We start from the raw sequence: 56,744 nt of genomic DNA on the forward strand, positions 1-56,744 counted from the left end.
CGCGTGAGCGGGTGCCGGCCTACGTACGGGGCCTGCTGGCAGGGCGGGAGCGCAAGAACGGCTGGACCCTGGCGGAGTCCGCCGGGCAGATCAGCCCGGACGGGATGCAGCGCCTGGTGCGGACCGCGACCTGGGACGCCGACGCGGTCCGCGACGACCTGCGCCAGTACGTCACCGACCACCTCGGTGACGCCGAGGCCGTCCTGATCGCCGATGACACCGGGTCAGGGCCTCGGCCAGTTCCGGGTGCTCGCGCTCCAGGTGGGGGAGAGCGCGTTGTCCGCGCCCTCGTGGTGGGCGTGGAGGGCCTCGCAGAACGCCAGGCAGTGTGTGCGCAGGTCCGCCGCGCCCGTCCGGGACGACCGCAGGGCCGCCAGGTCCCTGCGGAAGCCGTCGTGCAGTTTGATGAGCTCGTCACCCCAGGCGACGAGGCGCCGTTCGTCGGTCATGCCGGTGTCTTCCGGGAGAGGTTTCCGTACGCGGCGGTGAAGAGAGCCGCCAGCAGGGCCGCCCCGGCCGCGGTGCCGAAGGCCCATCCGGCGCCCCCGCCGGACAGCACCGCCATCCCCATCGCTCCGGCCACGATCCTGACCAGCGCGTTCACCCCGCCGGCGCCGACACCGTCGTGATGGCGGCGAACAGGGCGAACCTCAGCAGGAACGAGGCCACGGTCGCTCCCACCGTCCCGCGGTGCAGCAGCATGGGGATCTCGATCAGCGGTGACGCGGTGCGGCGGGCGGTCGCCACCCACACCGCTGCCACCGCCGCCGCGATGAACAGGCCCAGCGTCGTCGGTGGGGTCCAGCCCCAGACGGTGCCCTTGCTGACGGCCGGCAGCAGGCAGACGAGCCATCCCGCGACCAGCACCGCCCCCGTCAGGTCGGGCCGGGATCGGCCGGCGCGGAGGATGGGAGTACCGACCGGCCTGACGGACGACCGGCTGCAACCGTCGGGGCGGTGCCGAGACCCGGCGGCACGACCCGGGGCGTATCAGCACCGGTGTCGGCCCTGGCCTGCAAACGGTGTCGTGAACCGCGTACGGAACCACGGGCGGAACCGATCCTCAGCCGACTTCTGAAACAGGCCGCGGTCTGTCACCCAACTCACCTGTCCAGGGCGTAGTCCCGATGAAAGCGGTTCATGCGAAAGGACGGGATGGTGGATGGGTTCACCGAATACGCCAGGTACGGCCATGAGCGATTGTGTCGCACGGCGTACCTGCTCACCCGGGACTGGGCGGCGGCCGAGGACCTGGTGCAGACCGCGCTGGTCAAGGCGTGGATCGTGTGGCGCAGGATCGAAGGCGACCCCGATCGGTACGTGTACCGGATCATCGTCAACACGCACGCCTCCTGGTGGCGACGGCGCTGGCGGGGAGAGGTGCCCACGGCGGCGGTGCCGGAAAGCCTCGCGGAGCGGGACATCGCCAGGGCGGTGACCGACCGTGAGGCCCTGTGGGCGGCGACCGGGGCCCTGCCCGGGCAGCAGCGTGCGGTGCTCGTCCTGCACTATTTCGCTGACCTGACGCACCAGCAGGTGGCCGACGTCCTCGGATGCTTGCTCGGAACGGTGAAGAAGCAGCTCAGCCGGGCGCTGGCACGGCTGCGGGTGGACTCGGCGCTGCACGACCTGGGGATGGAGGAAGCGGTCAGATGACCCGGTACACCGAGAACGATCTGCGGACGGTGTTCGCCGACTACAGTGAGGACGGTCCTGCGCGGCCTCCGCACCTGGAGACGATCGTGCGGAGGGGGCGCAGAGCGCGGCTGCGCCGCAGGACGGCGATCGGCGTGGCGGCGGGAGCCGTCGTGGCGGCCGTCGGCGTAGGCGGGGCCCTCCTGCCCGGCCTGAGCGGGAACGCGGCCGATCCGGCCTCGGGGCCCTCGACGTGGGCGACGATCAGCGCCGAACCGCCCGGGACGGTGAGGGGCATGCGCGGGGAGGCGCTGTCGGTGATCCACTCCGAGACTCATCGGACCATGGGCGCACCGGTGACGGTGGTCTACCGGCCGACCAGCGTCAACACCGGCCACTCCATCCGGTGCGCCGACCCGAAGGCGTGGGTGGTGGTGCAGCACGTGGGTACGAGCGGTGCCGACTTCGGCCGCTGCGGCGGATCGAAAGACGGTCCCGACTCCCAGCATGACCAGTTATCAGTCCCACCGGGGTGGCTCGACAAGCCGCAGTCCCTGAAGATCTGGGTGTTCCCGGCCGACGCGCCGATCGCCGATGGGCCGTGGAAGGACGACGGCACTCCCAATCCCGATGTCCCGACGGACGATCCGTACGCCGCCTGCAAGAAGGCCGACCGCAAGCAGGGCACCTGCGACGGCAGGTTCATCCAGGACGTGGTCCACGCCAGGCCGGAACGGCTCGCGGCCGTAGTCGGGCGCCAGCGGGGTGAGCCGTGGACGATCAAGATCTACGACAAGCTCGCCGGTTCCTGAATCCGGGCCGGCTGAATCCGGGCCGGTCGGCGAGGAAGTCGCCGGTGGCCTCCCTGACGCGGTCGGTCGGACCGTCCGACCGCGTCACGTTCCCGGCGGAGGCCGGCTTTCGGCTGCCTTCTGGACAGAACACCTAACCCAGGGAGGCCGAGACCAGGGCCCTGGCCGCCTGCTGGACCTCGGCCAGGTGGTCCGGCCCCTTGAAGGACTCGGCGTAGATCTTGTAGACGTCCTCCGTGCCGGAGGGCCGGGCGGCGAACCAGGCGTTGGCGGTGCAGACCTTGAGGCCGCCGAGGGCGGCGCCGTTGCCGGGGGCGGAGGTGAGCACCTGGGTGATCGGTTCGCCCGCCAGGGTGTCGGCGGTGACCTGCTCGGCGGAGAGCCGGGACAGCACCGCCTTCTCCTCGCGGGTCGCCGGGGCGTCGACGCGGGCGTAGGCCGGGTCGCCGAACCGCGCCACCAGGCCGGCGTAGTGCTCGCTGGGGGTGCGGCCGGTGGTCGCGATGATCTCCGCGGCCAGCAGCGCCAGGATCAGGCCGTCCTTGTCGGTGGTCCAGACCGAGCCGTCGCGGCGCAGGAAGGACGCCCCCGCGCTCTCCTCCCCGCCGAAGCCGAGCGAGCCGTCGAGCAGGCCCGGCACGAACCACTTGAACCCGACGGGCACCTCCACCAGCGGCCTGCCCAGGTCGGCGGCGACGCGGTCGATCATGCCGCTGCTCACCAGGGTCTTGCCGACCCCGGCGCCCGCGGGCCAGTCCGGCCGGTGGGAGTACAGGTAGGAGATGGCCGCGGCCAGGTAGTGGTTGGGGTTCATCAGGCCGCCGTCGGGGGTGACGATCCCGTGCCGGTCGGCGTCGGCGTCGTTGCCGGTGGAGACGTCGAAGGCGTCGCGGCCGGCGATCAGCGAGGCCATGGCGTACGGGGAGGAGCAGTCCATCCGGATCCTCCCGTCCCAGTCGAGCGTCATGAAGCGCCACGTGGGGTCGGTCAGCGGGTTGACCACGGTCAGGTCCAGCCGGTGCCGCTCGGCGATCTCGCCCCAGTAGGCCACGCTCGCCCCGCCCAGCGGGTCGGCGCCGACGCGCACCCCCGCCGCGCGGACCGCCTCCAGGTCCACCACCGCGGGCAGGTCGTCCACGTAGGAGCCGAGGAAGTCGTACCGGACGGTGGTGTCGGCGGCCAGCGCCCGGGCGAGCGGGATCCGCCGGACCTCCTTCAGCCCGTCGGTGATCAGCGCGTTCGCCCGGTCCTGGATCCAGGAGGTGGCGTCGGTGTCGGCCGGTCCGCCGTGCGGCGGGTTGTACTTGAACCCGCCGTCGCCCGGGGGGTTGTGCGAGGGGGTCACGACCACGCCGTCGGCCGTCCCGGCCGTCCGCCCGCGGTTGTGGGAGAGGATCGCGTGCGAGACCGCGGGCGTCGGGGTGTAGCCGTCGCGGTCGTCGACCATGACGGTCACCCCGTTGGCCGCGAACACCTCCAGGGCCGAGACCCGGGCGGGCTCGGACAGGGCGTGCGTGTCGGCTCCGAGGAAGAGCGGGCCGTCCACGCCCCGCGCCGCCCGGTACTCCACGATGGCCTGGCTGGTGGCCAGGATGTGGTCCTCGTTGAACGCGGCGTTCAGCGCCGAGCCGCGGTGCCCCGACGTGCCGAACGCCACCCGCTGGCCCGGCTCCGCCGGATCGGGGTGCAGCGCGTAGTAGGAGGTCACCAGCCGGGCCACGTCCACCAGGTCGGACGGCCGGGCGGGCCGCCCGGCGTGGTCATGCGTCATCGAAGTCTCCTCAATATCGTCACCGACAACGCTACATACCCGTCATGTGGGGGTTTCGTCGGACGCGCCGTCACCGCCGCGCGGATCTTCCCTGCCGCGGGGCGGGATCCGGCGGTACGGCTCCCGCCCGCCGGGGCGGGTTCCGGTGGGCGGGAACCGTACCCGGAGGACCGGGAGGAGACTGCGAGGACCGGGAGGAGACAGCGAGGACCGGGAGGAGACCGCGGGGTCCGGGGCCGTGGGTCCGAAAGGTCCGGGGCCGGGAGGACGGCGAGGACCGGGAGGACGATGAGGACCGGGGGAGGGCGTGACCGCGGCTCTGCGGGGCAGGGTCCGGCCCGGGCGCCGGTCGGCCGGAGGAGCCGCCGCCGGGCCGAGGCGGAGGGACGGGAATGGCCGAGCTGCTGGCGATCTGCAACAGGAGGGCGGGCGGTGCGGGCGAGGACGCGCTGGAGGCGGCCCTCGGCACGCTGCGCGAGGGGGCCGACGTGGTGGAGACGGAGGCCGGCGACGGGCTGGACGAGGCACTCGACGCCCACCCCGGCCGGGACACGGTCGTGCTCGGCGGGGACGGCTCGCTGCACGCGGCGGTCGCCGCCCTGCACCGCCGGGGCGAGCTCGGCGTCCGCACCGTGGGCCTGGTCCCACTGGGCACCGGCAACGACTTCGCCCGCGCGCTCGGGCTCCCGTCCGCCCCCGGGGCCGCGGCCCGCGTGGTGCTCGCCGGGCGCCGCCGCCCGATGGACCTGCTGGTGGACGACGACGGGGGGATCGTCGTCAACGCCGTCCACCTCGGCGCGGGCGCGGAGGCCTCGGAACGGGCGGCGCCGCTCAAGCCGGTGCTCGGGAGGCTGGCCTATCCGCTCGGCGGGCTGCTGGCGGGGGTGCGGGGCCGGGGATGGCGGCTGCGGGTGACGGTGGACGGGCGGCCGCTCGCGCACGGGCGCCGGGTCCTGATGGTCGCCGTCGGCAACGGCGTCACGATCGGCGGCGGCACGCCCCTCACCCCTCGCGCCCGGCCCGACGACGGGAAGGTGGACGTGGTGGTCGCCGCGACGACCGGCCCGCTGGCCCGGCTGGCCTACGCCCTGCGGCTGCGCCGGGGGACGCACCTGGGCCTGCGCGACGTGGTCGCCGACCGGGGCGGGGAGGTGACCGTGTCGGGCGACGCCGTCCCGGTGAACGCCGACGGCGAGCTGACCGGCCCCGTCACCGGCCGCCGCTGGACGGTCCTGCCCGCGGCCTGGCGGATCTACGCGGGCGACGCGCCGCCCGTCGTGCCCGGGTCATCCGGGCCGCCCGTCGTGCCCGGGCCGTCCGGGTCGTCCGGGCCGCCCGTGCCCGGGCCGTCCGGGCCGCCCGTCGCGCCCGGGTGACCGGCGCCGGATCCGCCGGAGGCCGCCCGGCCGGAGCGGACCCGGCCGGAGAGGCGTTCCCCCTCCGCGTCGGCCTCCCGCCCGGCGGGCCGTTCCGCCGAGGCCTCCTCCAGGCGGGCGCGGAGCCGCGTGCGGATCTCATCGGGGGTGTAGGCGCGGCGGCGCCGTTCCGCGCGGGCGACCACCGCTCCGGTCGCCGCGACGCCCGCGATCCCCGCAAGGCCGAGTATCTTCCACCAGCGCATGTACTTAGAGTAGGGGAATGTCCGCTACGAGCATCAGCCTCGACGAGGCACTGGATCTGACGCGAACCGGCGACGTGTGGCTGTTCCGCGGGCGCTCGGTGCCGGACCGGGCCATCCAGACCGTGACCAACAGCCCGGTCAACCACGTCGGGATGTCCGTCGTCATCGACGACATGCCGCCGCTGATGTGGCACGCCGAGCTCGGCAGGTCGCTGCCCGACCTGTGGTCGGGCACCCACCAGCGCGGGGTCCAGCTGCACGACCTGCGCGAGGCCGTGCAGGTCTGGGCCACCCGGTACGGCCAGCGCGGCTGGCTGCGCCAGCTCCATCCGGAGACGACCGCCGCGATGGAGGAGGCCGTCCTGCGCACGATCGCCCGCCTGGACGGCACGCCGTTCCCCTCCACGGCCCGGCTGGCCGGGCGGTGGGCCCGCGGACGCCTGCCGAGGATCCTCAAGCGCGGCGGTGAGCAGAGCGCCCTGGAGAGCGCCTACTGCGCCGAGGTCGTGGCCGTCACCTACGAGGCGATGGGCCTGCTGCCCGGCGGGCGCCGCCCGAACTGGTACGACCCGGGCCGGTTCTGGAGCGGGGACGACCTGGAGCTGAGCGGCGGTTTCCACCTCGGCGGGGAGATCACCGTCAAGGTCGGCTGACCACCGGCGCGCCGGTCAGCGGCAGGGCTCCAGGTGCCGGGGGTGCGCCGCGACGGGCAGGAACGCCGCCCACACGGCCTTGCCCCCGGTCTCCAGCGGGGACCACCCCCAGGTGTGGCTGACCCCCCGGACGATCTGCAGCCCCCGGCCGCACTCCGCCTCGTCGTCGAAGTCCCGCAACCGGGGCCCCTGGTCGCAGGGGTCGGTGACCGCGCACAGCACCGAGCGCTCCGTGCTGCACAGCACGACCCTGGTGGGTTTGCGGGGGACCGCGTAGGACGCGTTCACGGCCCCGTGGCGCAGGGCGTTGGTCACCAGCTCCGAGACCGCGAGCGTGACGTCGTCGACCAGGTGGTCGAGTCCCCAGCCCCGCAGGGAGCAGGAGGTGAAATCCCGTGCCGTCCGGGTGGCGCACGATTCGTCGCGCAGGCTCCGGACCGCCATCTGCACCTGGTCGAGCCGGCCGTCCCCGTCCGACCAGGGCGGCAGGCCGCTGGGCGGGAGCAGGTGGTCGAGCATCGACAGCCAGCGCTCCCAGCCGTAGATCTCTGCCCGGGCGGAAGCGACGTCATGTCGTGGATAACCAGTCATCGGCGACCTTGGGGGAGAGGCGGCGATCGCGTAACGAGGGGTCTAGCCCAGTCATCTTGCCTGGGTGGGATGTGCGAACGCAAGTACAGATGCACGTGCATATGCACACAGGTCTATGCTGCTTCCAGTTTCCCCTGCCTGATTCGGTGAGAGGCGAGGATGGATCAGCTGTGTAACGGCATGGCCGCGACCCTGTTGGGCGAGGCGGAGTGGCGCAAGAGCCGCTTCAGCAATCCCAGCGGAAACTGCGTGGAGGTGGCCGGGCTGCCCGGCGGCGCGGTGGCCGTACGGAACTCGCGCGACCCCGGGGGGCCCGCGCTGATCTACACCCGCGCGGAGGTCGACGCCTTCGTCCGGGGGGTGAAGGACGGCGAGTTCGACGACCTCATCGGCGGAGACGGTTGAAGAATAAAGTTCCATATGGTCCTGGGCGGCCCGCCGGAGTACCGTGAAGGCCGCGACGGCCACGAGGGGTGGGCGCAGACTCGCATTCCGTGCACGAAGGACCGCCGATGACCAGATCCCCCGCTCATGCGGAGCCCGCCGATCCCGTCCTCATGACCGGGCCCCGGGGCAGTTCGACGGTGCTGCGGATCGTGCTCGGCGCCCAGCTGCGCCGGCTCCGCGAGGCGCGGCACATCACCCTGGAGCAGGCCGGCCGGACGATCCGCGCCTCCCACTCGAAGATCAGCCGGATGGAGCTCGGCCGGGTCGGCTTCCGGATCCGGGACGTGGCCGACCTGCTCACGCTGTACGGCGTGCTGGACGACGGCGAGCGCGGGGCGCTGCTGGGCCTCGTCGGGCAGGCCAACCAGCCCGGCTGGTGGCACAACTACGGCGACGTCCTGCCGAACTGGTTCGAGACCTACGTCGGGCTGGAGGAGTCCGCCTCCGTCATCCGCAACTACGAGGTCCAGTTCGTCCCGGGCCTGCTGCAGAGCGAGGAGTACGCGCGGGCGGTGATCCGGCTGGGCCACGCGGACGCCTCCGAGGAGGAGATCCGCAGGCGGGTGGGGCTGCGCACGGCGCGCCAGCGGCTCCTGCGCGCCCCCGAGCCGCCCCACCTGTGGGCGGTGCTGGACGAGGCGGTGCTGCGCCGTCCGCTCGGCGGGCCCGAGGTCATGCGCGGCCAGATCGACCACCTCCTCGACGCGGTCGAGCTGCCCAACGTGACGGTCCAGATCGCGCCGTTCAGCATCGGCGGCCACGCCGCGGCGGGCGGCCCCTTCAGCATCCTGCGCTTCGCCCAGCCCGACCTCCCCGACATCGTCTACACGGAGCAGCTGACCAGCGCGGTCTACCTGGAGAAGCGCGACGAGGTGGAGCGCTACCTGGAGGTGATGGAGCGCCTGTGCATCGCGGCCGAGCCCGCGTCGGAGACCGCGGCGATCCTCACCCGGATCCGCGCGGAGCTGTAGTTCCCGGCGTACGCCGACCGGCCGGACCGCCGTACGCCGTCAGGCCATCACCCGCACCGGTGAGAAGTCTGTCCCGTTCGTAAAAAACCGGTATGACAGCAGACGAATCCGGGCACAGCTCTGCGGTGTGGCAGATGATCAGCGAGGTCATGACCATTGCGATCGTGCTCGGCATCGCCGGGCTGGCGATGCTCGTCCTGTCCGTCGTCGTCCTGGTGGCGCTCGTGGTGCTGGCCCTCGCCACGGGGAGGGAGCAGGATGGGAACGGAACCTTCCGGAGGTAGGCGATGCGGCAACTCAGCGCGGTCGACACGCAGTTCCTGAACTTCGAGACCGCGACGAACGTCGCGAACATCGCCGGGCTGGCCATCCTGGACGGCGTGCTGACCCGGGGGGACCTGCTCTCCCTGCTGGCCGGCCGGCTCCACCTGGCGGCGCCGCTGCGCCAGAGGCTGGCCTTCGTCCCGTTCGGCCTGGACCATCCGTACTGGGTGGAGGAGCCCCGGATCGACCTGGACTACCACGTGCGGGAGCTGGGCCTGCCCCCGCCGGGCGACGACGAGCAGCTGGGCGAGCAGGTGGCCCGGCTGCACGCCCGCCCCCTGGACCGGCGCCGCCCGCTCTGGGAGATGTACCTCATCCACGGCCTGGTCGGCGACCGGATGGCCCTCTACACCAAGGTCCACCACGCCGCGGTCGACGGCATCACCGGCGCCGACGTGCTCGCCTCGCTGCTGGACACCTCACCCGAGCCCGCCACCGCCTCCCCGGTCCCCGCGGCCGGGACCCAGGAGCGGATCAGCGCGGGGGAGATGCTCGCCAAGGGGGTGGCCAAGGCCGTCGCCAACCCGGCGAACACCGTCCGGTTCCTCGTCGACGCGGTCCCGCACCTGGACGAGATCCCCGTCGTCTCGCAGCTGCCCGGCGCGGGACTGGTCTCACGGGTCACGCGCGACCTGGCGGGCCGGCTGACCGGTCGGGACCCCGCGCCCGCGCTGCCCCGGATGACTCCGCCCCGCACCCCGTTCAGCGGGCGGATCAGCGGCCACCGCAGGTTCGCCTTCACCGCCCTGTCGCTGGCGGACGTCAAACGGGTCAAGAACGCCTTCGGCGTCACGGTGAACGACGTGGTGATGACCGTCTGCGCCGGGGCGCTGCGGCAGTGGCTGATCAAGCACGACGCGCTGCCCGGCGGGCCGCTCATCGCCGGCGTGCCGTTCTCCCTGCGCACGATGGGCAACCAGAGCGCGGGCAACCAGGTCACCATCATGATCACGCAGTTGGCCACGCAGGTCGCCGACCCGGTGGAGCGGCTGCTGGCCGTGCGGGACGCCATGAGGGTGATCAAGAACCGCTCGTCGCTGGCCCCCGCCCACTGGCTCCAGCAGGTCAGCGACATGATGCCCTCGGCCTTGACCGGGTTGGCCGCGCGGGCGGCCTTCGACCTGTTCGCCGGGACCGCGGGACCGATCAACGTGGTGATCTCCAACGTCCCGGGCCCGCAGATCCCCCTGTACGTCAGCGGCGCCCGGCTGCTGGCCTACCACCCCGTGTCGGTGATCACCGATATCAGCGGCGGCGTCAACATCACCGTCTTCTCCTACGACGGCTCACTCGACGTCGGCGTGATCGCCTGCCGGGAGATGGTCCCCGACGTGTGGACGATCACCGACCACCTCCGGGCGGCCCTATCGGAGCTGGTGCTCATCGTCGAGGAGCAGTGACGCCCCGGGGGCGTCGTCGTCGAAGCGCAGCACCTTCTCCAGGCAGACGATCGAGCCCTTCTCCCGCCGCTTGACGAAGCGGATGTCGTCGGCGAGGGCCCGCATGATCTGCAGCCCCCGCCCGGACTCCGCGGTCGGAGCGGCCTGCGGGCGCGTCCCGGAGAACTCGAAGCCGCCCCCGGCGTCCACGACCTTGATCACGCACCGGTCGCGGGACAGTTCGGTGCGGACCATGTAGTCGTCGCTCTCGGTGGCGTGCTTGATCACGTTGGAGCACGCCTCGGAGAGCATGAGCTGGATGTCGTCGCGGATGTGCGTCTGCACGCCCAGTGCGCCCAGCGACGAGTCCAGCATCTGCCTGATGACCGGAACGCTCGCGGCGTCGCGCGGCAGGCGCAACGCGATGGTGGCTTCCACGGTCTCCCCCTTCCCGGTGGCCTTGCCGACCCCTGCCCCGCGAGGACGGGCCTAACCGCGCGGCGGGGACGGGTTCGATCACATCCCGGGCCCCCGCCCGCCGGAAAACCCGGAAACGGAGTACGCCGCGGGCTCCCGCCCGCCGGAGACGGGGGGAGTCCGCGGCGCGGACGGCGGGGCTCAGCGCGCGAAGGCGTCCAGGGCGGCCTCACAGAAGGCCTTGAGGTCGTCCGGCTTCCGGCTGGTGACCAGGGTGTTCGGCCCGGCGTCGCAGACCACGACCTCCCGGTCCGCCCACGTCGCACCGGCGTTGCGCAGGTCGGTCTGGAGACTCGGCCAGGAGGTGACCGTCCGGCCGCCCACCGCGTCGGCCTCGACGAGCGTCCAGGGCGCGTGGCAGATCGCGGCGACGGGCTTGCCGGCGTCGAAGAACGCCTTGGTGAACCGTACGGCCCCGGGCACGGTCCGCAGGAGGTCGGGGTTGGCGACGCCGCCGGGCAGGACCAGCCCGTCGAAGTCGTCCGCCGCGACCTCGTCCACCACGGCGTCCACCGGGAAGCGGTCGGCCCGGTCCAGGTGGTTGAAGGCCTGGACCTCCCCCGCCTGGGTGGAGATCAGCTTCGGGGTGCCGCCCGCCTGCCGTACGGCCTGCCACGGCTCGGTGAGCTCCACCTGCTCGATGCCCTCGGGGGCCACCAGGAACGCGATCGTCTTGCCGTTGAGCATGATCTCCCCTTTTTCTGAGGTGTCGTCCGGATGTGTGCCTTGCAGCGGGACGTCATGCCCGGCGGGCGGGGAACCATGCGGGCTGCACGGTCTCGGCGGTCTCCACGGCTGCGGCGGGCTCGGCGGTCTCCACGGACTCCGCGGCCGGGCGGCGGGTCTTGCGCCTGCGCAGCCCCGCGGCGGTGAGCCGGGCGACCAGCTCGCGGGAGGAGACCGCCTCGGCGCCCAGCGCGCGGGCCCGATCGTAGACGGTCTCCGGGACGTCGTAGTGGTCCCGGTCGAAGGCCCGGGGCGGCACGCCCAGCCGGGCGGCGAAGGCGTGCAGCTCCTCGGTCGAGGAGTCGCTGACCAGATGGGACCAGAGCAGCCCGCGGGGGCCCGGCCAGTTCGGCGGGTCGATCAGCACGCTCACCGGCGCACCGCCCCGCGGCCGGCGGGTCGCGGACGCCCCGGGAGTGTCGTCGCGGTCCTGGCCGCCGCCGCGGTCGCGCCTGCCGTCACCGTCACCGTCACCGTCATCGCCGTCACCGCTGTCGTCACCGTCGCCGTCGTCACCGCCGGATGAGGTCGAGCGCGACCTCCAGGGCGGCGGCCCTGCGCTCGTCGTCGGACAGCTCGTCGCCGGAGAGCAGGAACCCGGAGGCGTGCAGGGCGAACAGCGCCAGGGAGCTCCGCAGCCGGACGACCGCAGAGTCGCCGGGCTCGACCAGGAAGCCGATCAGGTGGAGCATGCGCTCGCGGGTCTTGCCCATCACCGGGTGGTTCTTCAGCGCGGTCTGGTTGCGCTCGAAGAACCGCATGATCTGGTGGTGCCGCTCGTGGTAGAGGTCGTCGGCGTAGCGGCGGAGCAGCTCGCGGCGGGTCTCCTCGGTGCGTGGCCGCGACTCGACCCAGGCGATCAGCTCCTCGACGATGCGCAGCCGCTCCCCGGCCAGGCTGGCGACGATGTCGTCCTTGGTCTTGAAGTGGTAGTAGAGGGCGGCCTTGGTCACGCCGAGGATCTCGGCGATCTCCCGGAGCGAGGTCGCCTCGTAGCCCTGCTCGACGAAGAGCCGCAGGGCGGTCTCCTGGATGCGTGTGCGCGTGTCGGCCTGTTCCCGCATGGTGTCCTTCGCCGCTGAGTTCGAATGCCGGAGAATCAACTTGACGGTCGGCAAGTAAGTCACTTACATTCCTAGCATATCGGACACTTGCCGGTCGGCAGGTAAGGCGGATTCTCTCACGGGGGGCGAACAAGTGACACAGACCGAAGCGGCACCCGCACGGCGGCGCGAGGTCATGGTGGTGCTGCCGGGCCTGATGCTGGCCATGGTCCTGGCGATGCTGGACAACATGATCGTCGGCACCGCGATGCCCCGCATCGTCGGCGAGCTCGGCGGGCTGAACCACCTCTCCTGGGTGGTGACGGCCTACGTGCTCGGCACCACCGTCTCGACCCCCATCTGGGGCAAGATCGGCGACCTGTACGGCCGGAAGGCCATCTTCCTCGCCTCGATCGCCATCTTCATGATCGGCTCCGTGCTCTGCGGCATGGCCGGCTCCGACCTCCTGGGCGGCCCCGAGGGCGGCATGACCCAGCTCATCGCCTTCCGCGCGCTCCAGGGCCTGGGCGCGGGCGGCCTGATGGTCAACGCGATGGCCATCATCGGCGACCTGGTCCCGCCCCGCGAGCGCGGCCAGTACCAGGGGATGATGGCCGGCGTGATGTCCCTGGCGATGATCGCCGGACCGCTGGTCGGCGGGTTCATCACCGACCACCTCGACTGGCGCTGGGCCTTCTATGTGAACCTGCCCGTCGGGTTCGTCGCCCTGGCGCTGCTCGCCGCCAAGCTGAAGCTGCCCCGCCGCCGCACCGAGCACCGCATCGACTGGCTCGGCGCCGCCCTGCTCTCCACCGGCATCACCGCCCTGGTCCTCATCACCACCTGGGGCGGGAACGACTACGCCTGGGGCTCGCCGCAGATCCTCGGCCTGGCCGGACTCGCCGCGGCGACCCTCGCGCTCTTCGTCGCCGTCGAGCGCCGCGCCGCCGAGCCCATCCTGCCGCTCGGCCTGTTCCGCAACCGCAACTTCACGCTGATCTCGCTGATCGGCTTCCTGCTCGGCTTCGCCATGTTCGGCGCGATCAACTTCCTGCCGCTGTTCCAGCAGACCGTCCAGGGCGCCTCGGCCACCAACTCCGGCCTGCTGCTGCTGCCCATGATGGGCGCGGCCATGGTCGTCTCCCTCTTCGTCGGCCGGGCCATCACCAAGACCGGCAGGTACAAGGCCTACCCGATCATCGGCGGCGTCGGCATGGTCGCCGGCATGGGGCTGCTGTCCCTGATGGACGTGCACACCCCCTCCTGGCAGACCGGCGTGTTCATCGCCGTCCTCGGCCTCGGCATGGGCTTTCTGATGCAGACCACCATGCTGATCGCGCAGAACAGCGTGGACGCCAAGGACCTGGGCGTCTCCAGCAGCACCGCGACCTTCTTCCGCTCCATCGGCGGCTCGTTCGGCGTCTCCCTGTTCGGCGCGGTGTTCAACAACCGGCTCGGCGACGAGCTGGCGGCCCGGTTCGGCCCGGCCGGGGAGAAGCTCGCCACCGCGGGCGGCCAGGTCACCCCGGAGGCGCTGGGGCGGCTGCCCCAGCCCGTGCGCACCGGCCTGCTGGAGTCGCTGGCCGCCTCCATCTCCGGCGTGTTCTGGTGGGCGATCCTGTTCGCCGTCGCGGTCCCGCTGCTGGCCGCCTTCATCAAGGAGATCCCGCTGCGCGGCGGCCCGGGGGAGGGCGGGAAGGCCGACGAGCCGGCCGCGCCGGTCCCGGCGCTGGACTGACCGGCGCCACCGGTCGGTCCAGCGCCGGCGCGGGGTCACCGGGCCCGGCCGGCGCCCTCCAGCAGGACGGCGTCGGCCTCGGCCTGGACCGCGTCCAGATCCTCGGCGATCTCGGCGCCCGCGACCGCGTCGGGCAGCGCGTCCTCCATGCGCCGCAGCGGCCGGTACCACAGCCCCAGCGCCCCCCAGAGCATCAGCAGCGCGCCGCAGGCGGCCAGCAGCAGCCCGGCGCCGCGCCCCGGCCCCACCCCGACGACGTCGCCGACGACCGTGTCCGCCAGCGCCCCGCCCGGGACCAGCAGCGGGCCGAAGACGTCGTCGGCCAGCACCGGGGCGGTGAGGAACGCCAGCGGCGTCATCGACACCGCCAACATCTGGTTGGTGGCCAGCACCCGGCCCTGCAGCTCCAGGCCGACCTTGAGCTGGATGAGCGCGAGCCAGTGGGCGTTCAGCACGGTCAGGAACGCCCACGACATCAGCCCGCCGAAGGCCGCCAGGACCAGCGAGGGCCGCAGCCCGACCAGCAGCACCCCGGCCCCGAACCCGATCACGAAGCCGACCATGCCGACCGCGCGCCGCTCGGTGCCGCCCCAGAAGACCATGACCAGGGAGCCGGCCACCGCGCCCAGGCCCTGCATCGCGGTCACCAGGCCCACCCCCGTGACGTCGCTGAACGACAGCACCGCCGGCACGGTCACCGACAGGGCGAGCATGCCGAGGTAGTTCTCCACCACGAAGAACCCGATCATGATCATCAGGGGGCGGCGCCGGACGAGGAAGCGCCAGCCGCCGGCGATGGCCTGGCCGAAGGACTCCTCCAGGCGGTGGAAGAGCCGGTCGGGGAAGCGGACCAGCAGCAGCGTGCCGAGCCCGGCCAGGAACGTGGCGATGTTGACCGCCACCACGCCGTGCAGCCCGACCAGCGTGATGAGCGCGGCGCCGCCCAGCGGGCCGACGAGCATGCCCAGGCCGGTGCCGAGGTTGGCCAGCGCGTTGGCCTGCATGAGGTACGGCTTGGGCACCAGCTGCGCCACCGCCGCCAGGTAGGCGGGCCGGTGGAAGGCCGACACCAGCGACAGCAGCCCGGCGATGACCCCGACCTGCCAGACCTCCAGCCGCCCCAGCCACAGCAGGAGCACCAGCGCCGCGGTGGCCGCGGCCGAGACGCCGTCGCAGACCAGCATGACCAGCCGCCGGTCCACCCGGTCGGCGACCGCGCCGCCCAGCGGCGCCGCCAGCAGCGACGGCAGCAGGGCGAGCATGGTGACCAGGGCGTAGTCCAGCACCCGGCCGCTCTCCTGGTAGGCCCACACGCCCAGCGCGAAGGAGGTCAGCGCGGCGCCGAGCAGCGACACGGTCTGCCCGGCCGCGACGGTGTAGAAGCGGCGCAGGTCCCGGCGGGCGCCGCGGCCCGCGACCTCCACCTCCCCGACCGGCTCGGGCAGGTCCCCGCCGGCCCAGCGGTCCAGGTGCCCGTCGACCAGCAGGGCCAGTTCCCGGGCCTGGTGCTTGAGGAAGTAGTGGCCGGCCCGGGAGATCACGGCCAGCTCCACCCGGTCGGCGAACGCCCCCCACTCGCGGTGGCGCTCCTGGTAGAGCTCGGTCGCGCGGTCCCGGTCGCCGATCACGCACAGCAGCGGCGCGGTGAGCCTGCGCTCCTCGCCGGAGGCGGTGTCGAGCCGGCGGCTGAACCAGGACTGCGCCTCCTGCACGTCGTGCCGGAGCCCGCGCAGCATGACCTCGGTGTCGCCGAAGTCCTCGTCCAGGGCGCCCAGCATGCGCAGGAAGTCGCGCTGGGTGCGGTCGGAGGCCCACCGGTGGGCCGGGAACCTCCGGTTCCACCAGGCCGAGAGCCGTCCGGGCAGCCGGGCGTCGGGGAAGCCGCCGCCGACGAAGACGCCGGCGACCTGCCGGCCGGCCGCCTCCAGCCGGAGCGCCACCTCGGTCGCGGCGGCCGAGCCGACGCAGTGGCCGTACAGCGCGATCGGACCGGAGACCCCGTCCAGCTCGGCGGCGATCCGGCCGGCCAGTTCCGGCAGCGAGAGCAGGGCCTCGCCGGGCCGGGCCGGGTCGTGCCCGGGCAGTTCGACGGCGAGCACCGCCGTGCCGGGGGAGGTGCGGGCCAGCTCGGCGGCGAGCGGCCGGTAGGCGGCGGCCGAGCCGCCGCCGTAGGGCAGGCAGACGACGGTACGGCTCGCCGCGCGCGGACCGGCCAGGCGGTGCAGCAGCCCGGCCTCGGCTCCGGCGGACGCCGCGCCGCCGTCCAGGTGGGCGGCCAGCTCGCGGACCGTGGGCCGGGTGAACAGGTCGATCACCCGCAGCGCCGGGTCGATCTCGCGGACCGCCCGCACCGCGCGGAAGGAGTCGCCGCCCAGGGCGAAGAAGTCGTCGTCGACGCCGATCTCCGCCACGCCCAGCACCTCCGCCCAGACCGCCGCGATCCGCAGCTCGGCCGGCCTGCTCGGCGCGACCCGCCCGGCGGCGGGCGCGGCCTCGGGGAGCGGCAGGCGGGCCCGGTCGACCTTGCCCAGCGGGGTGAGCGGCAGCTCGTCGAGAACGGTGATCACCGGCGGGACCATGTAGTCCGGCAGCCGCCCGCGCAGTCCCGCCCGGACCGCGGCCAGGTCCACCGAGGCGGGCGCCACCCAGGCGGCCAGCCGCCGGGAGCGGCCCTCGCCGACCGGCAGCACCGCCGCCTCCCCGACCCCGGGCTGCTCCTGCAGGGCGGCCTTCACCTCGCCCAGCTCCACCCGGAAGCCCCTGATCTTGACCTGGTCGTCGACCCGGCCGAGGAACTCCACCAGCCCGGCGGAGTTCAGCCGGACCCGGTCGCCGGTCCGGTAGCAGCGGCCGGTCCCGGTCACCGGGTCGGGGACGAACCGCTCGTCGGTCAGGTCGGGCCGGTTCAGGTAGCCGCGGGCCAGGTTCGGGCCCGCCACCCACAGGTCGCCCGGGACGCCGGCGGGCAGCGGGCGGCCCGCGGCGTCCACGACGTGGCACTCGACGCCGGGCAGCGGGCGGCCCAGCGGGACCGAGCCCGGACCCGGCGGCCCGTCGGGCACCCGGCCGCCCAGCACCGAGACGGTCGCCTCCGTCGGCCCGCAGTGGATCTGCACCTCCAGGTCGGGCCGGGCCGCGCGGACGCGCCCGGCCAGCTCCCACGACGTCGCCTCGCCGGCCAGGATCAGCAGCCGGCGCGGGAGCACCCGGGCCAGGTCGCCGTGGGCGGCCAGCAGCTCCAGGTGGCTGGGCACCATCTTGACCACGTCGACGGCGTGCGCCGCCAGGTGGGCGGCGTAGGCCTCCGGGTCGGTGGCGGCCTCCTGGTCGACGAAGTGCACCGCGGCGCCCCGGGTGAGCGCGCCGTACAGGCAGGTCATGACCAGGTCGGAGGCGATCGTGGAGACCACGCCGTAGGAGGCGTGGACGTCGGGCACCAGCTCGGCCACGCCGTGCAGGTAGTGCAGCGCGGCGCGGTGCTCGATCCCGACGCCCTTGGGCCGCCCGGTGGAGCCCGACGTGAAGATCACGTGGACCAGGTGGCCGGGGGTGACCTCGACCTCCACCGGCTCGTCGGGCCCGGCGGCCAGCAGGTCCGGTAGGACCAGCGTGCCGGGGACCCGGCCGGCGTGCTCGCGGTCGGCCAGCACGATCCGCGCGCCGGCCGTCTCCACCATGTACGCGAGGCGGTCGTCGGGGTAGGCGGGCTCCATCGGCAGGTAGGCGCCGCCCGCCCGCAGCACGCCCAGCAGCGCCGGCACCAGGCCGGTGTGCCGGCCGGCCAGCACGCCGACCGGCTCGTCCGGCCGCACCCCGGCCGCGACGAGGTGGCGGGCCAGCCGGTTCGCCAGCCGGTCCGCCTCGCCGTAGGTGAGCGACCCGGCGGCGTCCACCGCGGCCACCGCCTCCGGCGCACTCCGGATCCGGTCGCCGATCACCGCGTGCAGCGGGTGCGACAGGTCCATCGCGATGCGCGGGCCCGCGGCGACGGGCCCGGTCACCGGCTCCAGCGGCACGGCCGCCGCCGGGGCGTCCAGGTCGGCGAGCACGCCCTCCAGCAGGGTCAGGTACCAGCCGGTGACGCGCCGCGCGGTCGCCTCGTCGAACAGGTCGGTGCGGTAGGTCAGCTCGCCGTCGTAGGCCTCGCCGTCGTTGACGAAGGCCAGGTTCAGGTCGTATTTGGCGGTGCGCGGCGCGACCTGCACGGGTTCGGCGGTCAGGCCGGGGAAGGCCGGCGGCTGCGGACGGTCGTCCAGGACGTTGAGCAGCACCTGGAAGACCGGTGTGACGGCGAGGCTCCGCTCGGGGTGCAGCCGCTCCACGATCCTCTCGAAGGGCACGTCCCGGTGGGTGAGCGCGTCCAGCACGGCGTCCCTGGTCCGGGTCAGCAGCTCCCGGCCGGTCGGCTCGCCGGACCGGTCGCCGCGCAGCACGAGCGTGTTGACGAAGCAGCCGAGCATGCCCGCGGCGCCGGGGTGCAGCCGCCCCGCCTCGGGCACGCCGACCGGCACGTCGTCGGTGCCGGAGATCCGGCCCAGCAGCTCCTGCCAGGCGGCCAGCAGCACCATGAACGGCGTGCATCCGGTCGCGGCGGCGGCCTCGCGGACCCGGGCGGTCAGCGCGGGCGCCAGCCGTACCGGGACGGTGGCGCCCGACCAGTCGGCGACCGAGGGCCGGGGCCGGTCCACCGGCAGGTCCAGGACCGGTTCCAGCCCCGCCAGGCGCCCGGTCCACCAGTCCAGGTCGCCCTCCGGCCGCCCGGCCAGCCACGCCGCGTAGTCGGCGTACTGCGCCCGCGGCGGCGCGGGCGGCTGCGCCAGGCCGAGCCGGGCCGTGTACAGGGCGGCCAGCTCGGCCAGCGCGAGGTTGCGCGACCAGGCGTCGAAGGCGATGTGGTGCACGGTCAGCGCCAGCACGTGCTCGTCGCCGCCGGGCAGGCGCAGCAGCAGGGCGCGGGCGGGCGGCTCGGCGTCCAGCGCGAACGGGCGGGCGAGCTCCTCCTGCAGCCGCGCCTCCAGCGCTGCGGGGTCGTCGAGGTCCTCGACCGCGACCGGGACCCGTCCGGGATCCACCGGGACGGCGCCCTCGCCGGTGACCAGGCTGCGCAGCACCTCGTGCCGTTCGGCCAGGTCGCGCACGGCGCCCAGCAGCGCGGCGGTGTCCAGCGGGCCGCGCAGCCGCAGCGCGGCGGGCACGTTGTAGGCGGCCAGGTCGTCGAGCTGGGAGAGGAACCACAGCCGCGCCTGGGCGGGGGACAGGGGAGCGGGGCCGCCGGCCGCCCGCCGGAGGGGGAGCTCCGGGGCCGCCTGGGCGGCGGCGCGGCGCGCCGCCGACAGCCGGGCCGCCAGGGCGTCGCGGCGTTCGTCGCTGACGGTCATGCGGTCTCCTTCGCCGGCCCCGCGACCGGGGCGTCGCCTCCGCTGACGGGCTCGGTCACGGGGTCTCCTCCACGTGGGCGAGGGCCGAGGGGTCCGGTCACGGGGTCTCCTCCACGTGGGTGAGGGCCGAGGGGTCCGGTCACGGGGTCTCCTCCAGGTCGGCCAGAAGCAGGGCCTCCAGGCGCGCGGCGTAGTCGGACAGCGTCCGCCGTTCGAACAGCAGGCGCACGGGCACCCGCAGGCCCAGCGCGTCGCCCAGCCGGGCCGCCACGAGGGCGGCGGTCGCGGAGTGCCCGCCCAGCGCGAAGAAGTCGTCGTGCCTGCCCAGGCCGGAGCGGCCCAGCGCGGCGGACCACACCTCGGCCACCAGCAGCTCCGCCTCCGTCTCCGGCGGCGCCGGCGGCGCCTGCCCGGAGGGGGCGGGCAGCGCGGCGCGGTCCACCTTGCCGGAGGCCGTGACGGGCAGGGCGTCCAGGACCACCCAGCGGCGGGGGATCATGAACTCGGGGAGCCGGGCCGCCAGGGAACGCTCCAGCTCGCCGGTGTCGATCCCCCGCGGCGCGGCGAGGTGACCGACCAGGTGGTCGCCGCCGTGCACGGTCACGGCCGCGTCGGCCACGTGCTCGCGGAGCGCGGCCTCGATCTCGCCCGGCTCGATCCGGTGGCCGCGGACCTTCACCTGCAGGTCCCGGCGGCCGAGGAAGTCGAGCGTGCCGTCGGGCCGCCAGCGGGCCAGGTCGCCGGTGCGGTAGCGGCGCCCGCCCCGGGGGTCCAGGGGGTCGTCGGTGAAGGCCGTGGCGGTCTGCTCCGGCCGGCCGCGGTAGCCGCGGGCCACGCCGGCGCCGCCGATCCACAGCTCGCCGGTCACCCCGGCGGGCAGCAGGCGGCCCGCCCGGTCCAGGACGTAGGCCCGCTCGCCGGCCAGCGGCGTGCCGATCGGCACCCGGTCGCCGACCGGGGCGGTGACCCGGGCCATGGTGGAGTAGACGGTGGTCTCGGTGGGACCGTAGGCGTTCCACAGCTCGGCGGTCCGCTCCAGCAGATCACCGGCCAGGGCGGGGTCGAGCACCTCGCCGATGCCGACCACGCGCACGTCCCCGCCGCGCCAGCCGGAGGCGACCAGCATGCGCAGCGCCGTCGGGGTCGCGGTCATCAGCGTGACCCCGGCCTCCTCGATCCGCCGCGCCACGGCCCGCCCGTCGAGCACGTCGTCGCGGCCCAGCAGCTCCAGCCGGAGGCCGTGGCAGAGGCTCACCCACACGTCGAAGCCGAACACGTCGAAGGAGAACGGTGTCAGGCCGAGCATCACGTCGTCCGGCCGGATCCCCGGGGCGACCCTCATCGAGGCGGTGAACGCGGCCAGGTTGGCGTGGGTGACCTCCACGCCCTTGGGGCTGCCGGTGGAGCCGGAGGTGTACAGGACGTAGGCGAGATCGCCGGGGTCCACCCGAGGCAGGCCGTCGGGCCCGGTCCCCGGCGGGTCGCCGGGTTCGGCCCGCTCCGGCGGGGACTGCGCCGAGGAGAGCCGGGACAGGTCGACGACGGTGCCGCCCAGCTCCCGGGCCGTCGCCAGGGCGCCGCCCGCCGCGGCGATCAGCTTGATCCCGGCGTCGCCGACCTGGTGGCGCAGGCGCAGGGGCGGGTGGCCGGGGTCGAGCGGGACGTAGGCGGCCCCGGCGAGCAGCACGCCCAGCAGCGCCGCGGGCAGGTACCGGTCGCGGGGCAGGCACACGCCCACGCAGGCGCCCGCCGCCGCCGGGCCGAGCGCCGCGGCGACCCGCCGGGCCAGGCCCGCCAGCTCGCCGTAGGTCAGGACGCCGCCGGCGTCGGCGACCGCCGGGGCGTCCGCGCGCCGTACGGCCTGCTCCAGCACGGCCTCCACCACGGTCCGCGGCGCGTCCGCGGGCAGCGGCGCGCCGGTCCCCGCGGCCAGCAGCGCCGCCCGCTCCTCCGGGCCGGTCACCTCGAACTCCGACAGCGGCCGGTCGGGACGGGCCGGCGCGTCCGTCAGCAGGCGGACCAGGCGGTCGGTGAGGACCTCGGCCCCGGCCCGGTCCAGGTGCTCCAGGTCGTACTCCACCTGGAGCTCGGGCCCGTCCGCGGTGGCGTTGACGTAGACGACCAGCGGCGCCTGGACCCCGCCCGTGCCCAGCTCGCCGACCAGGTCCACGCCGACGCCTCCGCGCTCCAGCGACAGGGGGACCTCCGGCGGCTGGACCGAGAGCGTGACGGGCGTCAGGATCGCACCGGGCGGGCGCTGCACGCCCCCGGCGTCGGCCCGGTCCCGCGAGGGCAGCGCCCGGTGGTCCATCGCCCGGACGGTCACCGCTCCCGCGTGCCGTACCGCCTCGCGCAGCGACAGTCCGTCCGCCAGGCGCAGTCGCACCGGCAGCACGTCGACCAGCAGGCCGACCATGGCCTCCAGCCCGGGGTCGGCGCGGTCGGCCACGGCGGCGCCGAGGAGGACGTCGCGCCGGTCGGTCAGCCCGGCGACCAGCAGGCCGAGCACGGCCAGGTGGACGGCGAACGGGGTGGTGCCGCACTCGGCCGCGAGCTCGGCGATCCGCGCGGTCGTCGCCGGGTCGAGCCGGCGCACCAGGCGTTCGCCGCGCAGCCGGCTGGGGCGGTCGTCGGCGCGGGGCAGCAGCTCGTACGGCGGGACCGCACCGGCGAGCTCCTCGGCCCAGAAGTCCCGCAGCGCCCCGACGCCCGGTGCGGCGTTCGCCCCGGTGTCCGGTGCGGTGTCCGGCCCGGTGCCCGGTGCGGTGTCCGGCCCGGTGTCCGGCCCGGTGTCCGGCCCGGCCGCCTGCTCGCGCAGCGCGGCGTCGCCCAGCTGGAACGGCGGATCGGCGATGTCGCCGGAGCCGGTGAGCCCGTCGAGGAGCTCCCGCATGACGATCCCCAGCGACCAGCCGTCGAACGCGGTGTGGTCGGTGAGGAGCACCAGCTCCGCGCTGTCCGGCCCCGACCACAGCAGGGTGGCCCGCAGCAGTGGCGACTCCCGGGAGACGTCGAAGTCGTGGGCGACGGCGGCCCGGCGCAGCCGGTCGGCCTCCTCCGCCGAGGCCGGGCGGTGCTCGGTCAGCGGGACGGGGGAGGGCGGCCGGACCTCGCAGGTCCGGCCGTCCACGATGACGGAGCGCAGCGCCTCGTGGCGGCGCACGACCGCGTCCAGCGCGGCCCGCAGCGGCCGGGCGGAGGCGAGGCCGCGCAACCCGAGCCGGAAGGCGATGGCGGTGGCGCCGGGGTTGTGGCTGACCTCGCGCAGCAGGTGCAGGCCGCGCTGGATGTCGGTCAGCGGGTAGCCGGTGCGCCCGGCGTGGCGCACCAGCGGTCGCACGGGGGCCGGGGCGGCCCCGGCGACGTACGGCGCCAGCTCGGCGACCGTGGGCCGCGCCAGGAACGCCGTCAGCGGGACCCGGACCCCGAACGCGTGCTCGATCCCGGCGCAGATCCTGGCGGCGGCCAGCGAGTGCCCGCCCAGGTCGAGGAAGTGGTCGTGGACGCCGACCCGCTCGACGCCGAGCGCCTCGGCGGTGAGGTCGGCCAGGCGCCGCTCGGTCGCGTCGCGCGGGGCGGCGTATCCGGTTCCGGCCGCGAGGGCGGGGGATTCGGTGGGATCCGCGGCGGGGGATTCGGCGGGATCCGCGGCGGGATCCGCGGCGGGGGATTCGACGGGATCCGCGGCGGGATCCGCGGCGGGGGATTCGGCGGGGGATTCGGCGGCCGGTTCCGGGGAGGCGGCGGGGCCCGCCGCGGAGGAGAAAGCCACCGCGGGCAGCCGGGAGCGGTCGGCCTTGCCCGTGGGTCCCACGGGGATGGCGTCGAGGAACACGATCCTGGCGGGGATCATGTAGTCGGGCAGCCAGTCGCGCAGCCAGGACCGCAGCTCCCCGTCACCCAGGCCGGGACCGGACGGTTCGACGTAGGCGACCAGCCGCCGGGTGCCCTCCTCGTCGGTGGGGGCGAGCACGACGGCGTGGCGCACCAGCGGGTGGCGCACCAGCCTGCCCTGCACCTCGCCCAGCTCGACCCGGAACCCCGCGACCTTCACCTGGTCGTCGATCCGCCCCTCGTAGAAGTGGACCCCGCCCTCCCGGCGGACCAGGTCGCCGGTGCGGTAGTGGCGCACGCCCCCGGCGTCGGTGACGAACCGCTCGGCGGTCAGCTCGGGCCGGTTCAGGTAGCCCCGGCCGACCAGCGGACCGGCGACCCACAGCTCGCCGAGCTCGCCGTCGCCGAGCGCCCGGCCGTCGGCGTCGCGCACCGACAGCTCCGACCAGGCGTACGGCGTGCCGATCGGCGGTTCGCCCGTCCCGTCCCTGGCGATCTCGTGGGCGCAGCAGTGCACGGTGCACTCGGTCGGTCCGTACAGGTTCACCATGCGCCGCACGCCGGGGTTGGCGAAGACCCGGTCGGCCAGCGCCCGGCTCACCGGCTCGCCGCTGGACAGCACCGTGCGCACGTTCGGGGGCAGCGGCTCCCGCAGCAGCGCGGTCAGCGCCGAGGCCGCCGCGCTGATCATCGTGACCTCGTCCCGGGCGGGCAGGGCGTGCAGCGCCAGGGGGTTCTCCGCCATGATCACCGTGCCGCCCAGCAGCAGGGGCAGGTAGAGCTGGGGGACGGACGGGTCGAAGCAGACCGAGGTCGAGGCGAGGAAGCCGGCCGTCTCCTCGGCGGTGAAGTGCCCGGAGTCCCAGCCCAGCAGCGCCATCACGCTGCGGTGCTCGATCACGACCCCCTTGGGGCGGCCGGTCGAGCCGGAGGTGTACATGACGTAGGCCCGATCGTCCGGGTCGCTCGGCAGGTCCAGGCCGTCGCACGGGCGGTCGCCGACCGACTCCACGAGGACGAGGTCGTGCTCCGGCAGCCGCCCGGCCAGCGCCGCGGAGGTCACCGTGTGCGAGATGCCGGCGTCCTCGACGACGAAGCCCAGGCGGTCGGCCGGGAAGGCGGTGTCCAGCGGGACGTAGGCGGCGCCGGTCTTCCAGACGCCCAGGAGCGCCGCGATCAGCGTCTCGTCGCGGTTCAGGAACACCCCGACGGCCGAGTCGCGTCCGACTCCCCGGGAGACGAGCTCGCGGGCGATCCGGTTGGCCAGGGCGTCGAGGTCGGCGTAGGTCGTGCGGGTCGTCCCGGTGACGACCGCGGTGTGCTGCGGAGTTCGTCGTACCTGCCGCTCGAAGGCCTTGTGGACCGGTTCGAGCAGCGCGCGGCTGCCAGCCACCCTTGGTCTCCTCTTGGTATGTGGAAGAGGACGTACGTGGTCGTACGCGGGCAAGGGTGGCAAAATGCGCTTGGTCGAGATAGGGCAAAGATCGCTCTGTTACTCGAAAGATATTCAGCCCGGCTGATCATTCCGAGCGGCGTCCTCCGGCGGCCGGGGCCGGGCCAAGCCGCGATTCAGCCGATCCCAAGTCGGGCCGGGCAGGCTCGGGGACATGGACACCACCGCACCGGACACCGTCCCCACCGCCGCCGGCTACGCGACCCGGCGGCCCGAGGCGGCCGACGCCGCCGCCGTCCACGAGCTGGTCTCCCTGTGCGACACGCAGGTGATCGGCAAGGCCGACATGACCCTGGACGACGTCACCGACCAGCTGAACGATCCGGCCTTCGACCGGGAGCGGGACGGCTGGCTCGTCCACGACGCGGCCGGCCGCCTCGTCGCCTGGGCCTGGGCCTGCCGCAAGGGCGCCGGCGACAACGTCGACATCGACGTGGTGGTCCACCCCGACGCCCAGGCCCTCACCGGCGGGCTCTGGGACGCCGTGACCGAGCGGGCGCGGCAGATCACCGCCGGGCTCGGCCACGACCGCGCCGTGGTCGACATCGGCCTGTACCGGGAGGACAGCGGCAAGCGCGCCGTCGCCGCCGCCCGCGGGTTCGTCCCCGCCACCAGCTTCATCCGGCTCCTCGCCGACCACTCCGGTCACGCCGGCCGGGTCGCCGACCCCGTGCCGCCCGCCGGGCTCACCCTGCACGACGGCCGGACCGAGGAGGTCCGCCGCCAGGGCCACGCCGTCCAGCAGGCGGGCTTCGCCGACCACTTCGGGTTCGCCCCGCAGGGGTTCGACGCGTGGTCCGCCGAGCTCGACGCCTCGGCCAGCACCGACTGGTCCCAGCTGCTGGTGGCCCGGCTCGACGGCGAACCGGTCGCGATGCTGCTGGGCACCGACATGTTCGCCGGAGACGAGAACTGCGGCTACGTCCGCCGGCTCGCCGTCCTGCCCGCCCACCGCGGCCGGGGCCTGGGCCGGTTCATGCTCCGCACGGCGTTCGCCGCCGACGCGCGGCGCGGCCGGATCGGCACCTACCTGCACGTCGACGCCGGCAACAGCACCCCCGCGCTGGACCTGTACCTGTCGGCGGGCATGCGCCAGGTCCTGGCCATCGACGTCTGGCGCCGCACGCTCTGAGCCCCCGCGCCCCGCGGCGGCTTCCCGAGCCCGCACGCCCGCGGACGCGGTCGGAGCCCGTACGCCCGCGGACGTGCTCCGGGCCCGCACGCCCGCGGACGTGCTCCGGGCCCGCACGCCCGCGGGCGTGGTCCGGGCCCGCGGGCTCCGGGTGCGGCTCAGCGGGCGGGCCGCACCCGGAGCAGCGGCAGCGCGCACGCCCCGGCCGCCAGGGCCGCGGCGGCCAGCGCCGTCCCCGTGCCCGCCACCGACCCCTGACCCAGGTACAGCGTGCCGAACGTCGCCACCCCCACGACCTGGCCCAGCTGCGTCACCATCACGAACAGCCCGCCGGCGTCGGAGGCGTCGGAGGGCGCGACGTGGGCGAGGGCCACCGTGAGCACCGGGCTGAACGCCCCGCCCAGCCCCAGACCGATCACCGCCATCGCCGCCGCCAGCAGCGGCTGCCCGTGCCCGTCGCCGCCCAGCGCCACGGCCAGCCCCAGGTAGCCGAGCGCGGCCACGGCGAACGACACCACGATCATCCGCCGGTGCAGCCGCTCGGGCACCCGCCGCCAGTTCAGGCTGGCCACCGCGAAGGCGACCATCCCCGGCAGGAACGTCAGCCCCGCCTCGATCGGGCTGTCGCCCAGCCGGCCCTGCAGGTGCAGGGCGACGGCGAACAGGAAACCGCCGTAGGTCGCCATCGCCCCGAACACCGCCAGCGCGGACGCGAGCACCCCCGGTGCCCCGAGCACCCGGCCCGGGACCAACGGGGCCGCGGCCCGCCGCTCCACCAGGGCGAAGACCCCCGCCACGACCGCGCTCGCCGCCAACGCCGCCCAGGCCCACAGCGGCCAGTGCTGCTCGTGGCCCAGCACCAGCGGGACGACCAGGAGGCTGACCGCCAGCGAGAGCGTCACCAGGCCCGCCAGGTCGAGGGGGCGGCGGGCGGCGGGGGCGCCGCCCGCGGCGGGCAGCAGCCGGACGCCGGCGGCGAGCAGGACCAGGCCGATCGGCACGTTCACCAGGAACACCGGCCGCCATCCGCCGCCCAGCAGGTCGGCGGAGACCAGCACCCCGCCCAGCACCTGGCCGGCGATCGCGGCACCGGAGATCACCGCGGCGTAGAGGCTGAGCGCGCGGGCGCGGGCGGCCCCGGTGAAACCGGTCTGGATCATGCTCAGCACCTGCGGCACCATCAGGGCCGCCCCCGCCCCCTGCAGCAGCCGGAAGGCGATCAGCTGCCCGGCCGAGGAGGCCAGGCCGCAGGCGAGCGAGGCGGCGGTGAACAGCGCCAGCCCCGACAGGAACAGCGGCCGCCCGCCGTGCCGGCCGCCGAGGCGGGCGCCGGTGACCAGGAGCATGGCGTAGGCGACGGTGTAGCCGGAAATGATCATCTGGAGCCCCGAGCCGGACACGTCGAGATCGGAGCGGATCACCGGGGCGGCGACGTTGACGATGGAGACGTCCAGGACGGCCATGAACTGCCCGGTCAGGAGGATCGTCAGCAGCCACGGCGTGCGCAGGGCCGGGGCCCCGGTCGGAAGGGAGATCGCGGTCATGGCACGAGCCTGGCGGCGCGGGGATCAGGGTGGTGAGAGCCTGCCGATCCTGGTATCACCGGTACCTGGCAGGCCGGCCGCCCGTCGGCCAGCATGGAGGGGTGACCGTGACCCAGCCCGACGCCCGCGCCGCGAGCGGTTCCGACGCCCGGCGCGCGGCCGGTTCCGATGCCCGTTCCGCGGCCGGTTCCGCCGCTCGGCGAGCCGAGCTCGCCGCCTTCCTGCGCACCCGCCGCGGCCGCATCACCCCCCAGGACGTCGGCCTGCCCCCCGGTTCGCGCCGCCGCACCCCCGGACTGCGCCGCGAGGAGGTCGCCCAGCTCGCCGGGGTCGGCGTCACCTGGTACACCTGGCTGGAGCAGGGCCGGCCGATCAACGCCAGCACGCAGGTCCTCGACGCGGTCTCCCGGACCCTCCGCCTGGACCAGGCCGAGCACGAGCACCTCTACCGGCTCGCCGACGTGCCCGCGGTGGCCGAGACGGAAGACCACCGGGGCCTGGAACCCGAGACGCGGCTCATCCTCGACCAGCTGGGGCCGCTCCCCGCCGCCGTCTACAACGGCCGCTACGACCTGATGGCCTGGAACGCCGCCTACGAGCGGCTCTTCCCCGCCCTGACGGCGCAGCCGCCCGCCGTCCGCAACGCGCTCTGGCAGCTGTTCACCACCCGCGACTGCTGCAACCCGGTGGTCAACACGGAGGAGGAGCTGCCGCAGATGGTGGCCACCCTGCGCGCCGGGTTCGGCCGCCACCTCGGCGAACCGGCCTGGACCGGCTTCGTCCGGCGGCTCTCGGCCGTCAGCCCCGACTTCGTCCGCATGTGGGCCGCCCACGACGTGGCCAGGCCCGGCAGCCGGATGAAGATCTTCCATCACTGCGCCGTCGGGCTGATCCGCACGGTCTCGACCAGCATGGCCCTGCCGTCGCCGCCCGAGGCACGGATGGTCGTCTACACCCCGCTCGACGACGAGAGCCGCGAGCGCATCGCCTGGCTCCGCGCGCACCCCGGCGTCCCCGCGACCGACCACACCCACTGACCGACCACACCCACTGACCGGCCGCCGTCGGCGGGACGGCCGGGCGTACCCGCTGACCGGCCGGCGGGCCGACCGGCGGCATCCGGGCACCGGCCGGCCGCACCCGCGAACCGGCCGGGCCGCCGCTCAGTCGGAGGCCACCCGGTGCTCGGCGAGGTGGGCCAGCACCGCCTGGTTGGCCTCCCACCCGTCGGGGAACTTCACCGGCACGCCCAGCTGCACCGGCTCCGCCGACGGATGGGCGTCCAGCAGCTCCGGGATGCCCGCCCGCGCCACCACGATGCACGCGTGCCGGTGCCGGGAGGTCAGCACGCACAGCCGCCCCGACTCCAGGTGGAACGCCGTGGCGTCGCGCCGCCCCGACAGCGGGTGCAGCACGATCGTCACGTCGTACTCGCGCCCCTGCAGCCGGTTGGCGGTGTCCACCGTGATCTCCTCCGGCACCCCCGCCGCCCGGATCGCCGCCACCTGGTCGCGGTGCGCCGCCCCGATGGCGATCCGGTCGGCCGTCACCGGGTGGCTGCTGCGCTCGGAGTGCGCGACCGGCGCCCGCTGCAGCAGCCGTACGGCCAGCAGCGCCACCGCCCGCACCGCCTCGGCGTCGGTGCGGACCGTGTGCCGGCTCGGCAGCTCGTACAGCGCCCAGCCCGAACCCGCCGCCTCCTCCAGCGCCCGGTCGTAGGAGGTCCGCATGCCGTCCACCGTCAGCTCCAGCGACCGGTCGGCGCGACCGGTGCCCGCCCGGAAGCCGGTGAACGGGTAGAACGCCTCCGACACCACCGGCGCCGCCGACGCCGGCAGCCGCCACGACACCGGCAGCCGGTGCACCGGCAGGTCCGGGTTGTGCCGCAGCAGCACCGAGACGGCGCTCTGCACCGGATCCCACGACAGTCCCGCCCACCGGTCGCCGTCCACGATCGAGAACGGGTCGAGCTGCCCCGGATCGCCCACGAACAGCGAGCGCTCGAACAGCGAGGCGATCCGCAGCAGCTTGTCCGAGCGCATCTGGTACGCCTCGTCCACGATCGCCCACGGCCAGGTCCGGTCGCCGACCCAGGCCCACTTGTCGGCCGTGGCGATCACCACCGCCGGGTCGCCCAGGTCCGGCAGCTTGCCCGCCACCGAGACGTTGGGGTGCGCCAGGATCCGCTGCGGCGTGACGTACCCGCTCGCCGACAGGCGGCCGACGGTCAGATCCGGATGGCCGGTCGCGAGCCGCTCCACCAGGTCGTCGACCTGCTCGTTGGTCTGCGCGACGATCATCAGCGGCTCGCCGGTCTCCGCGATGTGCCCGGCGGCCCGCACCACCAGCGTCGACTTGCCCGCCCCCGGCGGGGAGTCCACGACGACGCCGCGGTGGCGCGGCAGGTCCGCCAGCACGCCCGCGACCACCCCCGCCGCCTCCTGCTGCGGGGTCAGCACCGACACCGGCACCCGCGGCCCGGCCGGGACCGGCTCCGGGGCCGGGTCCCGCACGACCTTGAGCGTCACTCCCACTCCTCCTGCGCGTCGTCGTCACCGGGCACGTACTCCTCGGGCGGGCCGCCGTGGGTCCACGGCGTCTCCTCCGGGTCCGGGAGCGCCGCCGAGGTCTGGAAGTCGTCGGTCAGCGAGGTGTAGCAGACCCGCTCGCCCGGCTCGGGCACCGCCCCCGGGGCGGGCGTCTTCCCGCGCCCCATCCCCTTGGTCACCTTGAGCACGACCTCGACCGGGCCGCCGCCCGCCCCGCCCGCCCCGGCGCCGGACACCCCATCCGCCCCGGTGCCGGCCACCTCGACCACCTCGACCACCTCGGCGCCGTGGCCGCGCCGCTCCGGGCTGCCCACCGCCGCGCCCGGCGCCAGCCGTACCGGGTCGTCGGTGCGGACGGTGACCAGCGGCCGGAGCTTGCGCGAGCGGCCCTCGCCCTCGAAGTGCTCCGGCTCCACCGCCGTCACCACCCCGGCGAACGCCTCCCCGGTCAGCCGGTACTCCGCCATGACCAGCGGATCGTCGTAGGCCCGCTGCACGTCGTAGGAGGCCCGCGCCCGCTCCAGCCCCGCCAGCCGCGCCGCCGCGCCCACCGCGCCGTCCCGGCGCGCCTGCGGCGGGCCGCCCTCGGCGATCCGCTCGACGAACCGGGTGAACGAGCCGCGGTCGGCCTCCCAGCGCCCGGCGACCCGCGAGCCCTCCGGCAGCGCGCGCAGCAGTTCCACCGAACGCCACATCAACCGCCACGTCGGCTCCAGCTGGGTGCGCAGCGCCTCGGCCACGCGCGCCACCGCCCGGTCCGTCGGCGCCTCCTCGTAGGCCTGCACGGCCGGGGCGAGCACCTCGTTGTCGAACCCCGGATCGGTGGCCGGCCCCGCCGGGGGCCACAGCAGCGGGTCCTCGGCCTCCTCGGCGGCCCGCTGCCCGGTCGTCCCGGCGGGCGGGTCGATCCAGCCCAGCAGCGCCGCCAGGTTCGCGTCCTCCAGCGCGCTCTGCCCGGTCGCCCAGTGCGCGCCCAGCGCCTCGGTCGCCGCCAGCAGCAGCGACGAGCCCGGCTGCCGCGACCGGTCGGCGAAGTAGGTCAGCCACCGGCCCAGCAGCGGCACCGACGGGTGCACCGGGTACGGGCCGTCGGCCCGCCGGAACCGGGTGGACCGGCCCAGCAGCCCGGTGAACTCCGCCGCCGGCCGGTTCGGCACCAACAGCTGCGGCGCCTCCAGGCACCGCTCGTACGGCTCGCCGCCCTTGCGCTCGACCGTCTCCGTCGCCTTCTGGAAACCCTCGACGTACGGCAGCAGCACCTCGGCCAGCTCGGCGGCGAACGCGAACCGCAGGTCCCGGTTGCGCGGCTGCGGCACCACCAGCAGCCGGGGGTGGTCCGGATCGGTGCCGACCATCGCGCCGAGCGGGGCGGCGGCCTCACCGGCCATCTTCACCGGGACGAACACCATGGGGCGGTCGGAGACGTGGCAGTGCCGGACCGTGGTGATCCGCTGCGCCGTACCCTCCCGCATCGCCCGCAGCCGCGCCAGCGCGGTCAGCGCGCTCATGCCGCGCCTCCCCGCGTCGCCCGCAGCCGCACCGGCGCGGTGAGCGCGCTCATGCCACGCACTCCCGGTGCAGGCGGTCCGCCAGGCGGAGCAGGCGGGAGATCTCCTCCTGGCCCTCGCCCGGCTCGCGCACGCCCTCGGCCAGTCCCAGCGCCTCGTCCATCCCGGACACGCCGCCGAGCTGGTCGCGGACCTGGCGGCCGAGCAGGTCCGTGGAGCCGCAGCCGCGCGCCTCGTCCCGGCAGAACATGCACAGGTCGCACGCCGCCAGGCAGTCCGGCGCGTACCGGGCCGGCACCCGGCGCAGCGCCTCGGCCAGCTCGCCCGCCGACCGCGTCGGCACGCCGTCGGCGTCCGGCTCCAGGGAGAAGGTCAGCCCCTCCGGCAGGCCCTCCAGCAGCCGGTCCACCCGGGTCATCCGGGCCAGCTGCCGCCGGAGCACCGCCAGCTGCCGGCGCACGTCCACCAGCGAGGCCACCGGGCGGTTGGCGAAGTTCTCCGGGCAGACGAGCACCACGTCGTGGGAGACCAGCTCCGGGTCGTGCCCCAGCTCCTCCAGGAGCGCGCGCAGCGCCAGCACGTAGACCGCCGCCTGCCGCGCCGCCGCCGCCACCTTCTCCGGCTCGGCCTGCCCGTCGATCACGGAGAACGACTTGATCTCCACGATGTGGAAGCGCCCGCCGAGCCGGAACGCCACCACGTCCGGCTCCAGGTAGGAGGTGTGCCCGGCGATCCGCAGGCTCAGCAGCGGATGGTCGTAGAAGACCGCGGAGTCCTCGCTCTCCCTCGCCGCCCGGTCGATCAGGGCCCGGGTGTGCGAGGCCCGCAGGTGGGAGCCGACGCTCTCCACGTCCCGGTAGCCGACCTGCTCGATCGGCAGCCCCATCAGCTCGCGCAGCAGCCGCAGCAGCTCGGCGCAGCCGTTCTCCTTGACCAGCGACTCGAAGACGTTCCCGCGGGTGATCGCGAACTGCGACTGGCCGAAGGGCGCGGGGAAGCCGACGTGCCGGGCCGCGGCGTCCTTGTCGACCCCGGCGGCGTCCAGCAGCGACCGCCGGGCGCACCCGGGGTTGGCCGCCAGCGCCGCGATGGCCCGCGCGTCGTGCGCGCGGGCCGGCACGGGCCCGCGCAGGTCGTCCAGCCGGCTCACCGCACGCCTCCGCAACAGCCGTGGAGGACGTTCCCGGAACGGTCCCAGAGGACCTCGTGATACCCGCTCATCAGCAGGCCCCCCTCAATGTGCTCAGTGCGGCCGCGCCGAACAGGCGCTCCACGTCGGTCAGCTGATCGCCCGCCCGGGCCGCCACCTCGGCCCGCTGGGCGGTGTCGGCGGGCAGGTGCACCTCCAGTTCCGCCCGGGCCGCCCCGACCACGGTCGCCGGGTCGACCGGGCCGAACCCGCCCTCCACGGCCCCCGGGATGTTCTGCGCCATCCGCGAGAGCAGCCGCACCGCGCCCGGCGGCGGTTCGGCGAGCCGGGCCAGGTGCTCGGCGATGCGGGTCGCCGCGGTGAGGAAGTCGACCCGCGGGCTCAGCGGCCCCACCACCCGCGCCTCCAGCGGCCAGGTGCTGGCGGCCAGCAGCCCGCGGGCGGGGGAGAGGCGGTCGGTCAGCGCCGCGCACAGGTAGTACGGCCGGGCGTAGGGGTCGCTGCGGAAGGACCGCTCCTCGTCCCGGCGGAGGCTGGACAGCTGGGGGCTGCGCAGCCCTCCGGCGAAGAACGCCTCGTTGACCGCGACGACCAGCTTGGCGGCGGTCGGCACCCCCAGCAGGAGCAGCGCCTGGTGCACCTGCTCCCGGATCGGCATCAGCGCCGCCCCGGCCTCGCGCGGGAGGGGGCCCGCCCCCTCGGGTCCCTCGGCGCTCCCGGGTCCCTCGGCTCTCCCGCGTCCCCCGGACTCCCCGGATTCCGCGGACTCCTCGGTGACGACCGCCTCGTCCCAGGCCCGCTCGGCCCGGCGCAGGTCGGCCCGCAGGAGGCGGGCCAGGGAGGTGTCGCGGGCCTTGACCGCCCGCCGCACCTCGGCGCGGAGCTCGGCGATCCGCCGCTCCAGCGCGTCCAGTGGTTCACTCACGGCCCGGATCGTAACAGGAGTTCCACCCGTCTCCCTTGAATTCCAGCGATTTCCAGCATTAAAGTGCAAGACATGTGGTGATATATGGGCGAAAGGGGCATTTCATGCGCAACTTGTCGCAGGGGCGAACCGTCCACCTGCTGGACGTGGAGAACCTGGTAGGAGCCCCGCGCCCCGCCCTCGGCGAGGTCCTCACCATGATGCGCCTCTACCGCCGCCGCGTCCCCGCGGGCGGCATGGACCAGTACGTCGCCGCCGTCAACCACGGCGCCCTGCTCCCCGTCGGCCTCGCCCTGACCGGGATCCAGCTCCTGGTCCGCTCCGGCCGCGACGGCGCCGACGAGGCGCTGCGCGAGGTGATCCGCCTCGACCACCTGCACATCCGGTTCGAGCGCGTGGTCATCGGCTCCGGCGACGGGGCCTTCACCGACCTGGTCGACTGGCTCCGCGGCCGGGGCGTCCAGGTCGTCGTGGTCTCCCGCCCCGGCGCCCTCAGCCACCGGCTCCGCCGTACGGCAGGCCAGGTCATCTCCCTCGAACCGCCCCTGGACCTGGCGGCCTGACGCCTGCACCCGAGATCCGCCCGGTCTGCCCGAGATCCGCCTAGTCTGGCGGTCATGAGCGCGGGCAACGCCCACTACGTCGTCGTCGACCGCCACGGGCACCGGGTCTGGTCGCGGTACGGCGGCGCCGCCACCTTCCACCGGGATCTGCTCCGGGGGCCGGAACGCACCCTCGACTTCGTCCGCCGGCAGCAGGGCGGCCACGCGGCCTTCTGGACGAACTCCGTGTGGTGGCGGGCCGTGGCGCTGCTCGACCTGAGCGAGCGGCGGCTCTGCGTCCACACCGAGCGCGAGATCGTCGGGTACCCCCGCACCGGCCTGCGGGAGGTCCGCGCCTGGCTCGCGATCCTGGCCGCCCTGTGGCCGGGGTGGGCGGTGACGTGGATGCCGCGCGGGCTGTACCAGGTCATGGAGTATCTCGGCCTGCCGTACGACACCGTGCGCTACCTGGACGAGCCGCCGTCTCCGCTGGCGGGCCAGTGGGCGCTGGCGCCCGCCGAGGAGGACGACCTGACCCGGGTCGCCCCCACCCTCGTCGCCGTCCGCGACGAGGGCGGCGCCCTGTCCTTCGGCGGCTGCTGGGCGAGCGGGCTGGCCGAGCCGCTGATGGCCGGGCCCGCCGTGCTCGCCTCCGCCCAGGAGGAGGCCACCGGGTTCGCGGTGCTGGAGTCGGTCCCCTGGAACGGGGCCTTCCTGGACGTCCCCGGCCGCCGCCTGGACTGGTGGGCGCTGGACCGCCTCCTCGATCCGGCGTGGGCGGCGGACCGCTGGCGCGGCTGGACGCTGACCGACCACGGAGACGCCTTCGAGGAGGTCGCCGCCCTCATCGGTCCCGAACTGCTACTGGACGCGGGCACGGACGACGACGCCCTGCGGGACCTCGCGGAGTGGTTCGCCCGCGGCACCGCCGACCCCGGCGTCCGCGAGCGCCTGCTCCGGATCCACCGGAGCGGCTGAGCGGAGCGGCGTGCGCGATCGACGCGCCCCGGTCCCCGCTCACCGGATCTCCGCGGCGCGGAGACGCGATCCTCGCGGATCCCCCCGGCGTAATTCCAGGGTCAGCGAGCGCAGCCAGGCCTGGGTGAAGGACGGTTCCGCCGAAATCCGGCGGGCGAGGTCGTCGCGTACCCGGCGGCTGCGGCCCAGCTCTACCAGGGCGACCGCCTGGGCGAGGGCGCCCAGGGTCTCGTCGTCGCGGCACGGTACGGCGACCGCCTCGTCGGCCCAGAGCGTCCGCCGGAACGACGGGGTGAGCTTGTGCTGCTCATTGCCGAGGTAGTTCCAGAGCCACGGTTCGACGGACACGCTCGTCACGGCCCTGCGGGGCAGGGACCCGGTCCAAGGGGCGTTCTGCCACCATCGCCAGGTGTTGGGGCTGGTCTTCTTGCGCGAGGTGATGCCGAGGAAGCGTAGTTTGAGGCGGATGACGTCCCAGGTCTCCCGCTCGTCGCGGATCCAGTCGTGCAGCAGGCCGTACAGGTGGGTGAAGGTGGCTCCGCCATACACCAGGTCGGTGAGGACGATCGGGCGCTTGCGGCGGGCCAGGCCGTGCGGGGTGATGCCCACTGCGGCGAGGTTGGCTCTCAGCTGCCGGACCTCGACGGTCTGCAGCGGATCTTCCAGGCGGTAGGAGAAGGGCAGCAGGTGCAGCCGGTCGCGGTGCGGGGTCCGTGCCAGGGCGCCGGAGATCAGGTCGTGGACGCTGTCGGCGGAGCGGCCGACGAAGTACAGGTCGCCGTCTGCGCTGCGGGCCACCACCTTGGCGGCGCAGTCCACCAGTTCGTCCGGATAGGGGAACTCCGGTTCGGGACGGTCACGCAGGAGGTCTCCGAGCCGGTCGCGGCGGACCAGGTCCCAGCGGAACGGCCGGTTCGGGACCGTCATGGACCGTGCTCGTCGTGGGGTTCGGCCATCCCCTGCGGGTCGTGCTCGGGTGTATGCGCGCGGATCTGCCGGTAGGGCGGGTGCATGCCCATCAGCGTGACGAAGCCGGCCCCGCCGGGCAACACGATTACCGCCGACCCGGCGGCCTCCTCTCCCGGGGGGTGCCGACGAGGCGCTGCACGAGGTGATCCGCCTCGACCAGCTGCATATCCGGTTCGAGCGCGTGGTCATCGGCTCCGGCGACGGGGCCTTCACCGACCTGGTCGACCGGCTCCGCGGCCGGGGCGTCCAGGTCGTCGTGGTCTCCCGCCCCGGCGCCCTCAGCCACCGGCTCCGCCGTACGGCAGGCCAGGTCATCTCCCTCGAACCGCCCCTGGACCTGGCGGCTGATCACTTCGCCTTCTACGTGAATTGGTGAGTCTCCTGTCGCAGAGTCATGATCGGCTTTACGCGGCGGTGGCCTAGGCAGGTCCGGGGTGTGAGCAGTGAGAGGGCTTTACGTGAGCTGATGTCCCCTTCGTCGCTTGCACCGGACAGTTCGGGCTGGTCAGGGTGCAACCCGCTGGGCTACGGGCGTGGCTGAACGAACAAACCCGGCTCGGTCTCCATGAGGACGCCGTGGCCGACCAGGCGCTTGAGCTTGGCGCGGAGGTTCTGGATGCCGGTGTGAGCCAGGGACAGGTCGAGTGCCTCGCACAGCTCACGCGCCCGAAGGGGACGGCCGAGATCAGCGAATACGGTCAGAATCTGTCGATAGGCCGGATTGTCGGGCAGCTCGGAAGGCACCGTGACCGGCTCGCGGTCGGGCGCGTTGGCGAGTGAGAACAGGGTTTTGCGGGTGATCCGCAGGTGCTCGATCTCTTCGTTGAGGTCGCCGAGGCGAGCGGTCAGCGTGTCGATCTCCGTCTGGGCCTGCTCGATCTGGCAGGTCAGCGCCTGCTCGCGGTTGTCGATCCTGTTGAGGAGCCACGTGCCGGGGTCGGGCTCCGAGGCGCTGGGCCTCGTCATGTCCACCGCCCTGACGAGGCCGGAGCGCGCGTCAGCCGCCGGGACATCACGGCGGTCATCGCCCAGCGCACCCGCGATTCGGAACTGGCGGGCAGATGTTCGTAATCACGGACCAGACGCCGGTGGAGCATCAAGGTGCCGTTGGTCTGCTCGACGACCCAGCGCTTCTCCTGGGGGACGGACCCCTGGTCGGCGGGGTTGCGTTGGACGATCTCCACGTCGATCCCCAGCCTGGCGCCATGGTCGACGACGGTCTTCTTGAGGCCCTGGTCGACCAGGGCCTTGGTCACCGTGCCGGAAGTCGTCGCGGCGACCTTGTCCAGCAAGGCGGTCCCCGCGACGTTGTCGTGCGTCGAGGCGGCCAGCACGATCACCGCGATGACCAGGCCGAACACATCCACGGCCAGGCCCCTCTTGCGGCCTGGCGTCTTCTTCGCGGCGTCCCGGCCATTTGCCCTGGTGGCCGCTGACCGAGGGGTGCGCCGCCTTCCACGCGGTGATCACCGGCTCGATCAGTGCCCACTGCTCGTCGGATACGTCGCTGCGGTACGGCTTGCGCTCGCTCACCGAGCCATCCCAGCACATTCGAGGCCGTCACCGGCGGTAACGCTACAAATCCAATCGATCGCACTGTGACATCAAAGACTTCGGCTCACATAAAGCCCTCTCATCGCCCCTACGAGGGGTCGCAACGCATGTTCGGCGTTGGGGCCGCCTCCGTTGACGATGCTCACGGCGGTCGACCGGCGGGCCGGGTCCCGCTGTCGCCATGGAGGTCAACCACGGCGCTGCGCGCCCCAGTCCCAGAGCGCCTGCAGGACCGGGCCGAGGTCGCGTCCGTGCGGGGTGAGCGTGTAGCGGACCCGGGGCGGCCGTCCGGGCAGGCGGTGGCGGGTCAGCACACCGGCCTCGGCCAGCTGCGCCAGCCTGTCGGTCAGGACCTTGTCCGACAGCGCGGGCAGGGCGCGGCGCAGGTCGGTGAAGCTGCGGTCGCCCCGCAGCAGCTCGCGGACCACCAGGGTGGTCCAGCGGCCGCGCAGCGCCGCCAGGGTGATCTCCACCGGGCAGCTGGGAACGGGTGCGGCGGTGTCCGCGCGGGGGTCGTCGGGCAGGCCGGGCCGTGGCCGGTGACCAACCGTTTGGTGAGTCACGAGGGCTCCTCCTACCGTTGCCGCATCCGATCGGTCGTCCCCTGATTCCTACTTCACGGAAGGCGTGTGTCGATGATGCGGAAGCTGGCCGAACGTCCCGAGGACGTGCCCGCGGTGTTCGCCGAGCGGTTCAACAGCGGTGACGCGCAGGCGGTGGCGGAGGTCTACGAGGGCGGCGCGGTCTTCGTCGCGGAGCCGGGCGCGGCGCTGACCGGGGAGGAGCTCCACGCCGCCAACGCCCGGTTCATGGACCTCGGCGTGCCGATCACCGTCCGACCGCGGCACGTCTACGCCGCGGGGGACCTCGCCCTGCTGATCGTCGACTGGGTGATCGACGGCACGGGCCGCGACGGCCGGCCCGTGCGCGTCGAGGGCACCGCCACCGACGTCGCCCGGCGCGGACGGGACGGATACTGGCGCTACGCCGTCGACAACCCCTTCGGCGTTCGGGCGGAGGCCGAACGCCGAGCGAACCGCTGAGCGAACCGCCGCGCGCCGAACGGCCCGGCGTGTGACGCGCCGGCCGCAGGCGGGCCCCGGCCGGCGCGTCACACGCTACGCGGCGGCGGCCTCTCGGAGGTGCCGGGCGAAGAACCGCAGCGCGTCGTCGGTCTCGTGCGCGGGGATCCCGCCGTGGTCGCCCGGGTTGGCGTGCAGCGTCTTGTCGGCCGAGCCCAGCGCGTCGAACAGCGCCAGGGCCTGCTCCCTGGACACCCGCGTGTCGTCCCACTGGAGCAGGAACCGCACCGGCGCGGTGACCCGGGCGGCGGACGCGGCCAGCCCGTGCACGCCGAGCAGTCCCAGCACCGCGGCGCGGATCCGGGGCTCGGCGGCGAGCAGCGGCACGCCGAGCCCGCATCCCATCGACACGCCCCAGTAGCCGACCGGGCCGCCGCCCACGTGGTCGAGCTCCTGGATCGCGGTCAGCACGGCCTGCCAGTCGGCGACGGTCTGCTCGGCCAGCAGGTCGTGCATGGTCGCGAGCAGCTCGGCCGGGTCGTCCCCGGCGGCCATGCGGGCCCTCATGTCGCCCGCGAACCGGAGGAACCGCTCGTCCTTCGGCCGGTCGCCGTGGTTGGGGGCGTCGATCGCGACGACGGCGAAACCCCCTTCGGCGGCGAACCGGTGGGCGCCGGCCAGGACGCCGGGGGCCTTCTTGTGCTGGCCGCCACCGTGTCCCATCAGGATCAGCGGGCGGGGACCGGTGGCGCCCCGCGGCGTGAACAGCACGCCGGGGATCTCGCCGAGGGTGAAGGACTGCTCGGTGACGCCGTCGGTCGACGTCGGAGAGGTCAAGCTGAAGCGCATGGCGTTTCAAAGCCTTTCGGGGTGCCTTGTTCGGGCGCTCCCTAGACCATGCGGGGGAGGGAGGCCCGACCTGTCGTCACAGCGTTGATCGGTCTCACCTCCCTCAGTCGTGGTGTCGCACGGCAGCGGTGAACATATCACACGGGCGTCGCCCGGCGCGGTGTCAGCGCGCCCCCCGCCAGGGGCCCGAGCTGTCGCGGACCACCAGCTCCACCGGGACCAGGTGGACCCGGGTCTCGGGCTGCCTGCGGGTCGTGATCTGCTCCACCAGGAGTTCCACGCAGATCCGCCCGCCCTGGTCGAAGTCCTGGCGGACCGAGGTGAGCCCCGGCCAGAAGTAGGCCGACTCCGGCATGTCGTCGAAGCCCACGACGCTGACGTCGCCGGGTACGGCGCGGCCCGCCTCGTGCAGGGCGCGGATCACCCCCAGGGCCATCTGGTCGTTGGCCGCGAAGACCGCGCTGACCTCGGGGTCGTCGGCGAGATAGCGGCCCAGCCGGTGGCCGGACTCCGCGGTCCAGTCGCCGAAGAGCACCGGCGGGACCGGGCGGCCCCGGCCCTCCAGGGTGCGGCGCCAGGAGGCGTGCCGGTGCCGGGCGGAGTTGGAGGTGGCGGGACCCGCCACGTGCCGGACGGTGGGGTGGCCGAGGTCGAGCAGGTGCTCGGTGGCCAGGCGCGCGCCGGCGGCCTGGTCGGAGTCGACCATGGGGTACTCCTGGCCGTCGTGCCCGTCGGAGACGACGACGGGCACGCCCTGGGGGAGGCGGAACGACGGCTGGTCGAACACCTCGGCCTCGACGATCACGACGCCGTCGACGGACTGGGTGCTGAGCCGGGCGAAGGCCTCGTCGACCTCCTTGAGCGTCGGGGTGGTGATGCCGATGAGGTCGATGGAGAACCCGGCCTCGCGGGCGGCGCTGGAGATGCTGTCCAGGGTGCGCATGTTGCCGTACCGGCTGAGCGTGAAGCTGATCACGCCGATCATGCCGAAGCGGCCGGTGGCCAGGGCGCGGGCGGCGATGTTGGGCTGGTAGCCCAGGGCCCGCATCGCGCTGAGCACCCGTTCGCGGGTGGTGTCCTCGACGTTGGTGCGGTTGTTGGCCACCCGGGACACGGTCTGCGGGGAGACCCCGGCCAGCCGCGCCACGTCCGTCATGGACGGTGCCCGATGGCTGCGTCCCTTGCCGCTCTTGCCGCTCTTGCCGGCCTGTGACCCGCCGTCTGCTGCGGCCACCTGAACGCCCCCTTTTTGCTGCTAAGTCCGGTTCAATGCTGTATGCACCATCGATTCCTGATTTCATGGCAGCGCTAACAGGGTATCGCGCCCGTCGGCTGATGGTGAAACGCCCGGTCGCGGAAATCTTTGCAGTTCATGCCGGGATCTATTGACGCGCCCGCAGTGCGCTGTGAGGCTCATGGTCGTGCCGCCATGGCAGCGCTAACACGGACAAGGAGGTCATACGTCGTATGGCAGACACGCCCGTTGTCGCCCCGAGGGCACGACCGCCCACCTTCCGGAGGCGACCGCCCACCCCCCGGAAGCGCCCGCCCCGTCCGGCCGCGCGGTACCACCGGGCGGCCTGGGCCTTCAGCGCCCCCTTCTGCGCGGTGTTCGCGATCGCCATCGTGGCGCCCCTGGCGTACGCGACGTATCTGAGCCTCTTCCAGGACCGGCTCGTCGGCGGGACCGTCTTCGTGGGCCTGGACAACTACCTCACCGCGTTCGGCGACCGGCTCCTCCACGTGGGCCTGCTCCGGGTGGCGCTGTTCCTGGCGGTGCAGGTCCCGATCATGCTGGGCCTCGCCCTGCTCGCCGCGCTCGCGCTCGACAGCGGCCGGCTCCGCTTCGCCGGGGTCTACCGCATCGGGATCTTCGCGCCCTACGCGGTGCCCGCCGTCGTCGCCGCGCTGATGTGGGGCTACCTGTACGGCGACGAGTTCGGCCTGGCCGGGGGCGCGGCGCTGTCGGGGCCCTGGATCCTCACGTCGATCGGCAACATCGTCACCTGGGAGTGGACCGGGTACAACATGCTGATCCTCTACGCGGCGCTGCGCGTGGTCCCCGGGGAGCTGTACGAGGCGGCCGAGATCGACGGCGCGGGGGAGATCCGCAAGGCGGTGAGCATCAAGCTGCCCGCACTGCGCCCGGCCCTGCTGCTGGCCGCGATCTTCTCGATCATCGGCAGCTTCCAGCTCTTCAACGAGCCGAACGTGCTGGCCGTGCTCGCCCCGGCGGAGATCGCCACCTCCTACACGCCCAACATGTACGCCTACAACCTCGCCTTCAACGGCCAGCAGTACAACTACGCGGCGGCGGTGGCCGTGGTGCTGGGCGGCGTGACCATCGTCGTGGCCTACGCCGTACAGCTGACCGCCGCGCGAAGGGAGCGCCGGTCATGAGCGGGGCGCCGGTCACGAGCGGAGCGTCGGCCATGAGCGGAGCGTCGGCCATGAGCGGAGCGTCGGCCATGAGCGGAGCGTCGGCCATGAGCGGAGCGTCGGCCATGAGTGGAGAGCCGGTCATGAGCGGGGCGCAGGTCGTCGGCGGAGCGCCGGGGCGGGCGCGGGCCGGGCGGGGGGCGTCGATCGCCGGACGCGTCGCGCTGACGGTGCCGATGCTGGCCATGCTGCTGTACTGCCTGCTGCCGCTGGTCTGGCTGCTGGTCAACGCCACCAAGTCCAACGCCGGCCTGCTGGAGAGCCCCGGCCTCTGGTTCGCCGACGACTTCGCCCTGTTCGACAACGTCCGGGAGGTCTTCGCCTACCAGGACGGCGTCTACGGCCGCTGGTTCCTCAACACGCTGCTGTACGCCGTGCTCGGCGCCGGCGGGGCCACCGCGATCGCCGCGATGGGCGGCTACGCCCTGGCCGTCTACGACTTCCCCGGCGGCCGGGTGCTGTTCGCCGTCGTCCTGGGCGCCATCACGGTGCCCACCACCGCGCTGGCCGTGCCCACCTTCCTGCTGTTCACGAAGCTCGGCCTGGTCAACACGCCGTGGGCGGTGCTGATCCCGGCGCTGGCCAGCCCGTTCGGGCTCTACCTGATGCGCGTCTACGCCGCCGACGCGGTGCCCGTCTCGATGCTGGAGGCCGCCCGGCTGGACGGGGCGGGGGAACTGCGCATCTTCCTCGGCATCGCGCTGCGGCTGCTCCGGCCCGGCCTGGTCACCGTGCTGCTGTTCACCCTCGTCGCGACCTGGAACAACTACTTCCTGCCGCTGATCGTGCTGAGCGAGCCGGAGTGGTATCCGCTCACCGTCGGCCTGAACCAGTGGAACAGCCAGCTGGGCAGCGCCGCGGGCGGCCAGGCGGTCTACAACCTGGTGATCACCGGCTCGCTCGTCGCGATCGTCCCGCTCGTGGCGGCCTTCCTCCTCCTCCAGCGCCACTGGCGGTCCGGCCTGTCGGCCGGGGCCGTCAAGCAGTGACCCCCCACCCCCCACGGAGGTTTCCCATGCGCAAGCCAGCGATCGCCGCGCTCTTCCTGGCGATCCTCACCGCCGCCCTCACCGGCACCGCCGCGTGCTCGCCCGCCGCGGACCCCGCGGACCCCGCGGGCGCGGGCGCGTCCGGAGACGCCGGGCGGCGGGCCACCGCGGCCGACATCGAGAAGGCGCTGCAGACCGAGACCACGCTCACCTTCTGGTCCTGGGTGCCCGACATCGACAAGACGGTCGCGCTGTTCGAGCGGAAGTACCCCAAGGTCAAGATCAATCTGGTCAACGCCGGCCAGTCGGCCGCGCACTACACCAAGCTCCAGTCGGTGGTGAAGGCCGGCAGCGGCGCACCCGACGTGGCGCAGCTGGAGTACTTCGCGCTGCCCCAGTTCGCCCTCTCCAAGGCGGTGGTCGACCTCAACCGGTACGGCGCGGCGGAGACGAAGGACGCGTTCACCCCCTCGGCCTGGGAGCAGGTGACCGTCAACGGCGGCGTCTACGGCGTCCCGCAGGACACCGGCCCGATGGTCATGTTCTACCGCACCGACGTCTTCGACCGGCTCAAGCTCGACCCGCCGAAGACCTGGGAGGAGTTCCGCACCGTCGCGGAGAAGATCAAGGCCGACGACCCGGACGCGTTCGTCACCTCCGTCGACCCCAGCGACGCGGGCGGCGTGGACAGCCTGATCTGGCAGGCCGGCGGCCGGCCGTTCGCCATCCAGGACGCCACCACCGTCCGGGTGAACCTGCGGGACGAGGGCACCGGGCGCTGGGCCGCCCTCTGGGGCGACCTGGCCAAACGCAAACTCGTCGATCCGGCCGTCGGCTGGAACGACGCCTGGTGGCGCGACATGGCGAGCGGCAAGTACGCGGTGTGGATCGCCGGAGCCTGGGCTCCCGGCGCCATCGCGAGCACGATCCCGCAGAGCACGGGCAAGTGGCGGGCCGCGCCCATGCCCCAGTGGGACCCCGCCGCGCCCGCCGCCGCGGAGAACGGGGGCTCGGCCGTGTCCGTGCTCACGCAGAGCAGGAACCCCCTCGCGGCGGTCGGCTTCGCCCGGTGGCTCAACTCCGACCCCGAGGCGGTCCGGTCGCTCAACACCGCCTCCGGCCTGTTCCCCGCGACCAGGGAACTGCTCGGCAGCGCCGAGTTCACCGAGGCGGAGATCCCGGTCCTCGGCGGGCAGAAGGCGAACAAGGTGTTCGCCGAGGCGTCGGCCCGGGTGGCTCCGGGCTGGCAGTACCTGCCCTTCCAGGTCTACGCCAACAGCGTCATGAAGGACACCCTCGGCCGGGCCGTGGCGGCGGGCACCGACCTCGGCGCGGGCCTGACCGCCTGGCAGGAGCAGATCACCGCCTACGCCCGGCAGCAGGGCTTCACCCTCGCCTCCGGCTCCTGACGTCCCGGGCGGGGCCGGCGAGCCCGGCCCCGCCCTTCCTCCCGGACCCCGAAGGACGCACATGCCCCACCGCTGGATCCGCAGGCCCGAGCCGACCGGCCTGGTCTACGGGGCCGACTACAACCCCGAGCAGTGGCCGCAGGACGTCTGGCCCGAGGACGTCCGGCTGATGCGCGAGGCGGGCGTCACCATGGTCAGCGTCGGGGTCTTCTCCTGGGCGCGGCTCCAACCGACCGCCGCGACCTGGGACTTCGGCTGGCTCGACCGGGTGCTGGACCTGCTGCACGGGGGAGGGATCGCCGTCGACCTCGCCACCGCCACCGCCTCCCCGCCGCCGTGGCTGACCCACGCCCACCCCGAGGTGCTGCCCGTCGACGCCGAGGGCCGCCGGCTGCACCACGGCGGACGCCAGGCCTGGTGCCCCAGCTCGCCGGTCTACCGCGAACACGCCCTGCGACTGGTGGAGGAGATGGCCACCCGGTACGGCGGGCATCCCGCCCTGGTCCTGTGGCACGTCTCCAACGAGCTGGGCTGCCACAACGCCCGCTGCCACTGCGAGGTGTCGGCCGCCGCCTTCCGCGGCTGGCTCCGCCGCCGGCACGGCGACCTGGACGGGCTCAACGCCGCCTGGGGCACCGACTTCTGGAGCCAGGTCTACTCCGACTGGGAGGAGATCCTGCCGCCCCGGCTGGCCGCCTCCTACGTCAACCCCACCCAGCAGCTCGACTTCGCCCGCTTCTGCTCCGACGAGCTGCGCGGCCAGCTCCGGGCCGAACGCGACGTGCTGCGGCGCCTCACCCCGGACGTGCCGGTGACCACCAACTTCATGATCATGGGCGGGACCCGGGACATGGACTACGCCTCCTGGGCGGCCGACGTCGACCTGGTCGCCAACGACCACTACCCCGACGCGGCGCGGGCCAGGCCGGAGATCGAGCTGGCCTTCTCCGCCGACCTGACCCGGGGCGTCGCGGGCGGGCGCCCCTGGCTGCTGATGGAGCACGCCACCAGCGCGGTGAACTGGCAGCCGGTCAACGTCGCCAAGCCCGCCGGGAGCCTGCGGCTGGGCAGCCTGGCGCACGTGGCGCGCGGCGCCGACGGCGCGTGCTTCTTCCAGTGGCGGGCCTCCCGCGCGGGCGCGGAGAAGTACCACTCGGGCATGGTCCCGCACGCGGGCACCCGCTCGAAGGTCTGGCGGGACGTGGTGGCGCTCGGCCGCGACCTGGCCGCCCTGGCGGAGGTCGCCGGCTCCCGGGTGGTCTCCGAGGTCGCGCTGCTGTTCGACTGGGAGTCGTGGTGGGCGGCCGAGCTCGACGCCCACCCGAGCGACCGGATCCGCTACCGCGAGATCGCCCTCGGCTGGTACGAGGCGCTGTGGCGGGCGGGCGTGTCCGCCGACGTCGTCCCGCCGGACGCCGACCTGTCCGGGTACCGGCTCGTCCTGGCGCCCACGCTCCACCTGACCACCGACGAGACGAACCGCCGCCTGGCCGGCTACACCGCGGCGGGCGGCCACCTGCTCGTCACCTACTTCTCCGGCATCGTGGACGAGAACGACCACATCCGCCTCGGCGGCTACCCCGGCGCCTTCCGCGACCTGCTCGGCGTCCGCGTCGAGGAGTTCTTCCCCCTGCCGCCCGGGACCGCCGTCCGCGTGCGCGACGAGGACCCCGGCCCGGAGCGGACCGGCACGCAGTGGACCGGCGCGGAGCGGACCGGCACGCAGTGGACCGGCGCGGAGCGGACCGGCACGCAGTGGACCGGCCCGGAGCGGACCGGCACGCAGTGGACCGGCACGCACTGGACGGAGCTGCTGGAGACCGGCACCGCGACCGCCGTCGCGCGCTACACGGACGGCCCGCTGGCGGGGGTGCCCGCGGTCACGGTCAACCGGTACGGCGAGGGCCGCGCCTGGTACGTCGCCACCCAGCCCGCCCCGGACGCCGCCGCGGCGCTGCTGGCCCGGGTGCGGGCGGAGGCCGGGGCGGGACCCGTCGCCGAGGCCGCCCCCGGCCTGGAACTGGTACGGCGCAGCGGACCGGAGGCCGACTACCTGTTCGCCCTCAACCACTCCGCCGAGCCCGCCTGGCTGCGCGCCGGCGGCACCGACCTGCTCACCGGGACCGAGCACGACCCCGGCGGCCGGACCGCGGTGCCGCCGAACGACCTGGTGGTGCTGCGCACCCGCCGCCGGTGACCCGGGACCGGCCCTCCCGGTCCCGAGGAGGACGGGGTCCCGAGGAGGACGGCGACCCCGCGGCGGCCCCCGATCCCCCGGGCCGGCTCGATCGCTCCACGGACGGAGGACCCCGATGTCCCGCGTGACCCATCTCGCCGAGCACCGCCTCTGGCTGCTCACCACGCCCGCGACGTCGTACGCGCTGCGCCTCGACGACGAGGACCGCCCCCGGCACGTGCACTGGGGCGCCCGGCTGACCGCCGAGCAGGCGGCCACCGTGCCGCCGCCCGTCAGCCGGGACGCCGGCAGCTTCCAGACGGGCGGCCCCGGCGGCGAGCTGGAGGGACCCGGCTTCGGACCGCCGTCGCTCGACGTCCGCTTCGCCGACGGGGGCGCGGGCGTCGAGTGGCGCTACCGCGGCCACGCGATCGACGGCGGCGACCTGGCGGTCCGCTTCGCCGACCGGCACCACCCCCTGGAGATCACGCTGCACTACCGCGTGCACGACGACACCGACGTGATCGAACGCTGGACCGTCCTGCGGCACACCGGCGACGGCGATTCCCGCGATCCCGTCGGGCTGCTCCGGTGGGACTCGGCCGCCTGGACGCTCCCGCCGCTGCCCGCGCCGCGGCTGAGCCACGTCGCCGGGGGCTGGGCCGCGGAGACCCTGCTCCGGCGCGAGGCCCTGCCGTACGGCGAGACCGTGCTGACCAGCCGCCGCGGGACCACCGGCCACCAGGCCAACCCGTGGGTCATGCTGGACGGCGGCCAGGCCACGGAGGAGCACGGCGAGGTGTGGAGCGCGGCACTCGCCTGGAGCGGGAGCTGGCGGATCACCGTGCACCGGCCCGCCTTCGACGCCGTCGGTCTCACCGGCGGCTCCGGCCACGACGGGCTGAGCTGGCGGCTCGCCCCGGGCGAGACCTGGCGCAGCCCGGTCTTCGCCGGCGTGTACGGCGCCGCGGGCTTCGGCGGGATCAGCCGCCAGTGGCACTCCTACGCGCTGCGCCACGTCCTGCCCCACCCGGACGAGCTGCGGCCGGTGGTCTACGACTCGTGGGAGGCCACCGGCTTCGACGTCGACCTGGCCGGGCAGCTCCGCCTGGTGGAGCGGGCCGCCGCCCTGGGCGCGGAGCTGTACGTCCTGGACGACGGCTGGTTCGGCGCCCGCCGCAGCCAGCGGGCGGGGCTGGGCGACTGGCGGGTCGCGCGCGACCGGTTCCCGGGCGGCCTGGACCCGCTGATCGAGGCGGTGCGCGCCCGCGGCATGCGGTTCGGGCTCTGGGTCGAACCGGAAATGGTCAACCCCGACAGCGACCTGTACCGGGAGCGGCCCGACTGGGTCCTGCACCTGCCGAACCGGCGCCGCACCACGCTGCGCGACCAGCTCGTGCTCGACTTCGCCCGGCCCGAGGTGGCCGGCTGGGCGTACGACTGGCTGGACCGGCTGCTCACCGGGCACCGGATCGACTTCCTGAAGTGGGACTTCAACCGCCCCCTCACCGAGGTGGGCCGGCCCGGCCACGACGACCCCGGCCGCCTGTGGACCGACCACGTCCGCAGCGTGTACGCGGTCATCGACCGGCTGCGGGCCGCCCACCCGCACCTGCGGATCGAGACCTGCGCGGGCGGCGGCGGGCGCGTCGACTTCGGCATCCTGGCCAGGACCGACGAGGCGTGGGCCTCCGACAACACCGACGCCGTCGACCGGATCGGCATCCAGCACGGCTACGGCCAGGTCTACCCCGCCCGCACCATGGCGGCCTGGGTGACCGACAGCCCCAACCCGCTCACCGGACGCGCGGTGCCGCTGCGCTTCCGCTTCCACGTCGCCATGTCGGGCGTCCTGGGCCTCGGCGGCGACCTGACCCGGTGGTCCGCCGCCGAGCTGGCCGAGGCCGCCGGGCTGGTCGCGCTGTACAAGGAGGTCCGGCCGGCCGTCCAGCACGGCGCCCTGCACCGCCTGACCCGCGCCGACGCGCCGGTGACGGCGGTGCAGTACGTCCTCGGGGACGCGGCCGGCGCGGCCGACGAGGTCGTGGTCCTCGCCTGGCGGGTGACGGCGCGTTTCGGCCACACCGCGGCGCCGCTGCGCCTGGCCGCGCTCGACCCCGGCGCCGTCTACCGGGACACCGGCACCGGGGCCGCGCACCACGGCGCGGTCCTGCTGGCCCACGGCCTGCCCCTGGACCTGCCGCCCGGCGACCACGCCAGCGGCCTGACCCGCCTCGTGCGCCTCCCCGCCGGCGCCCCGCACGGTCCGCCGTCCCCGGTACCGGGCGGGCGTGTGGGAACGTCTGAGGCATGAGGATTCTGACTTTCAACGTGCTCGTCGGCGGCGAGGAGCGGTTCGACGCGATCCGCTCGATCGTGGCGGCCGAGCGCCCCGACCTGCTGGTGCTGCAGGAGTGCGTCGGCTGGGAGGACGGCGAGCGGCTCCGCGGGCTGGCCGCGGCGGTCGGGATCCCCGACGGGGACGGGCACCTGGTCGTCGGGACGGCGAACCGGCGGCCGAGCGGCCGCCGGTACAACGTCTGCCTGGCGTCCCGCGCGCCGATCCTGCGCCGCGCGGTGCACGCGCCGCCGTCCATGGCGCACTGCGTCGTGGAGGTGGAGCTCGAATCCGGCGGCGGGGGCGAGCCGCTGCTCGTCCTGGGCACCCACCTGGTCGCCGGCGACGAGGACGCGCGGCTGGCCGAGGTGGACGAGCTGCTCCGCCTCGTCCCGCCCGGTCTGCTGGCCGTACGCGACTGCCTGCTGGTCGGCGACCTCAACGGGCTCTCCCGCCGCGACCCCTACCCCGCCGACCTGGCGGACCGCCTGGCGCGCGCCGGGATCGGCAAGTACGGCCGGCCGCCCCGGTTCGAGGTGGTGGACCGGCTGGAGAAGGCCGGCTGGGTGGACGCCCTGCGGGCCCGGCCGCGCTCGTCGCGCTGGGCCACCGCGCCCCGCGGCGGCGCCGGGGTGGTGGTCGACACGCGCAGCGACTACATCATGCTGTCGCAGCCGCTGGCCGCCCGCCTGGAGTGGGCCGACGTGGTGGAGACCGGCACGGCCTCCGACCACCACGCCGTCGTGGCGCTGCTCGACGGGCGGGACGGCTACTGACGCCGGGCGGCGTCGGGAGGTGTCGGGCGGCGCCGGCGGGCCCGGACCGTCGGGCGGCGGCGGGCCCGGACCGTCGGGCGGCGCCGGCGGGCCCGGACCGTCGGGCGGCGCCGGGCCCGGACCGTCGGGCGGCGCCGGGCCCGGACCGTCAGGCCGCGCCGGACCCGGCCGTCCGCCCGGCGTCCGGGCCCGCCAGCGCCGCCCGGTACACCGCGAGCGTCTCCTGCGCGGCGCGGGCCCAGCTCAGCCGCTCCCGGACGAACCGCTCGCCGTTCTCACCGAGCGCCCGGCGCAGGTCCGGGTCCGTCATCACGTCGATCACGCAGCGGGCGATGTCGTCGGGGTCGGCGGCGCGCACGAACCGCGCCGCGGGCCGCTCCGGGTCGCCGAGGAAGATCCGGGAGAACCCGTCGCCGAGGATCGTCGGCCGGGCCAGCGCCATGGCCTCGGTCGCCACCAGGCCGAAGGGCTCGAACAGGGAGGGGAAGACGCAGGCGTCGGCCATCGCGTAGTACTCCAGCAGGTCCCGCCCCTCGACGAACCCGTCCGAGGTGAGCACGCGCCCGTCCAGCTTGCTCTCGGCGGCGATCCGTTCGACGCCGGCCCGGTCGCCCTCCCCGACGAGGACCAGCCGCAGCCCGGGGACGGCGGGCGCGATCCGCCGCATCGCCTCCAGCAGCTGGTAGACGCCCTTCTGCCGTTCCAGGCGGCCGACGAACAGCAGGACCGGGTCCTCCGCCGGGATGCCGAGCCGGGCGCGCAGCGCCTCGGCGCCCGCGCGGAGCCCGTCCCGGTCGAGGCCGGGATCGGCGAGCACCCGCTCGAACGTGCCGCCCAGGCACACGACGTCCAGCGTCGCCGGGTCCCAGCCGGCGGCGACGAGCTGCTCGCGGACCTCCGGGGTGGCGACGACGACGCGGCGGGCGATCCGCCCGAGCCACCGCTCCACGGCGGCGAACACGTCGAGCGGGTCGGTGATGCTGCGCTGCGGGGCCACGCCGTACTCGGTGGTGTGCACGTGCAGGACGACCGGCAGCCGCAGCACGTGGTGGCAGAGCAGCCCGGCCAGGAAGTTCGTCGAGTCGTGCACGGCGACCAGGTCGGGCCGCCCGCTCCGGCCCGCGCGCAGCAGCCGCAGGAAGTAGCGCCAGTTGCTCGCCACGACGCTCGCCGCGAGCAGGGCGAACTCGGTCCGGCGGGTGCGGTTGAGACGCCGCCTGCGGCCGATCGCGCCGAGGATCCGGCCCGGCGGCCGGTACACGGTGACGGCGCCGCGCCGCTCGTGCACCGGGCGGTCCCCGGTGTCGTTGAGGGTGAAGACCGCCAGCGGCCGGTGGCCGGCCAGGTGGGGGACGATCTCCTCGGCGTAGCGGCCGAGCCCCGCGGTGATGTTGGGCGGGAACTGGTTGATGATGTGGACGATCTTCATGGTGCGGTCTCCCGGGGACGTGGCGCGCCCGCCGCCGGATCCGCCCGCCGGTACGTCCGGGCGGCGGTCGCGGCCACGAGGGCGACGAGGACGAGATTGCTCAGCGCGAACGCGGTCAGCGCCCCGGTCAGGCCCTGCCAGGCGGTGAGCGCCGCCTGGCAGGCCAGGGCGACGGGCGTCCCCGCCGCCAGGCAGGCGATGAGCACCTTCGCGCCGCGCACCCCGTCCATCAGCAGGGCGGCGGAGTAGAGGTTGAAGACCATGTGGACGCCCATCCCCGCGGCCGACAGCGCCATCAGGCCGAGCGCGTACGGGTACTGCTCGCGGAGCAGGAGGAAGAACACGGCGCCGGCCGCGAACGACAGCAGCGCCGTGCCCGCGGCGACCAGCGGGGTGATCCGGCCGATGCGCCGCAGCACCGCGGTCTTGTCCATGGTGGCCAGGGCGGGCAGCAGCACCAGGCCGATCCCGTCGGTGAACAGCACGCCGAACAACCGCTTCGGGAAGCCGTTGTACACCGAGTACACGCCGACGTCGGCCTGCCCCGCCCAGTGGTTGAGGAAGATCACATCCACCCCGAACACCAGGGAGGTGAACGCGGCCAGGACGGTCACGTAGGCGCCGTGCCGGTACAGCGAGCGCGCCAGCGCCGCGGACCAGGTCCGGGGGGCGATCTCCAGGCCCGGCACGGCCGCGACGGCGAAGGCGGCGGTCGTGGCGATGAGCGCGACCAGGTAGAACGCGGCGTCCCGGATGCCCAGGACGAGCAGGCAGTAGGACGAGCCGCCCAGGTAGGCGACGGCGACGGCGAGCTTGAGGACGGCGGTGCGGGCGTACCTCTTCAGGCCCCGCAGGAGGCTTTCGGTCAGCTGGTTGGCCGTCATCGCCGCCGCCAGCGCCAGGGAGAAGCACAGCGTGCGCACGTCGACGCCGAGCAGGGCGGTCAGCGGCGCGGCGGCCAGCAGTCCGGCGGCGGTCAGGGCCGTCCCCAGTCCCAGCGAGGCCAGCAGCGCCGTGGTCACCAGGGCCGGGCGGTCCGCGGGCTCGGCCCGGGGCAGCTCCTGGTACATGACGTAGTTGAGGCTCATCAGCATGCCGACGGTGAGGATCGTGGCGATCGTCAGGACCACGGTGAAGTGGCCGAACGCCGCGGCGCCGATCTCCCGGGCGATGACGAGCCCGGTCGCCGCGGACAGCCCGCTGGCGACGGCGCCCGTCACCGTCGGGCCGACCGCCCAGCCGCGGCCGTGCAGCAGCCGCGCGGTCCGGGCGCGCACGCCTCCGGCCGTCCGGCGGAGCGTCATCGGGCGGCCTCGCCGTAGGCCGTCAGGGTGAGTTCGGCGGTCCGCGCCCAGGTGAACCGGTCGCGGACGTGCGCGGCGCCGCGAGCGGCGAGCCGGGCGGCGGTCTCGCGGTCGTCGAGGCAGCGCGACAGGGCTTCGGCCAGTTCCTCCGGTGAGTCGTGCGCGTACCGGAGCGCGCCGTCCCCGACCACCTCGGGGGAGTAGCCGGGTCCGACGACCACCGGCCGGCCCAGCGCCATGGCCTCCACCGCCACCAGCCCGAACGGCTCGTAGACGGACGGGAAGACGCACACGTCGGCGGCGAGGAAGTGCGCGAAGACCTCGGGCGCGTCCACGAACCGGTAGCCGGCCGCCACGTGCCGGCCGACGCCCTCCTGCTCGATCAGCCGTGCCGTCTCCGCGTCGTCGTCGGTGCGCGGGGCCTGCGCGCCCAGGAGCACGATCCGCACGTCGTCGTGTTCCCGCGCCACCCGGGAGGCCGCCCGGATCAGGGTGCGCACGCCCTTGTGCGGTGACAGGCGTCCGGCGAAGACCACCAGCCGGCCCTCGCCGCCGGGCAGGTGGCGGCGCCGGACCTGCGCGCGGAGGCGGTCGCGGTCCGCGTCGGGCAGTGCGGCCAGCCGCAGCAGGTCGGGGTCCTCGAAGCCGTGCGGCACGACCCGCAGTCGGTCGCGCGGCCAGCCGCGGGCCGCCAGGTCGTCGCGCATGCCGTCGCTCGGGACCACGATCAGCCGCGCCGTGCGCGCCTGGAGCGTCTCGAGCGCGGAGACGGCGGCGGCCACGGGGGAGCGCCGGGGGGACGGGGCGGCGTTGAGCTCGCGGGTGTGCACGTGGAAGACCACCGGCAGCCGTCCGATCAGCCGGCACAGGATGCCGGCCAGGCAGCCCATCCAGTCGTGCACCGCGACGACCGTTCCGCCGCGTTCGGCCCTGGGCCTGCGCGCCTCGGCGCGCAGGACGCGGACCGCGACGCGCACGTTGAAGGCGACCAGCCCGGCGATCCGGGCCAGTTGCCGCACGGGCAGCGGCGTCCGCGAGTCTCCGGCGCGACCGGCGCCGACCGTGCGCACCCGGTGCAGCGTGACGTCACCGGCCCGCTCGGTCCGCGGGGACCGGGAACGCGGCCCGGCGGTGCCGTACACCTCCACCGGGACGCCGGAGTGCTCCAGCGCGGCGGTCACGCGTTCGGCGTAGCGGCCGAGTCCGCCGACGACGTCGGGCGGGATCTCCGAGCAGACGACGTGGACCCGGTGCGGGCGGGCGCTCACCGGGTGCTCCGCAGGAACGCCCGGCGGACGAACTCCAGGTCGGCGGGCGTGTTGACGCCGCGGGCCTCGTCGGGGTCGGTGACCGGCACGACGGTGGTGCGCCAGCCGCGGTCGCGGGACAGGTGGGGCAGGAAGGGCAGGAAGTTGACCTCGCCGGTGGCGGTGCCGGGGGCGGCGCCGGCCAGGTAGTCCCGCCAGGCCGCGGTCAGGCCGCCGGTGCTGAGGCAGAAGACGCCGACGTCGCTGAGGCCGCCGGGACGGCAGTCGTCGCCTTCGCGGGACATGCGGACCCGGGTCAGGGCGGGTCCGGTCAGTTCGTATTCGACATAGGGGTCGGGCAGGGGGACCAGGGGCAGGGTGAGCGCGGGCCGGGCGGCATCGGCGGCGGGGGAGCCTGCGGGGGCATCCGCGGGGGCGCCTGCGGGGTCGTCGCCGCGGTGGGCGTGGACGACGCGTCGGACGGTCCGGGGGGACAGGTTGGCCTGGTCGCCCCAGACGATCAGGATGGATTCGTAGGGGCGCCAGTGGGGGGCGGCGCCGAAGATGGCGTCGCCCATGCCGGTGGGGGTGTGCTGGACGCTGACGGAGACGGCGCCGCGGGCGATCTCGTCGGCGGCCAGCTCCTGGAAGGGCCCGTGGCCGGCGGGGGACAGGACGACGTGGATGTGGTCGGTCCAGGGGCGCAGCCGCCGGTGGAGCAGGTGCCAGACGGTGGTGCCGTCGGCGATCTCGGTCATGATCTTGGGGACGTCGAGGCCGAGCCGGGTGCCCTGCCCGGCCGCGGGGATCACCGCGCAGATCCGCCGGTCATCCACGGGGGTTCACCTCCATGCCGGGAGTCTCGGTGTCGAGGAGGGCCACGATCGCGTCCAGATTCTGCACGGTGACGGCTCCCGGAGCGGGTTCGGCGCCGTGGACCTGGAGGGTGAGCAGGCCGGCGCCGGTGGCGGAGGCGACTCCGTGGGCGGAGTCCTCCACGGCGAGGGCGTCGGCGGGGTCGACGGCCCACCGGTGGCAGGCCTGCCGGTAGAAGCGCGGGTCGGGCTTGCTCCAGGGTGCGTCGTCGGCGGTGAGCACGGCGCGGAACGACCCGGTCAGCGCGCAGGCGGTCAGGACCCGGGTGACCGAGTCGCGGCTGCCGCTGGTGACCAGGTAGGGGATGCGGCCGAGGTCGGCCAGCAGGCCGAGGAGCCGGCGTGCTCCGGGAAGGACGGCCACGGCCCCGTCCGCGGCGTAGGCCCGGTACAGCTCCTGCTTGCGTTCGGCCGCCCGCCGGGCGAGGTCCGGGCGCAGCCCCAGTCCCTGCATGACCTGCCGGGTACTCGTTCCGGCGTGGGCGGTGTAGTCGAAGGAGTCGAGCAGGTCGGGGGCGGTCTCGGCGAGGGCGGTGCGGAACGCCGCCTCGTGGGCGGGGGCGGAGTCCACGAGCGTGCCGTCCAGGTCGAACAGCCAGGCCCGCCGCCCGGCGATCGTCGCGGCCACGGTGGCGGTGACCGGCTCCGGCGCCGGGTTCATCCTGCACCCACCAGGGACGTCCCGGCGGCGATGCGGGTCAGCGCGGCGACGGTGCGCCGGCCGCAGTGCGCGCCGGGCCGCCGCGGGTCCTCCAGGTCCTCGGTGATCCAGCGTGCTGCCGTCCGGCCGGGCCCGGTGTCACCGGAGGCCGGCGCGGTCCGTGTCCGGTGGCACAGGACGTGGGTGACGGTGCGCCGTTCGTTGAGGGGGTCGGCCAGGTAGGCCAGGGTGCGTTCGAGCAGGGCGGGTGCGTCCAGGCCTTGGACGTCGTGGTCGTCGTCGATGTTGACGATGAAGACCTTGGCGGCGGTGGGGTTGGCGGTGATGGCGTCGCTCAGGCCCGGGGTGAGGTAGCTGGGCAGCAGGGAGGAATGGGGGGTGCCGGGTCCGTAGACGATGAGGTCGGCGTGGGTGAGGGCGTGGCGGGCGTGGGGGTTGAGGGTCAGGGGGGCGCGGGCGCCGGTCAGCGCGGCGCGCAGCCGGTCGGGGGGCAGGGCCTGCAGCGCGGCCTGCCGGTGCGGGGTCAGGGGCGCGTCGAGCAGGAACAGGTCGGTGATGGCGACGGCGTCCTGGGGGGCGACGATGTCGGCTTCGTCGGTCAGCAGGCGGCCGTCGTGCTTGAGGGCGGTCAGGAAGGCGTTGCGGCCGTCGGTGACGTTCAGGAGGCGGGCGGGGGTGGCGAAGGTGGCCGCGCAGGAGGTGACGGCGGCGTTGAAGTCGCGGTTGAGGCGCAGGTAGGCGCCGGTCAGGACGAGGTTGCCCAGGGCGCAGTCGGCCAGGTCGAGGCCGGGGTGGTGGTGGAGGTGGTGCAGGAAGGCGGTCAGGTCGCGGGTGATGGCGGTACGGGCGGCGGCGGGCAGGGCGGGCAGGGCGGTGCCGCGGGCCAACCGGTCGGTGAGGGTGGTGAGGTCGTCGGGGGTGCTGGCGGGGGGCAGGCGGTGTTCGAGGACGGTGCGCAGCGCGGTGTGGCGGGGGTCGGTGTCGTTCAGGTGCAGCAGCAGGTTCTTGCGGAAGTCGGAGGGGCCGAGCATGCCGGGCAGGTAGCGGCGTAGCGCCCCGGTGGAGTGGCCGTTGTCGTAGCCGTTGATGAGCAGGGACAGGTCGGTGCGGGGGGTGCGCAGGAGGTGGCGGGCGATGCTGGCGCCGCCGCGTCCGCCGCTGAACAGGGCGATCCTCAGCCGGCCGGGTGGCGGGTCCGCGGGCGTGCGGTCGGCGGGTGGGTGGCCGGCGGCGGGCGGGGTCATCGGGCCTCCCGCGCCGTGCCGGACAGGTCGTGGGCGGCCGTGGTGCCGGATGGGGCCGTGCGCGCCGTGCCGGTCGGGTGGAGGGTGGCCGTGGGGTCGGTCAGGTCGGGGACGGCCGGGGCGCGCAGCACGCCGCGGTGCAGCAGCCATCGCCGGTAGCCGAGGTAGGCCACGAACAGGGCGCGGTCGAGGGCGCCGCGCCAGAAGCGCCAGCCGCGCCGGCCGCCGCCGCGGGGGTGGTGCTCGATCGGGATCTCGGTCCAGGTGTGGCCGGTCTCGGTG

Annotated in this window: 49 protein-coding genes and 2 pseudogenes (2 of these 51 cut by a window edge); 22 read left to right on the forward strand and 29 right to left on the reverse strand. The window is 74.5% G+C overall.

Translation table 11 applies throughout. The annotated features are described in order from the left end of the window. Window positions 1–224: pseudogene (locus HS045_RS35185) on the forward strand (transposase); its annotated part reaches 85 nt to the left of the window's first position; the annotation flags it as partial. Here HS045_RS35185 and HS045_RS32315 read toward each other — a convergent pair. The 3 genes from HS045_RS32315 to HS045_RS35195 are packed head-to-tail and all read right to left on the reverse strand — an operon-like array spanning window position 225 to window position 867. After that, complete coding sequence (locus HS045_RS32315) at window positions 225–449, reverse strand: hypothetical protein (RefSeq protein WP_196455485.1); 225 nt, start codon at window positions 447–449, stop codon at window positions 225–227. After that, window positions 446–604 (reverse strand): hypothetical protein, encoded by a 159-nt coding sequence (locus tag HS045_RS35190; protein ID WP_230885238.1) that lies wholly within the window; start codon window positions 602–604, stop codon window positions 446–448. The genes HS045_RS32315 and HS045_RS35190 overlap by 4 nt, the downstream gene beginning before the upstream one ends. After that, window positions 601–867 carry a hypothetical protein gene (locus HS045_RS35195; protein WP_230885206.1) on the reverse strand — a complete coding sequence of 89 codons (267 nt, stop codon included), beginning with the start codon at window positions 865–867 and terminating at the stop codon, window positions 601–603. Before HS045_RS35195 ends, HS045_RS35190 begins: the two co-directional genes overlap by 4 nt. Window positions 868–1,140: 273 nt before the next feature. On the opposite strand from HS045_RS35195, the gene HS045_RS32325 reads away from it, so the two are divergent. Then, window positions 1,141–1,656 (forward strand): SigE family RNA polymerase sigma factor, encoded by a 516-nt coding sequence (locus HS045_RS32325; RefSeq protein WP_230885207.1) that lies wholly within the window; start codon window positions 1,141–1,143, stop codon window positions 1,654–1,656. Next, the gene (locus HS045_RS32330) at window positions 1,653–2,447 is read left to right on the forward strand and encodes a hypothetical protein (protein WP_196455423.1); all 795 of its coding nucleotides are present in this window, start codon (window positions 1,653–1,655) and stop codon (window positions 2,445–2,447) included. Before HS045_RS32325 ends, HS045_RS32330 begins: the two co-directional genes overlap by 4 nt. Before the next feature lie 133 nt (window positions 2,448–2,580). On the opposite strand, the gene pgm is transcribed toward HS045_RS32330, so the two are convergent. Beyond that, a complete protein-coding gene (gene pgm, locus HS045_RS32335) occupies window positions 2,581–4,218 on the reverse strand; it encodes a phosphoglucomutase (alpha-D-glucose-1,6-bisphosphate-dependent) (protein WP_196455424.1) in 1,638 nt (545 codons plus the stop codon). A 392-nt stretch (window positions 4,219–4,610) separates the two neighbouring features. Here pgm and HS045_RS32340 point away from each other — a divergent pair, with 392 nt between their 5' ends. Together HS045_RS32340 and HS045_RS32345 are read left to right on the forward strand one after the other, a co-directional pair. Then, window positions 4,611–5,594: a diacylglycerol kinase family protein gene (locus HS045_RS32340; RefSeq protein ID WP_196455425.1), complete on the forward strand. Its 984-nt coding sequence runs from the start codon at window positions 4,611–4,613 to the stop codon at window positions 5,592–5,594. A 262-nt stretch (window positions 5,595–5,856) separates the two neighbouring features. Further along, window positions 5,857–6,492 carry a hypothetical protein gene (locus HS045_RS32345; RefSeq protein ID WP_196455426.1) on the forward strand — a complete coding sequence of 212 codons (636 nt, stop codon included), beginning with the start codon at window positions 5,857–5,859 and terminating at the stop codon, window positions 6,490–6,492. 15 nt (window positions 6,493–6,507) lie between these two features. Here HS045_RS32345 and HS045_RS32350 read toward each other — a convergent pair whose 3' ends face one another. Beyond that, window positions 6,508–7,083 carry an ATP-binding protein gene (locus HS045_RS32350; protein ID WP_196455427.1) on the reverse strand — a complete coding sequence of 192 codons (576 nt, stop codon included), beginning with the start codon at window positions 7,081–7,083 and terminating at the stop codon, window positions 6,508–6,510. 159 nt (window positions 7,084–7,242) lie between these two features. On the opposite strand from HS045_RS32350, the gene HS045_RS32355 reads away from it, so the two are divergent. From HS045_RS32355 to HS045_RS32370, 4 genes are all read left to right on the forward strand, one after another. Then, window positions 7,243–7,488: a DUF397 domain-containing protein gene (locus HS045_RS32355; protein WP_196455428.1), complete on the forward strand. Its 246-nt coding sequence runs from the start codon at window positions 7,243–7,245 to the stop codon at window positions 7,486–7,488. A 107-nt stretch (window positions 7,489–7,595) separates the two neighbouring features. Continuing rightward, complete coding sequence (locus HS045_RS32360; RefSeq protein WP_196455429.1) at window positions 7,596–8,501, forward strand: helix-turn-helix transcriptional regulator; 906 nt, start codon at window positions 7,596–7,598, stop codon at window positions 8,499–8,501. Between the two features lie 92 nt (window positions 8,502–8,593). Beyond that, window positions 8,594–8,785, forward strand: a complete 192-nt coding sequence (locus HS045_RS32365) for a hypothetical protein (protein ID WP_196455430.1) — start codon at window positions 8,594–8,596, stop codon at window positions 8,783–8,785. 3 nt (window positions 8,786–8,788) lie between these two features. Continuing rightward, the gene (locus HS045_RS32370; protein ID WP_196455431.1) at window positions 8,789–10,225 is read left to right on the forward strand and encodes a wax ester/triacylglycerol synthase family O-acyltransferase; all 1,437 of its coding nucleotides are present in this window, start codon (window positions 8,789–8,791) and stop codon (window positions 10,223–10,225) included. On the opposite strand, the gene HS045_RS32375 is transcribed toward HS045_RS32370, so the two are convergent. The 4 genes from HS045_RS32375 to HS045_RS35685 all read right to left on the reverse strand — a co-directional run bounded on the left by HS045_RS32375 (window position 10,190) and on the right by HS045_RS35685 (window position 12,471). Beyond that, the gene (locus HS045_RS32375; RefSeq protein WP_196455432.1) at window positions 10,190–10,642 is read right to left on the reverse strand and encodes an ATP-binding protein; all 453 of its coding nucleotides are present in this window, start codon (window positions 10,640–10,642) and stop codon (window positions 10,190–10,192) included. The two genes, HS045_RS32370 and HS045_RS32375, sit on opposite strands and share 36 nt — an antisense overlap. 180 nt (window positions 10,643–10,822) lie before the next feature. Next, a complete protein-coding gene (locus HS045_RS32380; protein WP_196455433.1) occupies window positions 10,823–11,368 on the reverse strand; it encodes a type 1 glutamine amidotransferase domain-containing protein in 546 nt (181 codons plus the stop codon). Window positions 11,369–11,420: 52 nt separating this feature from the next. Then, window positions 11,421–11,780 carry a DUF4031 domain-containing protein gene (locus tag HS045_RS32385; RefSeq protein ID WP_196455434.1) on the reverse strand — a complete coding sequence of 120 codons (360 nt, stop codon included), beginning with the start codon at window positions 11,778–11,780 and terminating at the stop codon, window positions 11,421–11,423. A 139-nt stretch (window positions 11,781–11,919) separates the two neighbouring features. After that, entirely contained in the window at window positions 11,920–12,471 is a 552-nt protein-coding gene (locus HS045_RS35685; protein WP_196455435.1) for a TetR/AcrR family transcriptional regulator, read from the reverse strand. 133 nt (window positions 12,472–12,604) lie between these two features. Between HS045_RS35685 and HS045_RS32395 the strand changes: the two genes are divergently transcribed. Continuing rightward, window positions 12,605–14,188 carry an MDR family MFS transporter gene (locus HS045_RS32395; protein ID WP_196455436.1) on the forward strand — a complete coding sequence of 528 codons (1,584 nt, stop codon included), beginning with the start codon at window positions 12,605–12,607 and terminating at the stop codon, window positions 14,186–14,188. 35 nt (window positions 14,189–14,223) lie between these two features. On the opposite strand, the gene HS045_RS32400 is transcribed toward HS045_RS32395, so the two are convergent. Both HS045_RS32400 and HS045_RS32405 read right to left on the reverse strand, forming a co-directional pair. Next, window positions 14,224–19,566: a non-ribosomal peptide synthetase/MFS transporter gene (locus HS045_RS32400; protein ID WP_196455437.1), complete on the reverse strand. Its 5,343-nt coding sequence runs from the start codon at window positions 19,564–19,566 to the stop codon at window positions 14,224–14,226. A 139-nt stretch (window positions 19,567–19,705) separates the two neighbouring features. Beyond that, on the reverse strand, window positions 19,706–24,793 hold the full coding sequence (locus tag HS045_RS32405) for a non-ribosomal peptide synthetase (protein ID WP_196455438.1): 5,088 nt from the start codon (window positions 24,791–24,793) through the stop codon (window positions 19,706–19,708). A gap of 214 nt (window positions 24,794–25,007) precedes the next feature. On the opposite strand from HS045_RS32405, the gene HS045_RS32410 reads away from it, so the two are divergent. After that, a complete protein-coding gene (locus HS045_RS32410) occupies window positions 25,008–25,985 on the forward strand; it encodes a GNAT family N-acetyltransferase (protein WP_196455439.1) in 978 nt (325 codons plus the stop codon). Between the two features lie 158 nt (window positions 25,986–26,143). On the opposite strand, the gene HS045_RS32415 is transcribed toward HS045_RS32410, so the two are convergent. Beyond that, complete coding sequence (locus HS045_RS32415; protein ID WP_196455440.1) at window positions 26,144–27,529, reverse strand: MFS transporter; 1,386 nt, start codon at window positions 27,527–27,529, stop codon at window positions 26,144–26,146. Window positions 27,530–27,630: 101 nt separating this feature from the next. Between HS045_RS32415 and HS045_RS32420 the strand changes: the two genes are divergently transcribed. Continuing rightward, window positions 27,631–28,566, forward strand: a complete 936-nt coding sequence (locus HS045_RS32420) for a helix-turn-helix transcriptional regulator (protein ID WP_307827824.1) — start codon at window positions 27,631–27,633, stop codon at window positions 28,564–28,566. A gap of 126 nt (window positions 28,567–28,692) precedes the next feature. On the opposite strand, the gene HS045_RS32425 is transcribed toward HS045_RS32420, so the two are convergent. From HS045_RS32425 to HS045_RS32440, 4 genes are all read right to left on the reverse strand, one after another. Beyond that, window positions 28,693–30,057, reverse strand: coding sequence for an AAA family ATPase (locus HS045_RS32425; protein WP_307827826.1), 1,365 nt, complete (start codon window positions 30,055–30,057; stop codon window positions 28,693–28,695). Continuing rightward, entirely contained in the window at window positions 30,054–31,586 is a 1,533-nt protein-coding gene (locus HS045_RS32430) for a hypothetical protein (protein WP_196455441.1), read from the reverse strand. The genes HS045_RS32425 and HS045_RS32430 overlap by 4 nt, the downstream gene beginning before the upstream one ends. 49 nt (window positions 31,587–31,635) lie before the next feature. Beyond that, entirely contained in the window at window positions 31,636–32,736 is a 1,101-nt protein-coding gene (locus tag HS045_RS32435) for a hypothetical protein (RefSeq protein ID WP_196455442.1), read from the reverse strand. Between the two features lie 70 nt (window positions 32,737–32,806). Continuing rightward, window positions 32,807–33,661, reverse strand: a complete 855-nt coding sequence (locus HS045_RS32440) for a hypothetical protein (protein WP_196455443.1) — start codon at window positions 33,659–33,661, stop codon at window positions 32,807–32,809. 104 nt (window positions 33,662–33,765) lie between these two features. Between HS045_RS32440 and HS045_RS32445 the strand changes: the two genes are divergently transcribed. Both HS045_RS32445 and HS045_RS32450 read left to right on the forward strand, forming a co-directional pair. Beyond that, on the forward strand, window positions 33,766–34,224 hold the full coding sequence (locus tag HS045_RS32445) for an NYN domain-containing protein (RefSeq protein ID WP_196455444.1): 459 nt from the start codon (window positions 33,766–33,768) through the stop codon (window positions 34,222–34,224). Between the two features lie 54 nt (window positions 34,225–34,278). Next, window positions 34,279–35,181: a hypothetical protein gene (locus HS045_RS32450; RefSeq protein WP_196455445.1), complete on the forward strand. Its 903-nt coding sequence runs from the start codon at window positions 34,279–34,281 to the stop codon at window positions 35,179–35,181. A 39-nt stretch (window positions 35,182–35,220) separates the two neighbouring features. Here the strand turns inward: HS045_RS32450 and HS045_RS32455 are convergent, their stop codons facing one another. Then, window positions 35,221–36,108, reverse strand: coding sequence for a hypothetical protein (locus HS045_RS32455; RefSeq protein WP_196455446.1), 888 nt, complete (start codon window positions 36,106–36,108; stop codon window positions 35,221–35,223). Window positions 36,109–36,292: 184 nt separating this feature from the next. Between HS045_RS32455 and HS045_RS32460 the strand changes: the two genes are divergently transcribed. Next, entirely contained in the window at window positions 36,293–36,526 is a 234-nt protein-coding gene (locus HS045_RS32460; protein WP_196455447.1) for an NYN domain-containing protein, read from the forward strand. A 149-nt stretch (window positions 36,527–36,675) separates the two neighbouring features. Here the strand turns inward: HS045_RS32460 and HS045_RS32465 are convergent, their stop codons facing one another. From HS045_RS32465 to HS045_RS32475, 3 genes and pseudogenes are all read right to left on the reverse strand, one after another. Further along, window positions 36,676–37,116 carry a hypothetical protein gene (locus HS045_RS32465; RefSeq protein WP_196455448.1) on the reverse strand — a complete coding sequence of 147 codons (441 nt, stop codon included), beginning with the start codon at window positions 37,114–37,116 and terminating at the stop codon, window positions 36,676–36,678. Beyond that, window positions 37,113–37,574, reverse strand: a pseudogene (locus HS045_RS32470) (transposase); the annotation flags it as partial. The pseudogene HS045_RS32470 and the gene HS045_RS32465, both read right to left, overlap by 4 nt. A 318-nt stretch (window positions 37,575–37,892) precedes the next feature. Further along, the gene (locus tag HS045_RS32475) at window positions 37,893–38,267 is read right to left on the reverse strand and encodes a helix-turn-helix domain-containing protein (RefSeq protein ID WP_196455449.1); all 375 of its coding nucleotides are present in this window, start codon (window positions 38,265–38,267) and stop codon (window positions 37,893–37,895) included. A gap of 72 nt (window positions 38,268–38,339) precedes the next feature. Here HS045_RS32475 and HS045_RS32480 point away from each other — a divergent pair, with 72 nt between their 5' ends. After that, the gene (locus HS045_RS32480; protein WP_196455477.1) at window positions 38,340–38,747 is read left to right on the forward strand and encodes a DUF4440 domain-containing protein; all 408 of its coding nucleotides are present in this window, start codon (window positions 38,340–38,342) and stop codon (window positions 38,745–38,747) included. Window positions 38,748–38,822: 75 nt separating this feature from the next. Here HS045_RS32480 and HS045_RS32485 read toward each other — a convergent pair whose 3' ends face one another. Both HS045_RS32485 and HS045_RS32490 read right to left on the reverse strand, forming a co-directional pair. After that, entirely contained in the window at window positions 38,823–39,563 is a 741-nt protein-coding gene (locus tag HS045_RS32485; protein ID WP_230885209.1) for a dienelactone hydrolase family protein, read from the reverse strand. 175 nt (window positions 39,564–39,738) lie between these two features. Further along, window positions 39,739–40,809, reverse strand: a complete 1,071-nt coding sequence (locus HS045_RS32490; protein WP_307827827.1) for a LacI family DNA-binding transcriptional regulator — start codon at window positions 40,807–40,809, stop codon at window positions 39,739–39,741. 233 nt (window positions 40,810–41,042) lie between these two features. Between HS045_RS32490 and HS045_RS32495 the strand changes: the two genes are divergently transcribed. The 6 genes from HS045_RS32495 to HS045_RS32520 all read left to right on the forward strand — a co-directional run bounded on the left by HS045_RS32495 (window position 41,043) and on the right by HS045_RS32520 (window position 49,702). Further along, complete coding sequence (locus HS045_RS32495; RefSeq protein WP_196455451.1) at window positions 41,043–41,975, forward strand: carbohydrate ABC transporter permease; 933 nt, start codon at window positions 41,043–41,045, stop codon at window positions 41,973–41,975. A gap of 32 nt (window positions 41,976–42,007) precedes the next feature. Beyond that, the gene (locus HS045_RS32500) at window positions 42,008–43,003 is read left to right on the forward strand and encodes a carbohydrate ABC transporter permease (protein ID WP_230885210.1); all 996 of its coding nucleotides are present in this window, start codon (window positions 42,008–42,010) and stop codon (window positions 43,001–43,003) included. Window positions 43,004–43,029: 26 nt separating this feature from the next. Then, window positions 43,030–44,412: an ABC transporter substrate-binding protein gene (locus HS045_RS32505; RefSeq protein ID WP_196455452.1), complete on the forward strand. Its 1,383-nt coding sequence runs from the start codon at window positions 43,030–43,032 to the stop codon at window positions 44,410–44,412. Window positions 44,413–44,473: 61 nt separating this feature from the next. Beyond that, complete coding sequence (locus HS045_RS32510) at window positions 44,474–46,609, forward strand: beta-galactosidase (RefSeq protein ID WP_196455453.1); 2,136 nt, start codon at window positions 44,474–44,476, stop codon at window positions 46,607–46,609. Window positions 46,610–46,724: 115 nt separating this feature from the next. Next, window positions 46,725–48,902: an alpha-galactosidase gene (locus HS045_RS32515; RefSeq protein WP_196455454.1), complete on the forward strand. Its 2,178-nt coding sequence runs from the start codon at window positions 46,725–46,727 to the stop codon at window positions 48,900–48,902. Continuing rightward, window positions 48,899–49,702 carry an endonuclease/exonuclease/phosphatase family protein gene (locus tag HS045_RS32520; RefSeq protein WP_196455455.1) on the forward strand — a complete coding sequence of 268 codons (804 nt, stop codon included), beginning with the start codon at window positions 48,899–48,901 and terminating at the stop codon, window positions 49,700–49,702. The genes HS045_RS32515 and HS045_RS32520 overlap by 4 nt, the downstream gene beginning before the upstream one ends. 148 nt (window positions 49,703–49,850) lie before the next feature. On the opposite strand, the gene HS045_RS32525 is transcribed toward HS045_RS32520, so the two are convergent. The 7 genes in view from HS045_RS32525 to HS045_RS32555 are tightly spaced (each overlapping or abutting the next) and all read right to left on the reverse strand, a layout consistent with a single transcriptional unit that may run on beyond the window. Further along, the gene (locus HS045_RS32525; RefSeq protein ID WP_196455456.1) at window positions 49,851–51,131 is read right to left on the reverse strand and encodes a glycosyltransferase family 4 protein; all 1,281 of its coding nucleotides are present in this window, start codon (window positions 51,129–51,131) and stop codon (window positions 49,851–49,853) included. Continuing rightward, complete coding sequence (locus HS045_RS32530; RefSeq protein ID WP_196455457.1) at window positions 51,128–52,435, reverse strand: lipopolysaccharide biosynthesis protein; 1,308 nt, start codon at window positions 52,433–52,435, stop codon at window positions 51,128–51,130. Before HS045_RS32530 ends, HS045_RS32525 begins: the two co-directional genes overlap by 4 nt. Further along, entirely contained in the window at window positions 52,432–53,703 is a 1,272-nt protein-coding gene (locus HS045_RS32535) for a glycosyltransferase family 4 protein (RefSeq protein WP_196455458.1), read from the reverse strand. The genes HS045_RS32530 and HS045_RS32535 overlap by 4 nt, the downstream gene beginning before the upstream one ends. After that, window positions 53,700–54,518, reverse strand: coding sequence for an NTP transferase domain-containing protein (locus HS045_RS32540; RefSeq protein ID WP_307827829.1), 819 nt, complete (start codon window positions 54,516–54,518; stop codon window positions 53,700–53,702). Before HS045_RS32540 ends, HS045_RS32535 begins: the two co-directional genes overlap by 4 nt. Next, the gene (locus HS045_RS32545; RefSeq protein ID WP_196455459.1) at window positions 54,511–55,218 is read right to left on the reverse strand and encodes an HAD family phosphatase; all 708 of its coding nucleotides are present in this window, start codon (window positions 55,216–55,218) and stop codon (window positions 54,511–54,513) included. Before HS045_RS32545 ends, HS045_RS32540 begins: the two co-directional genes overlap by 8 nt. After that, on the reverse strand, window positions 55,215–56,462 hold the full coding sequence (locus HS045_RS32550) for a 2-phospho-L-lactate transferase CofD family protein (RefSeq protein ID WP_230885211.1): 1,248 nt from the start codon (window positions 56,460–56,462) through the stop codon (window positions 55,215–55,217). The genes HS045_RS32545 and HS045_RS32550 overlap by 4 nt, the downstream gene beginning before the upstream one ends. Then, window positions 56,459–56,744: the end of a glycosyltransferase family 2 protein gene (locus HS045_RS32555; RefSeq protein WP_307827830.1), read on the reverse strand. The gene runs 719 nt beyond the window's last position; only the last 286 of its 1,005 coding nucleotides appear in the window; its start codon lies beyond the right edge, outside the window; the stop codon is at window positions 56,459–56,461. The genes HS045_RS32550 and HS045_RS32555 overlap by 4 nt, the downstream gene beginning before the upstream one ends.

The organism is Planomonospora sp. ID82291 (assembly GCF_015711645.1).
Classification (GTDB): Bacteria; Actinomycetota; Actinomycetes; order Streptosporangiales; family Streptosporangiaceae; genus Planomonospora.

Bases quoted from the DNA above. Each gene is read 5' to 3' on its own strand.
- HS045_RS32315 (WP_196455485.1), bottom strand. From the start codon at position 449: ATGACCGACGAACGGCGCCTCGTCGCCTGGGGTGACGAGCTCATCAAA.
- HS045_RS32325 (WP_230885207.1), top strand. From the start codon at position 1,141: ATGCGAAAGGACGGGATGGTGGATGGGTTCACCGAATACGCCAGGTAC.
- HS045_RS32330 (WP_196455423.1), top strand. From the start codon at position 1,653: ATGACCCGGTACACCGAGAACGATCTGCGGACGGTGTTCGCCGACTAC.
- pgm (WP_196455424.1), bottom strand. From the start codon at position 4,218: ATGACGCATGACCACGCCGGGCGGCCCGCCCGGCCGTCCGACCTGGTG.
- HS045_RS32340 (WP_196455425.1), top strand. From the start codon at position 4,611: ATGGCCGAGCTGCTGGCGATCTGCAACAGGAGGGCGGGCGGTGCGGGC.
- HS045_RS32345 (WP_196455426.1), top strand. From the start codon at position 5,857: ATGTCCGCTACGAGCATCAGCCTCGACGAGGCACTGGATCTGACGCGA.
- HS045_RS32350 (WP_196455427.1), bottom strand. From the start codon at position 7,083: ATGACTGGTTATCCACGACATGACGTCGCTTCCGCCCGGGCAGAGATC.
- HS045_RS32355 (WP_196455428.1), top strand. From the start codon at position 7,243: ATGGATCAGCTGTGTAACGGCATGGCCGCGACCCTGTTGGGCGAGGCG.
- HS045_RS32360 (WP_196455429.1), top strand. From the start codon at position 7,596: ATGACCAGATCCCCCGCTCATGCGGAGCCCGCCGATCCCGTCCTCATG.
- HS045_RS32365 (WP_196455430.1), top strand. From the start codon at position 8,594: ATGACAGCAGACGAATCCGGGCACAGCTCTGCGGTGTGGCAGATGATC.
- HS045_RS32370 (WP_196455431.1), top strand. From the start codon at position 8,789: ATGCGGCAACTCAGCGCGGTCGACACGCAGTTCCTGAACTTCGAGACC.
- HS045_RS32380 (WP_196455433.1), bottom strand. From the start codon at position 11,368: ATGCTCAACGGCAAGACGATCGCGTTCCTGGTGGCCCCCGAGGGCATC.
- HS045_RS35685 (WP_196455435.1), bottom strand. From the start codon at position 12,471: ATGCGGGAACAGGCCGACACGCGCACACGCATCCAGGAGACCGCCCTG.
- HS045_RS32400 (WP_196455437.1), bottom strand. From the start codon at position 19,566: ATGACCGTCAGCGACGAACGCCGCGACGCCCTGGCGGCCCGGCTGTCG.
- HS045_RS32410 (WP_196455439.1), top strand. From the start codon at position 25,008: ATGGACACCACCGCACCGGACACCGTCCCCACCGCCGCCGGCTACGCG.
- HS045_RS32415 (WP_196455440.1), bottom strand. From the start codon at position 27,529: ATGACCGCGATCTCCCTTCCGACCGGGGCCCCGGCCCTGCGCACGCCG.
- HS045_RS32430 (WP_196455441.1), bottom strand. From the start codon at position 31,586: ATGAGCGCGCTGACCGCGCTGGCGCGGCTGCGGGCGATGCGGGAGGGT.
- HS045_RS32445 (WP_196455444.1), top strand. From the start codon at position 33,766: ATGCGCAACTTGTCGCAGGGGCGAACCGTCCACCTGCTGGACGTGGAG.
- HS045_RS32450 (WP_196455445.1), top strand. From the start codon at position 34,279: ATGAGCGCGGGCAACGCCCACTACGTCGTCGTCGACCGCCACGGGCAC.
- HS045_RS32455 (WP_196455446.1), bottom strand. From the start codon at position 36,108: ATGACGGTCCCGAACCGGCCGTTCCGCTGGGACCTGGTCCGCCGCGAC.
- HS045_RS32465 (WP_196455448.1), bottom strand. From the start codon at position 37,116: ATGACGAGGCCCAGCGCCTCGGAGCCCGACCCCGGCACGTGGCTCCTC.
- HS045_RS32480 (WP_196455477.1), top strand. From the start codon at position 38,340: ATGATGCGGAAGCTGGCCGAACGTCCCGAGGACGTGCCCGCGGTGTTC.
- HS045_RS32495 (WP_196455451.1), top strand. From the start codon at position 41,043: ATGGCAGACACGCCCGTTGTCGCCCCGAGGGCACGACCGCCCACCTTC.
- HS045_RS32500 (WP_230885210.1), top strand. From the start codon at position 42,008: ATGAGCGGAGCGTCGGCCATGAGCGGAGCGTCGGCCATGAGCGGAGCG.
- HS045_RS32505 (WP_196455452.1), top strand. From the start codon at position 43,030: ATGCGCAAGCCAGCGATCGCCGCGCTCTTCCTGGCGATCCTCACCGCC.
- HS045_RS32510 (WP_196455453.1), top strand. From the start codon at position 44,474: ATGCCCCACCGCTGGATCCGCAGGCCCGAGCCGACCGGCCTGGTCTAC.
- HS045_RS32515 (WP_196455454.1), top strand. From the start codon at position 46,725: ATGTCCCGCGTGACCCATCTCGCCGAGCACCGCCTCTGGCTGCTCACC.
- HS045_RS32520 (WP_196455455.1), top strand. From the start codon at position 48,899: ATGAGGATTCTGACTTTCAACGTGCTCGTCGGCGGCGAGGAGCGGTTC.
- HS045_RS32525 (WP_196455456.1), bottom strand. From the start codon at position 51,131: ATGAAGATCGTCCACATCATCAACCAGTTCCCGCCCAACATCACCGCG.
- HS045_RS32530 (WP_196455457.1), bottom strand. From the start codon at position 52,435: ATGACGCTCCGCCGGACGGCCGGAGGCGTGCGCGCCCGGACCGCGCGG.
- HS045_RS32545 (WP_196455459.1), bottom strand. From the start codon at position 55,218: ATGAACCCGGCGCCGGAGCCGGTCACCGCCACCGTGGCCGCGACGATC.
- HS045_RS32550 (WP_230885211.1), bottom strand. From the start codon at position 56,462: ATGACCCCGCCCGCCGCCGGCCACCCACCCGCCGACCGCACGCCCGCG.